The sequence below is a fragment of the Cupriavidus sp. SK-3 genome (assembly GCF_000611145.1).
In the GTDB taxonomy this organism is placed as follows: domain Bacteria; phylum Pseudomonadota; class Gammaproteobacteria; order Burkholderiales; family Burkholderiaceae; genus Cupriavidus.
The window spans coordinates 1-50,293 of sequence record NZ_JFJV02000262.1 but is presented as its reverse complement, the minus strand read 5'-3'; the positions used below and the strand labels follow the sequence as shown (position 1 = coordinate 50,293).

The window sequence follows — 50,293 nt, the reverse complement described above, 5'->3', positions numbered from 1 at the left end:
ACAAAGCCACCTAACGCGGGTGGTTATATCCCACCCCCTCTTGGCGTTACCGTAACGCCATACCAAAACCCACGGCCCGGGACCCCAAAAAAAGCAACCTGCTGACGCGCCCCACCCGCATCCAGCCCAGGAGACAGCCCCAATGAACACCCCAATGGCCACGCGCCCGCCAGCCACAACCGATCACCCCTACCGCCCGGTCTGCTTCCCCGAGCGCCGCACCCTGATCGAGCACCGCCCCGACGGCACGCTCCTGCTGCGCTGCGCGACGCCGCCGACCAAGATCCCCCAGCAAGGCATGGCCGACTTCCTGCCCTACTGGGCAGAGCGCCGCGGCACCAACGCCGCATTCCGCGAGCGCGACGCACAAGGCGCTTGGCGCACAATCACCTGGACCGAACTGTGGCACCAGGTACAGGCAGTGGGCGCCGCGCTGCTGGAACTCGGCCTCGGACAAGACCGCCCGCTGATGCTGCTTTCCGGCAACTCCATCGAGCAGGCCGTCGTGCTGCTTGCCGCCGAGTACGTGGGCGTGCCCGCCGCGGCGGTGTCGCCCGCCTACTCCACCATCAGCCGCGATTTCGCGCGTCTCAAGGGCGTTGCGGAACTGGTGCCGCCCGCGGCACTGTTCGTGCAATCGGCCGCGCCCTTCGAGCGTGCCATCGCGGCCCTGGAAGGCTACAAGGCGGCGGTTATCGCCGTGGAAGGCGCGGCCGCCGGCCAGCACGCCTGGAGCGGCCTGGCAGCCACCGAGCTGACGCCGGCGCGGCTGGCCGCGCTGGCCAGCGCGCACGCTGCCATCCGTCCCACGCACACGGTGCGCGTGCTGTTCACTTCGGGTTCCACCGGTGTCCCCAAGGGCGTGGCCACCGCCTACAGCAATCTCAACGCGGTGACGTCCTATCACGCGGAGAACCTCGCCGCCCTGATCGAGCGGCAGCCGGTGTTCCTCGACTGGCTGCCCTGGCACCATGGCCTGGGCGGCGTGACCAACTTCGCGCGCGCCATCGTGCTGGGCGCCACGCATTACATCGACGATGGCCGCCCCCTGCCCGGCCTGTTCCAGCGCACCGTGCGCAACCTGCGCGAAGTCTCGCCCACCATGTTCAACAGCGTGCCGTCCGCGTGGAGCGCGCTGGTCACTGAACTCGAACGCGACCCGGTGCTGGCACGCAGCCTGCTCGCCAATGCGGTCAGCTTCGGCTATGGCGGCGCCAGCCTGCCGGGCGATGTGTTCCAGCGCATCCAGCGTGTGGCCGAACAGACGGTGGGCGAACACATTGTCTTCTGCTCCGGCCTGGGCTCCACGGAAACCACCGCCATGGGCGTGTACTGCGGCTGGGCCACCGACGACGTCGGCAATGTCGGCGTGCCGATGCCCGGCGCCGAGATCAAGCTGGTGCCGCTGGACGGTGGCGACGGGCGCTTCGAGATCCGCATGCGCGGCCCCTTCCTTTTTTCCGGCTACGTCAAGCGCCCCGACCTCACCGCCGCTGCCTTCGACGATGAGGGCTATTTCTGCCTGGGCGACGCCGTGCGCCTGGCCGATCCCGCCGATCCGGCCCGCGGCCTGGTGTTCGCCGGGCGCGTGGTCGAGGACTTCAAGCTGGCCAACGGCACCTGGGTACGCACCGGCGCCGTGCGCCTGGCGCTGATCGATCGATGCGCGCCGCTGATTACCGATGCCGTCATCTGCGGCCACGATCACAACTACCTCGCCGCGCTGGCCTGGCCCAACCTCGCCGCCTGCCGTGCGCTGGCCCCGGAACTGGCCGAACTGGACGCCGAAGCGCTGGTGCGGCACCCGCTGGTGGTGAATGCGCTATGCGAACGCCTGCGCGCCCAGGCCAAGGACGGCGCCAGCCTGAGCGTGCAACGCGTGCTGCTGATGGCCGAGCCACCTTCGATCGACGCCAACGAGATGGCCGAAAAGGGCTACGTCAACCAGGCGACCACCCGCGCGCGCCGCGCGCACCTGGTCGATCAGCTATTCCACCCCGAACCCGCTGCACACGTCGCCTGCGTACGCTAAGAGCGGACCAAAGCCTTCACCCTTTCTATCGGAGCTTCACATGCAAGTCACCCGGACCGTCTTCCGCGACGACCACGAAATGTTCCGCACCACCGTGCGCCGCTTCCTCGAACGCGAATGCGTTCCGCGCCAGGCCGCCTGGGACAAGGCTGGCGTGGTCGACCGTGAAACCTGGCTCAAGGCCGGCCGCGAGGGCCTGCTGTGCATCACGCTGCCGACCGAGTACGGCGGCGGCGGCGGCGACTTCGGCCACTGCGCGATCTTCAACGAGGAAGTCGCGCGCGCCGGCGTCAGCGGCCCTGGCTTTGGCGTGCACTCCGACATCATTGCCCCGTATATCAACCGCATCGGCAGCGAGGAGCAGAAGCAACGCTGGCTGCCCAAGGTCTGCTCCGGCGAGGCCATCCTTGCCATCGGCATGACCGAACCGGGCACCGGCAGCGACCTCAAGGCCGTGCGTACCACCGCCGTGCGCGAGGGCGACGAATACGTGATCAACGGCAGCAAGACCTTCATCAGCAACGGCCTGAATGCCGACCTGATCATCATGGTGTGCAAGACCGATCCCGGCGCCGGCTCCAAGGGTGTCAGCCTGATCGTGGTGGAAGCCGACCGCGAAGGCTTCCGCCGCGGCCGCAAGCTCGACAAGGTGGGCCAGCACGCGCAGGACACTGCCGAACTCTTCTTCGACAACGTGCGCGTGCCGGTGGGCAACCGCCTGGGCGAGGAAGGCAAGGGCTTCGCCTACCTGATGGGCGAACTGCCGCAGGAGCGCCTGAGCATCGCCGTGAGCGCCGCCGCCAAGCTGGAAGTCTGCCTGGAACACACCATCAACTATGTGAAGGAGCGCAAGGCCTTCAACCAGACCGTGTGGGACTTCCAGAACACCAAGTTCAAGCTGGCCGACATCAAGGCGCAAGCCGTGGCCGTGCGCCTGATGGTCGATCACTACCTCGCCGAGCACGTGCGCCGCCGCCTGACGCTGGAAGAAGCCGCCATCGCCAAGCTTTATGCCACGGAAGCCCTGGGCAAGGCACTGGACGAAATGGTGCAGCTGCACGGCGGCTACGGCTACATGCTGGAGTACCCGGTGGCGCGCGCCTTTGCCGACTCCCGCGTCACACGGATCTACGGCGGCACCAGCGAGGTCATGCGCGACCTGATCTCGCGAAAGATGTAATTCGTATCGTCATCGTAAACACCACCGCAATCCGAAGGAAGAATGACATGACTCGTAAAGTATTCGTCGCCGGCGTCGGCATGATCCCGTTCAAGAAGCCGGGCACCAGCGAAACCTATGACATGATGGGCGCGCACGCGGTGCGCCAGGCGCTGGAGGATGCGGGCATCGATTACGCCGACGTGCAGCAGGCTTACGCCGGCTACGTCTACGGCGATTCCACCTGCGGCCAGAAGGCGCTTTACCATGCTGGCATGACCGGCATCCCGGTCATCAACGTCAACAACAACTGCGCCACCGGCTCGTCGGCACTGTTCCTGGCACGCCAGGCGGTGCAGAGCGGCGCGGTGGACTGCGCGCTGGCGGTGGGCTTCGAGTTCATGCAGCCGGGCGCGCTCAGCTCCAAGTGGAGCGACCGCGCACCGGCGCTGGAGCGCGCGCTGAACCTGGTCAACGAACTGGTCGACCGTACCGACCTGCCCAGCGCCATCCGCCAGTTCGCCGGCGCGGGCCGTGCGCACATGACCAGGTACGGCACCAGGCTGGAGACCTTCGCCAAGATCCGCGCCAAGGCCAGCCAGCACGCCGCGCGCAACCCGCTCGCCGTGTTCCGCAACATCGTCACGCCGGAAGACGTGCTGGCCTCGCCGATGCTATGGGATGGCGTGCTGACGCGCCTGATGGCCTGCCCCCCGACCTGCGGCGGCGCCGCCGCCATCGTGGTCTCGGAAGAATTTGCCCGCAAGCGCGGCCTGCGCACCGACGTGCTGATCGCCGGCCAGGCACTGACCACCGACACTCCCAGCACCTACGACAGCAAGGACATGATCCGCGTGGTCGGCTTCGACATGACGCGCTCGGCATCGCAAAGCGTCTATGAGCAGGCCGGCATCGGCCCCGAGGATGTCGATGTGATCGAGCTGCACGACTGCTTCGCGCAAAACGAACTGCTGACCTACGAAGGCCTGGGCCTGTGCGAAGAAGGCGGCGCGGAGAAGCTGGTCAACGACGGCGATAACACCTACGGTGGCCGCTGGGTCGTCAACCCGTCCGGCGGCCTGCTGTCCAAGGGCCACCCGCTCGGCGCCACGGGCCTGGCCCAGTGCTACGAGCTGACGCACCAGATCCGCGGCACGGCGGAGCAGCGCCAGGTCGAGGGCGCAAAGGTGGCGCTGGCGCACAACCTGGGGCTGGGCGGCGCGTGCGTTGTCACGGTCTACAAGAAGCACGCCTGATTGCGCAGATTACCGAACGCTACCCGACGGAGTCTTTCCCATGATCGACAAGAAATTCATCGGCAAGGTGATTGCGGATTTCCGCACCACCGCCGCCGCCAGCCAGTTGCGCTTCTTCGCCAAGGCCACCGGCGAGACCAGGGCGATCTATCTCGACGAAGCCGCCGCGCGCGACGCCGGCCACCCCGGCCTGCCGCTGCCGCCCACCTTCCTCTTTTCGCTGGAACTGGTGCAGCCGCCCAGCGCCTGGCGCGACGAACTCGGCATCAAGGTCGAGCGCATCCTGCACGGCGAACAGTCCTTCACCTACCACCGCATGGCCTATGCGGGCGACACGCTGCACCTGCAAACGCGTATCACCGACATCTACGAGAAGAAAGGCGGCGCGCTGGACTTCCTGGTACGCGAGACACGCGTGACCAACCAGGACGGCGAACATGTGGCCGACCTGCGCAGCGTACTCGTGCAGCGCAACGGCTGAACCGGAGAACCCCAATGAGCAATCCGAGCAATCCGAGCAATTTGAGCTTTGAGCAGATCCAGGTCGGCGACACCCTGCCCCCGCTGACGCTGGAGCCGATCAACCGCACCACGCTGGCGCTGTTTGCCGGCGCCTCGAACGATCACAACGCGATCCATATCGATACCGACTTCGCGCGCAAGGCCGGCATGCCCGACGTGTTCGCGCACGGGATGCTGTCGATGGCCTATCTGGGCCGCCTGCTCACGCTGTGGGTTGACCAGCGGCAGTTGCGCCAGTTCGGCGTGCGCTTTGTCGGCATCACGCATCTCGGCCACCGCATCACGTGCAGCGGCCGCGTGGCGGAAAAGCTGGAAGTGAACGGCGAGAAGCGCATCAAGCTGGAAATCCAGACCGCCAACCAATATGGCGAAACCAAGATCCTGGGCGACGCGGTCGTCGCCCTGTAACCCCATGCAAGTTCAGCAAATTCAGTAAATTCAGGAGATAAGACATGGGAACACTTGACGGCAAGGTGGCACTGGTCACCGGTTCCGGCCGTGGTATCGGCAACGCGATTGCCAAGCGCCTGGCCAGCGAAGGCGCGCGCCTGGTGATCAACGACCTGGATGCCGAACCGGCGCACCAGACCGTGGAAGAACTGAAGGCGATGGGCGTCGAGGCCGTGGCCTGCGTGGGCAACGTGTCCGCGCCGGACTTCGCCGATCGCTTCATCAACACGGCGATGAGCCACTTCAAGAGCATCGACATCCTCGTCAACAACGCCGGCTTCACCTGGGACGACGTGGTGCAGAAAATGAGCGACGAGCAGTGGTACGCCATCCTGGACTGCCACATGACCGCGCCCTTCCGCATCATCCGCGCCGCCTATCCGCACATCAAGGCACTGCACGCCGCCGACAAGGAAGCCGGCCGCGAGGTGTACCGCAAGATCGTCAACATCTCGTCGACCTCGGCCCTGAACGGCAATGCCGGCCAGCTGAACTACTCCGGCGCCAAGTCCGGCGTGATCGGCATGACCCGCGCGCTCGCCCGCGAATGGGGCCGCTTCAATGTCAACGTGAACGCCGTGGCATTCGGCCTGATCCACACCCGCATGACGTCGGCCGACGCCAAGGCCGGCGCGACGGTGAATATCGAGGGCCGCGACATCCGCGTCGGCCTGAATCCGGAACTGCTGAAGGCGCACGCCCAGCGCAACCCGCTCGGCCGTGGGGGCACCCCGGAGGAAGCCGCTGGCGGCGTGTACCTGTTCTGCTCGCCGGACTCGAACTACATCACCGGCCAGACCATCGCCGTGGCAGGTAACGTGCAGTAAGAGGGAAGCCGGCCGGTCATCGGGCCTGATGCGATGACCGGCCTTGCATCGCCCTCGGGCTGGCGCTGGCCACACCTATAGTCCAGGGACGCATGCCAGTCGCTGCCGCGCCCTTCCGTCCTGGCATCGACGGCGGTGAGCGTGGCGTGCAATGCTTAGTCAGGCCCGAGGCATCTGCGCCGCCTTGGACAGCACGCGGACGGGCACCGGGTCATCGCGACCTCGCAGGCGTGCGGCAAGCTGCGGCAAGCCTGCGGCCGAAACGCCGGCGTGCTGGAAGACCTGTTCCGAGATGATCGCCTCGCAAGCGATCTCTTTTGTCAACTGCTCAAGTCTCGAGGCCACGTTCAACGGGTCGCCAATCGCCGTGAACGTGACATGCTCGCGGAAACCAATCTCGCCCATGATGGCCCGGCCGCAGTGCAATCCGATGCCAAAGCGGATTGGCGCCTGCAACTCCTGCTTGAGCGCGGCGTTGAGTTCGTCAATATTGGCAGCGACCAACGGCACGGCACTGAGCGCCTGACGACAGGCCTCGGCTGGCTCGCTGTGCAAGCCAAAGATCGCGAGCACCGCGTCTCCCAGGAACTGGTTTGGCAGACCGCCCGCCTGGACCACCGCGGCGCAGACCGCACTCAGGAAGCGGCTGACCATGAAGATGCTGTCGAACGGTAGTTGTGCCGCCGCAAGCCTTGTGGAATCCCGCATATCCACGAACATGAACGCCGCGAATCGCTCTTGTGGCATGACGTCCCGCTGGCGCCGCTGCAGGAAGGCCGTGGAGGCGGCCGGAGGCACCAGTGGCCACACGCGGAGCGCATGGGTCGGCCGCAACTGGCAGGCTAGACGCACTGTCTGCGAATCCGCTCCCAGCCGCTCCAGAACGCGCCGCTCCGCCTCGGCCGGCGCGGGCAGCGGCACGGCGCTTAGCACCCGCACCCGGCACAACGTACATCGGGCGCGGCCACCGCAAGTGCTGGCATGGGGAACGCCGGCCATGCGGCTAGCCTCCAGCACCGAAAACCCGAGCGGCGCGAATACCTTGCGCCCGTCCGGATACAGGATGCAGAGCCGCCCGCCCCGGCGCTCCCGCACCGTGCGCACCAGCCGCGCCGCAAGCACCAGCAGCAGCGCACCCCCATCGAAGAGCAAAAAATCGTTGCGCAGTTCGGCGAGCCAGAGATTCTGCAAATCCGTTCCGATGATCGCCGGGCGGGTCGCCGCGGCACGCCAGACGGGATCCTGCGCCAGCGCGATCACTTCCCGTCCGCCCTGCAAGAAGCCTAGCAGCGCAAGCACCGGGAGCAGCACGGCGGCGCTCAGCAGCACACTCCGCCACGCCCCAAACCATGGTTTCAAGCGCAACCAGAACCAGATGCCGTAACACCCATGCAGCCAGGCGACCACCAGGAGCATCAACTGCACACGGCCGAAGAACGGTGAAGCGATCCAGAACGAGTACAGCAACTGCGCGTAACCCTTGTCCAGGCCAAACTCGGCAAAGGCGATCCGCGTATTCGCAATATGGTTGGCTAGCAGCGGCGGTATGCACAAGCCGAGGACGAGCTGCGCCACCTCGCCCGGCGTCCAATGCAACGCGCGCCGTTCATACAGCGCCCACAGACCCAGGAAGAAATGCGTCACCAGCGCGCTGTACAGGACAGCCGTCCCAAGCCATCCCTGCCAGATGAACTTCTGCACAAGCAGGCCACGCTCCAGCCAAGCGAGCGAGATATTCCCCAGCGAGTGATTCAGGAGATGCGTACCCACGTAGGTAAACAGCACCAGTCCGGTGGCAAGGCGGACCGATCGCACACCGGCCGGCCGCAACCTTTGAAGATAGGGAAAGTGCGACATGCTCTACCCTCCACGCATCCCGATGCGCCGGCGCTTGCCACCAAGCGCTGACACTGCCGAGCGCACGCTAGGTTAGCATCACTTCCAATGGGTAGTGCAAGCGCCTGAGGGCCTTGGCAATTTCCGGGCCCCGGCGCGATAAGGGCGGGCCGCAGCCCCGCCCTTTTTATTTTCATTTACGCCGCCTGCGGTTCTGGCAGCGTCTTAGCCGTGCGCGCCGTCGGTGAACGGATCGCGCCGATCCGTGATTCTTGCGCCGTCGGAATAGACGTCGAACCTGCCTGCTTTCGCGCCATCCGTGTAGGGATCGCGCGGCCCGGCGATATGGGTGTTGCTGTCAGAGGTTGCGGGGATGCCGGGCGGCTGGGCCAGCGCTGCGAACGAAGCCAATGCCGCGACAGCGGCCGAAATCAGGATTTTCATGACGATCTCCAAATACAGTAGGGATAGCTTCCAAAGCGCATCGCCGTGAAGGCTACGCCTGGGCACGCAACTCGCTTCCGGTTTCCGGGATGTTGATCAATCCCGAGAACTGGTTCGCCGTGCATTTGTAGAACCGCGCAGCCACCCGTTTTATTCCCGCTCCAGTTGTTGACGCGGCTGCCGGCCAAGGGAAATTCCCGTGCCCCGGTTCGTGCTCCTGTGTCCTCTTATTGCTGATGCCACGGATGCGCCACGGATGCATTTTTTCTGCGAAAGAAGTTGGGGAATAAGAAGACTGGCTCCGCGGTTAACCCATGCAGAGCGTCATGCTGCGCAGTCGAGTCGATTGCGGGCTTCTCTCGCTCGAACAATCAAGGAGTATTGACATGAAATCGAATTCGCTGAATCGGCTTTTCGTGCTGCCCATGCGCGGTTCGCTCATCGTGAGCGCTGCGTTGATGGCAACCTCGGCTTGTGTATACGCGCAAACGTCGCCCGAACCCGGCACGCATCAAATTACTCGCGCGGAAGTGCGGCATGAACTCGAGGAATTGGAGTCGGTAGGTTACACCCCTGCCCAAGGCGACAATAGTAACTACCCCGCCGACATTCAAGCGGCGGAACAAAGGCTGGAAGCCAAACATCAAGCGCAGAGGAATGCGCTGATGCATGGAAACCAGGCAACACAGACTGATGAAAACCAGACCGCACAGACGAAGCCCATGCCTTGATTGCGGGCGCAGGTCGCACACGGTTTCTCGAAAGAGGATACGGCTGGCAGGGCAATTGAACGACTTTTTGTTTCGTACCAATCCAGATCGGATGGGATCATGAATCGCGACCAGTTCAAGTTTTGGAATGCCGTTGGCATCATCACCATCGGCCTTCTCTTTTACTACCTCCTGGTTAACTAATGTCCGCTGAAGCCAGTCTTAGGGTGGACATATCGCCTGTCTTTCCGTTGCATGCACGTTATCTTTTGACACTGTGAATCAGGCATTGAGCGACGCCTTTTGCGATCTTCGACGCGCAAGCCGGTTGCGCAACTGGCCGGCCACGAACGCGCCGGTGATCAGCAGCAGGTAGAGGATGACGAGATTGTGGCGCCACGCATCGAGAGCGATCTGATGCGCGGCCAGTTTCGGATCGGGCGCCGGGAGGACAGCTCGGCTCGCCATGACGGCCCGGGTCATCCGGACAAGGCCGGCCGCCGACAGCAGTGGCAGGAGCACGAGCAGAGCGAGCAGTGCAGGCCTGGCGCGGCGCACCATCGCATGATGGCGCAGGCGGATCCACAGCCCCAGACAACCGTGTACCCAGCCCGGGGCGAGCAATGCAACCTGCAAGCCTTGCGTGCCGCTGGTGATCAGCAGGATCACGATTCGCTCATAGTTCGGTTCGAATCCATAGAGCGAGGCGGCGAGCCGGGTCGCCACCGCATGGCGGATAAGCAGCAGCGGGAGGCTGAGTCCCGCCCAAAGGCGGATCCATTCGGTGGCCGGCAGCGTCCAGTGGTGGCGCCCGTAGACTGTGCGCAGCGCCAGCGCAAAATGCAGGGAGGCCGAACCGTACAGCAGGATCGTTCCGGGCACGCTATGCCAGAGCCGCAGAGCCAGCGCGAGACCCCGCCCCGCAAGATCCAGCGACCAGATCCCGAGCGCATGATTGGCCAGGTGGAGAAAGAGGTAGATCAGCAGCACAACGCCCGATCCGAGCTGCAAGCGGCGCATGGTTGGTTGCACTTTCGATCCCCTTGATACACAACAATGAGTAGACGCCGTTCCGTCGCCGGATATTCCCGCTTCTGCACGCAGTCATCCGCTTGCGGCGCTCGCGCGGATCGTCGGTGGTGCGGAACTGGCTGCCCGGGAAGAGGACGGACACAGGAGGCGCACCGATCACACGATCGGCGCTTCCTATGCAGAATCAACACGGGATCCAGTTCAGGCGGTGGTTCCGGGAATAAAAATGGCATGCCGGCGGTCCTGTTGTTAACTCACTGCCGGTCACGGATTGCGGTTACAGCAGAAACTTCACAATGGCCGATCCAGACACCGCGCAGCGCTTCGAGACGCTTGTATTGCCTCATATGAACTCGGCTTTCAATGTCGCGCGATGGCTGACGCATAACGACCAGGATGCCCAGGACGTGGTGCAGGAGGCGTACCTGCGCGCGTTCCGGTTTTTTGGCGGATTCCGTGGCGAGGATGCCCGTGCATGGCTATTGAGCATTGTGCGCAACACCTTCTACACCTGGCATCAGCAGAACCGGGGGCATGCAGCGGAAACCATGATGTTCGAGGAAGACATGCACAGCCTTGAGACGAGTACCGCCGACCATGACGAGGGTCCCGAAGCAATGCTTATACGCAGCCAGAGCCAGAAGCGGGTGCACAAGGCGTTGCATGGCTTGCGGCTGGAATACCGGGAGGTTGTCGTGCTGCGGGAACTGGAAGACTTGTCGTACAAGGAAATCGCCACCATCGTGGGCATCCCGATAGGCACGGTGATGTCTCGCCTGGGCCGAGGCCGCCAGCAACTCGCGGCGCTGCTCGCCCCGACGGATCAGGAGGCGTGATGGATCACAAACAGGCGTTCGAATTACTGCCGGGCTATCTCGACCAGGAGTTGAGCCTGTCCGAAGCGCTCGAATTCGAGCGCCATCTTGCCGACTGCGAGCAGTGCCAACAGGTCTATGCACAACACCGCCAGGTGAGTGCGCAACTGCGGCAGGCCGATTTGCGTGTAGAGGCGCCGCAGGAACTGGTGAAACGCATCAAGGCTGCGCTGCCAGTGCGCCGCACGCTCTGGCAGCGGCTGGGTGAGCGATTCGGCCGGTGGAGCGGCGGCGGGTCGCTGGCCTGGGCGCCGGCTGGCGCGATGTTGATGAGCGTGGTCGCGCTGACCTGGAGCTTGGGGCTGTACCTCTCGGTGCCATCGAGCGAGACGCGCCTGACCCAGGAACTCGTGGATAACCATATTCGCTCGTTGCAGGTCAATCACCTCTCCGATGTGATTTCAACCGACAGGCATACGGTCAAGCCGTGGTTTGACGGCAAGCTGGACTTTGCGCCACCTGTGGTCGATCTTGTGCAGCAGGGGTATCCGCTGGTCGGCGGGCGGCTGGATTACCTGAACGGGCGGGCGGTCGCCGTGATGGTCTATCACTACAAGCTGCATCCGATCAATCTCTATGTGTGGCCGGGCAACGACGCGGGCGCCACGCCTCGCATATACGCGCAGCAGGGCTATCACCTCGCCCACTGGAGTGCCGCGGGCATGAATTACTGGGCGATCACCGATGCCGGCGAAGCAGAACTGAGCGGCTTCATCACGGACCTGCGCGCACATCCCGCTTCCTAGCCTGCGCGGCGCGGTGCTCACGGCGGAACAAAACGGCGGAACAAGACGGTGGAATAAAACGGATGGCCCGGCGGTCTTCCTCATGAACCCAATCGGGAGGCCCGTCGGATGGTCCGGCGGTCTACCTCTCGAACCTGTCTCGTGAGGGCAATATGTCGTCAGATCATCCATCCAATCCGTCGCGCCGCGGCGCGTTGAAGTGTCTCGCTTTCGGTGGCGCGGGCACCGTCTTTGTCCTGGCCGGCGGCGTTCTCACGCCGGTGGAACTGGCCCTTGCCGCCTCAGGGAAGGGTCAGCCGGCTGCCGCGGGCGTCCCTCTTTTCCTGCAGATCAGCGACACACATATCGGCTTCAACAAGGAAGCCAATCCCGACGTCGCAGGTACGCTCAGGCAGACGATTGATTTCGTCAATGCCATGCCGGTCAAGCCTGCACTGACGATTCACACGGGAGACATTACGCATCTTTCCAAGGCGGAGGAATTCGACCACGCGGCCCAATTGCTGTCGGGGCTGAATATCACCGAATTGCATACCGTGCCCGGCGAGCATGACGTCACCGATGGGCCCGGGACAGAGTACTTCAGCCGTTTCGGCCATGCCTCCGGCAATAAGGGCTACTACAGTTTCGACCACAGCGGCGTCCACTTTATCGGGCTGGTCAACGTGATGCATTTCAAGCCGAACGGTTTGGGGGGACTGGGCGACGACCAGCTTGCCTGGTTGCAGGCCGACCTGAAAGGCCGCTCGTCCAGCACGCCGATCGTCATCTTCGCGCACATGCCGATGTGGACGATCTACCAACCGTGGGGCTGGGGCACCGGCGATGCCGGCGAGGCGATGCGCTATCTGAAGCGCTTCGGTTCGGTCACTGTCCTGAACGGCCATATCCACCAGATCGTCTCAAAGGTGGAAGGCAATATCACCTTCCACACAGCGCGCTCGACCGCCTATCCGCAACCGGCCGCCGGCGATGGACCCGGACCCATGCCGCTGACGGTACCGGGCGATCAGCTTCCCAGGATGCTCGGCGTGACCAGCATCAAGATCCTGCGCCACCCGTTCCAGGCGACGCTTGCCGATACGACGCTGGCCTGACTTGCCACGCACTGCTCACCCACCAGGACCCAAATCATGCTAACGACTATGCTTCGACGCGCCCTCGTCGTCCCCCTCGGGGCCGGGATGCTCATGGCAGCATCGGTTTCCGGCTTCTCCGTCGCGCAAGCGCAGGAGACCAATGTCATCGTTGTGAAGAATTTCATGTTCTCGCCGATGTCGCTTACCATCAAAGCCGGCTCGACCGTGACCTGGAAAAACCTCGATGGCGAACCCCACACGATTGTCGACGACGCCGGCCTGTTCCGCTCCGGCGCGCTCGATCAAAACGACACCTACAAGTTCAAGTTCGACAAACCGGGGGTCTACAAGATCTTCTGCGGCATACACCCGAACATGAAGGCGACAATCACCGTCCAGTAGGTCCGGTATGCATTGAGCGACATCCTGCCCGCCGCAATGGCGCGCCGGGAGAACGGTGCAGTCGAAATCAGCTCGCGCTGAGGGGCCGGCCACGGCCCAGGCGCGATCTCAGCCCACGGCGGCGGGCGCCATCAGGTCCTCGAGGAAGTAGGCGGCAAGCTGGTGCCGGCCTTCGAGCTGCGCTTTGGCGTAGACGTTGGCGGCATGCTGCCGCACCGTCTTCGCGCGGCTCTCGCGCAAGCCCGCGATCTCCTCCAGCGATAGTCCCTTGACCAGCAGCAGCACCACGTCCTTCTCCGCCGGCGTCAGCTTCCAGGCTTCGGACTGCTCCACGAGATCCGTTAGTGCGCTTTCGCACATAGGCGAAAGGCAATGTGATGTGTTGCGCCGATGCGGCAGGTCCGGAAAGCGCCTTCAGACATACAAGCTGCGGCTCACATGTCTTTATTAAAGGGCAAAGCATGTCCTCGCGGGCCGGCACCAACCCGGACCGAAAATGCAGCACACGCCACCCCCAATTTCGCATCCTTTCGAATGAAAATAAAAACAATAATCAATTACAATCCAAATCGGAATACGGAAAGGATACATAATTGCCACCTTGCCTTTTCAACCAATGAAATTATTATTTTTCATTCAATGACTGGTTTTATAAATATGTAATTGGGAATCAATACCATGAAAACCGACAAGAAGGTTCTTCAGCTTCTCAATGGCCAGCTCAAGCATGAATTGACAGCGATCAACCAGTATTTCCTGCACGCCCGCATGTACCGGCACTGGGGCTTGAGTGCGCTGGGCAAGCACGAGTACGCCGAGTCGATCGAAGAGATGAAGCATGCCGACAAGCTCATCGAACGCATCCTGATGCTCGACGGGCTGCCGAACCTGCAGGATCTCGACAAACTGCTGCTGGGAGAGAACACCGAGGAAATGCTGGGTTGCGACCTGAAACTGGAACTTGTTTCCCAAGCCAGTTGCAAGGAAGCCATCAAGTACTTCGAATCCGTGGGCGATTACGTGTCGCGCGAGATAGTCGTCGGGATTCTCGATGACACCGAAGAGCACATTGACTGGCTCCAGACGCAAATCGAGCTGGTGGCAAAGGTCGGCCTGCAAAACTATCTGCAATCCGCGATGGGGTCCCCCGCCTGATTCCGGGAGCCGGCGGCGCCGCGCCTCAGAAACGCATCGTCGCCGACAACAGCAGCGTTCGCGGCTCGCCAATCGCCACGCCGCCGAATGCATCGACCGCGGCCCAGTAGCGCTGGTCGAAGACGTTGCGGACATTAAGCCGCAAGGTGGTCTGCCGGCGAGCCAGCGTGGTCTGGTAGCGCGCGCCGAGATCCACGCGGGTCCACTGCGGAATGCGCTGCGTATTGGCCTGGTCCACATACTGGGGCCCGGTGTAGACCAGGCTGCCGCTCAGCGTCAGGCCCGGCGCGAACGCGGCATCCCATTCGGCGCCAAGATTGGCTTGCAGCCGGGGCGCGCCAGTGGCGGTCTTGCCCTCCGTATCGGCGCTGCCGGTCCGGGTGAGCCTGGCGTCGAGCACGGTGGCGCTGGCGAGCAGTCGCACCCCTGCCGCCGCCTCGCCGTACAGGCCGAACTCCAGCCCGCGGTTGCGCTGCTCGCCGCTGGCGGTGAACAGCGTGCCGGACATCTGGCCACCCGGTTTGGTGATCTGGAACGCGCTGACAGTCGCGATCATGCCTCCCCGCTCCACCTTGACGCCGGCTTCATACTGGGTCGACTTGTAGGGCGCGAATACCTCGCCCGCATTGCTGGCGCTGGAGGGCGCGGTGTCGCCCTTGCTCAGTCCTTCGATGCGGTTGGCGTACAGGGAGACGTGCTGCCAGGGCTTCACCACCAGGCCGAGCATCGGTGTCACTGCCTCCTCGTCATAGCGCGACGTGACGGCGCCGGCCGTGCCGAAGTTCTCCGACCTGACCTGCTGGTAACGCACGCCCAGCGTCGCCTGCAACCGCTTGTCCAGCAGCGACAGCGTATCGGCCACGGCCACGCCGTTCAGCCGGGTCTCGGATACCTTCGGTACGCTGGCGGGCTCCAGGATGTACTGCGCGGGTAGGGATAGCGGATGGTAAAGGTTGGTCAGCGCGCTCGTGGACGCATGATTGAAGCCTCGCTCGAGCTGGTCCCGGTAGCCGCTGGCGACCAGGCTCAGGCGATGGCTGAGCGGCCCGGTATCGAAGCGGGCCCGCAGGCCGGTATCCGCCGTGGCCCGGGCAACGTTGAACTTGTAGTTCGTGTCCGACACGGCAACATCGCCGGCCTCGTTGACGATGGTGGGCGTGATGGCAAAGAGCCTGGCAACCCGGGTACGGCCACCGCCACCGTCCACGAACCAGGCCAGCTTGTCGCTGATGTCGTACTCCGCCCGCAACAGCAGCGACTGGTCGCCGATGCTGGAGTGTTCCCAGGGCTGCGTGATATTGCGCCGGCCATCCGGTGCGCCGGGTACGGCGATGCCGGGGACAATGTGCAGAAGCCGCGACGGCGCGTTGATCCTCTCCCGCTGGCCGATGAAGTCCAGTGTCGCGCGCAGGCGCTCGCCCTGGTAATCCAGCGCCAGCGCGCCGGCCCCGGCATTGCGCGACTGGTTGTCCAGGCTGGTATCCCCTGCCCGATAGCTCCCGTTAAGGCGGATGCCGAACTGGCGCCCGGCGCCAAGCCGCCGGCTCAGGTCAACGTTGCCGCCAAGCTGCGACGCCGCGGCATAGTCGGCCGTGACCTGCGTCAGGTCCTCCGCGGCGGCCCGCTTGGGGACGATGTTGATGCCGCCGCCGACGCTCCCGCTCGGCGCCATGCCGATCAGCATGGCGGTCGGGCCCTTGATCAGCTCGACGCGCTCGACATAGCCGGTCAACACCCGGTAGTTGGAGGCCACGCCATACAGGCCATCCAGGGCAATCTCCCCGAAATTGCCGTTGCCAACGGGAAAGCCCCGGATCGTAAAGGCATCCAGGATGCCGCCGGGCTGGCTGACAAAGCGCACCGACGCATCGTTGGCCAGCACATCGCCTACCGTGCGCGCCTGCTGGTCCTCGATCGCCCTGGCGGTGTAGCTGGTGACGCTGAACGGCGCGTCCATGATGTCCGTGTTGCCGAGCATCCCCAGCCGGACGCCGCGCGCGAGCTGGCCGTCCGCGAAGGGCTGCGGCAATTCGCCCGCGGCCGGGGGCGTACCGGTGATGGTCACGGCGGGCAGCACTGGCACGGCCTCGGTGCGAGCGCCCTCCCGCGCCTTGCGCACGGCGAAGCCGCCGCCCGGCAGCGCCACCGCATCCAGCCCGGTGCCCGCCAGCAGCGTTTTCAGCCCCTCGGGCACCGTATGGCTGCCTTGCAATCCCGGGCTTTGGGCTGCGCCGAGCAGCGCGGCATCGTAGGAAAGATCGATGCCGGCGGCGCTGGCGAAGCGGTTGAGCACCGCATGGAGCGGGCCGGGCGCGATGGCGAAGGACCGCGCCTGGCCAACGCCCGGCGCCTGCGCGCGCGCGGTGGGCGACGGCATGGCCACCCACAGTGCAATACAGGCGAGAGCGCCGGCAAGCGCGCGGTATCGGACGCGCAACGGCTTAGAAGTCCACACTCATGGACGCCATGAAGGTACGCGGCGCGCCCAGCGAAATCGTGCCGTACGATGCCACCCCCGACCAGTACTTGCGGTTGAAGGCATTGAACAAGCCCGCGCGGAAGGTGGTGGATTTGCCGTACAGCGATGTCTTGTAGCGCGCGCCCAGGTCGACCGTGGTCCACGACGGCACCTGCTGCGTGTTCGCCTGGTTGACGTATTCGCTGCCGGTGTAGTTGACCGCCCCCGTCAGGGTCAGGCCGGGCACCCACGGCAGGTCCCATTCCGTGCCCAGGTTAGCCATCACGGTGGGCACGCCCACCGGGCGGTTGCCGCGTGTGGCCGCGCTGTTGGTCCTGGTCAGTTCCCCGTCGAGCAGGGTCACGCCGCCGAGCAGGCGCACGCCCTTGTAGGCCTGGCCCGACAGCGTCAGCTCCAGGCCCTGGTTGCGCTGCTCGCTGTCGATGGCGTAGACCGTGCCGAACAGCTGGCCGCTCGGCTTGGTCATGCGGAAGGCCGCCAGCGTCGCCATCACCTTGCCCGAGTCATACTTGACGCCTACCTCCTGTTGCTTGGTCTTGTACGGCGCGAAGACCTGCCCCGCGTTCGACGCCGTGGCCGGTGCGATGTCGCCCTTGCTCAGCCCCTCGACGTAGTTCGCATACAGGGACACGTTTTGCCAGGGCTTGAAGACGATGCCGGCCAGCGGCGTAACGGCGCTCTCGTCGTATGCGGATGTCTTTGCGCCGGTGGCGGCGTAGTTGCTCGACTTGACCTGCTGGTAGCGCAAGCCAAGGGTCAACTGCACGCGGTCGTCGAGCACGCTCAAGGTGTCGGCCAGCGACAGGCCCGACAGCGTGGAGTCGGAGACCTTGGGCACCCGTTGCGGCGGGGCGATGTCCTGCGCCGGCCGGTCGACGGGGGCGTAGATGTTCGACGTGACGGGCGTGCCGGAGACATTGGCATTGGCGATACGGTCCATATACAGGTTCGCCTGCAACGCCAGTGCGTGCCTGACGGGGCCGGTCTCGAACTTGCTCCTGACGCCGGTATCGAAGCTCGACCGGTTGACCTGGAACTTCCAGTTCTGCACGGCCGACGAGGTGGCGCCAGCCGCATTCAGGATGGTCGGCGTCTGGTCCGACAGGCGCGCCACATCGGAACGGGTGCCGCCGGCATCGGCAAATACGGTCACGTTGTCGGTGACATCGTATTCCGCGTGCAGCAGCGTCGAGACATCATTGGACTTCCACCAGCCCCAGGGCTGGCTGACATTGCGCCGGCCGTCCGGCGCGGATGGTACCTGCAAGCCGGCCGCGACCAGGAAGGGACGCGTCGGCGCATCGACCCACTGGTATTGCTCGATCACGTCGAGCGACGCACGCAGGCGATCGCCGTGATAGTCCAGGGACAACGCCGCCACTTCGGCGCGCGACTTCTGGTTGTCGAGCGCGGTCGGTCCCTGGCGGTGCAGGCCGTTGAATCGGATGCCCCACTCCCGCTCGCTGCCGAAGCGGCGGCTCAGGTCGACCGCGCCGCCCACCTGCGCATCGGAGGCATAGTCGAGGGTAAAGCGCGTCAGGTCCTGCGCCAGCGCCCGCTTGGGCACGACGTTGACCACGCCGCCCACGCCGCTGTTGGGCGACATGCCGTACAGCAAGGCGGCCGGCCCCTTCAGCACCTCGACCCGCTCCAGGTACTCGGTGAACAGGTGGTAGTTCGGTGAAACGCCATAGACGCCGTCGAACGCGATCTCGGACAGGTTGCCCTCGTTGATCGGGAAGCCGCGGATAAAGAAGGAGTCGGTCACGCCGCCGACCTGGCCGGTAAAGCGGACGGAAGGATCGCTGTTCAGTACCTCGGCCAGCGTGACGGCCTGCTGGTCCTCGATCCGCTGGGCGGTGTAGTTGGTGACGGCAAACGGCGTATCCATCACGCCCTTGTTGCCCAGCAGCCCGAGGCGGCCGCCGCGCGCCACCTGGCCGCCCGCATAAGCCTGCGGCAGATCGCCCGGCGCTTCGGTGGCGGCGGTGACGGTCACCGCCGGCAGCGTGGCCGTGGTGTCCTGGGCCGCTGGCTGCGATTGCGCCCTCACTGCGAGCGGCGCCATGCTCGCGCCCAAGGCAAGGCAGACGAAGGCGTGGTGCAGCGCGACCGCGAACGGCTTGAGCCGGGGTGGGCGCGCTGTGGCAATGACGGTGGCAGTGGCTGTGGCATGGCGTGTTGCAGACATCAGATTCTCTTCTCCGGCAGCGTGGTGTTTGAAGTTCCTACGCAGTAGGCCGGTCGAGAATCGAAATCCCCTCAAATTTTCCTGAATTTTTTTGTGCTTCGGACTTTCGTGTGTGTACTGCATGCGAGTGCGAGTCGCCGGCAGAAAATCACTGGTTTGCTCCCCTCTCCCATCAAATGGGAGAGGGGAGCTACGGCGGTGCTGGATCTAGCCCGGCGATGAATCGACCCACAGGAAAAACGGATGAACCCTTTTCTTCTGGCATGGCTGGCATGGCGCCTAGCTGCCTCCGGCAGGCTCCACCGTGACCCAGAAGCGCGTGCGGTAGACGACGGCAACCGGCTGCGACTGCGCCAGGAAACGCAGCGTCTGATCGGTGTCGCGCAGGTGATAGGCCCCGGAGATGCGCAGGTCCGCCACGCGCGGATCGCAGACGATGCGGCCCGTGCGATAACGCGCAAGCTCGGCCAGCACGTCGGCCAGGCGCATGTCCTTGCCGGCGATGACGCCGCTGGCCCAGCCATCCGCATCGAAGGTCTGCGCCGGTGCCGGCGCGCTGCCGCCATTAGCCAGCCACCAGCTCGTACCCGCCTGGGCCACGTCGCCGGTTCCCCCCGTCGACGGATACAAGGCAACGGCGCCCTCCTGCACGCTGACCCGGGCGCGCCCGTCCCCGATGCGGACCACGAAGCGCGTGCCCAGCGCGCGCAGGCTGCCGAACGGCGTTTGCACCCAGAACGGCCGCGCCGCCCCGCTGGCGGCGGCAAAGCGATCGTCATATCCCGTGGTGACCAGGATCTCGCCGCGCCGCAGCGTGACCAGGCGGCGCTCGCCGCCCAGTCCGGTGCTGATGGCGGTATCCGTGTTGAGCACGATGGTGCTGCCATCGTCCAGCCGCACAGTGCGCTGTTCGCCGGTAGCGGTGCTGGTATCGGCAAGCAGGCGCTGCCATGGCGCCAGCTCGCGCACGCCCTGCACGGCCACCACCGAGATACCGGCCAGCGCCAGCACCTTCAGCGCCTGCCGGCGCCTCAGCCCGCTGGCGCCGCGCCGCGCGCCGGCGGTTTGCAGCGTATCCAGGGCAAGTGCCGGCGGCATGCCGGAGAAATCGTCCCGCAACGCCTGCATCCGCTGCCAGGCAAGCTCGTGCAGCGGGTCCGCGGCGAGCCACTGCGCAAACGCCTCGCGCGTGCTGGCGGTGGGCTCGCCGAAGTCGAGCTGGATCGTCCAGGTGATGGCCTGGTCGACGATGCGGGCGGGAATCGGGGATTCGGGCGCGGGCGATTTCCCCGCCGGGCCGGCGGGATCAGTCACCGAAGCGTAAAGCGTAGCAATGCCGCAGCGCCGCCGCGACATGGCGTTCGGCGGTCGCCAGCGACACCCCGAGGCGCTCCGCGATCTGCCGGCAGGTCAACCCTTCCAGCTGGGCCCACAGGAATGCCGTGCGCACCTGCGGCTTGAGCGCATCGAGGACGCGGTCGATGGCGATCAGGGTTTCCAGGAAGAGCATCCGGCTCTCGGGCGACGGCGCGTGGGCCGGCGGCAACTGCGCCAGCGTCTCCAGCCAGGCCAGCTCCAGCTCCCGGCGCCGCCAGTGCTCGATGACCAGCCCGCGCGCGATCGTGCTCAGGTAGGTGCGCGGCTCCCGGATATCGGCGGGCTGCCGGTGGAGCAGGCGGAGAAATACATCCTGCGCCAGGTCGGCCGCATCGCAGGCGTTGCCCAGCTTGCGGCGCAGCCATCCCTGGAGCCAGCGGTTGTGCTCGCTATAGAGGGTATGGACGTGCTGCTGGAGAGCGGATTCGGCGGCAGCCATGCTGCATTCCTGATGATGACGGGTCTGGCGCGGCCAAACTTCGATGAACTTAAATGAGAATTGTTCGCATTATAGTACAAGCGATTCCACTGGTACAACTTTCCGGGGAGGAGAAATTGCCGAGGCGTTTGGTTCGATCCGACCCCCGCCTGGAATTCCGGGTCAGGAAAATCAGACGATCCGCCGTGGATCAATCCAGACGTCTCCTGCTGGATACCACTCCTGCCCTCGGGACCAGCCCCGCCAACTGCCTGATGCCGCCCACTCCGGCGGCTTACGGCACCCCCCCTCCCCCCGCATAAGACCTCCTTGCACCCCCGCCATCTGCCTGCTAGAGTCCCGAACTGATCACTGCATAGTTTGAGCAAGGTGGCAAAGTGATTCAGGCAAATCCAATCGCGCCGCATGGCTAGCGCGAACACCAAGGACAGGAGACGCAATGGTTCCGACACTATGGTTTGACGGGCGGCAGTATTCGGCCGGGTGGATGCAGGCGGAGATCCGGCGAGTTCTCGCCGGCCTGCACGCGCTGGATTGCAAGGAAGGCGACACCGTCGCCGCCATGCTCCGCAACAGCCCGGAGTACGTTGCGCTGCTGCTGGCTTGCCGCCAGGCTGGCCTCTATCTCGCCTCCATCAACTGGCACTTCAAGGCGCTCGAAGCCAACCATATCCTCGCGGACAGCGGGGCCCGCGCGCTGATCGTCGACGCGGACCTGCTCGATCAGATCCGGGAAGGCATACCCGAAGGCGTCGATGTCATCGCGGTCTCGCGCGGCGCCGCGCGGTCCACCGGCCCGCGCACGCACAATTGGGCCGATTTCGGGTCCGGCCTGCCGGCCATGCCGGCGAGGACCAGCACGGCGCACAGCGCGATCACCTACACCTCCGGCACCACCGGCAAACCCAAAGGCGTGCGCCGCATCCCGGGGCCGCCCGGGGACCGCGCCGCCATGGAGCAACGGCTGCAGCGGATCACCAGCATCGTCTATGGCACCGGCAAGGATGTCACCGCCTACCTGTGCGCGCCGATCTATCACAGCGCGGCGATGGCCTACGTCTCGCACTTCTGCAATCTCGGCGCCACGGTGGTGCTGGAGCCCAGCTTCGACGCATTGCGCACGCTCGCACTGCTGCAACAGCACAAGGTCACCCATGCCTACCTGGTGCCGACCATGTACCAGCGCCTGCTGGCGCTGGAGCCGGAGGTCCGCGCGCGGCATGACCTGTCCGCGCTGCGGCAGGTGGCATCGACCGGTTCGCCCTGTCCCGTTCCGCTCAAGCAGGCGATGATCGGCTGGCTGGGCCCGGTCATCACCGAGGCCTACGGATCGAGCGAGGCGGGCTACACCACGTTTGCCGATTCCGCCAGCTGGCTCCGGCACCCGGGCTCGGCGGGCAGTCCGCTGCCGGACGCCGAGGTCCGGATCCTGGACGAGCAAGGCAACGCACTGCCGCCACGGGAGATCGGCCTGATCTACGTGCGCCAGCACGCCCTGCCCGATTTCACCTATATCAACCGGCCTGAAGCGCGCCAGGCGGTGGAGCGCGACGGGCTGATCACGCTGGGCGACATGGGCTACCTGGACGACGACGGTTTTCTCCATATCTGCGACCGCAAGGCCGACATGGTCATCTCGGGCGGCGTGAACATCTATCCGGCGGAGATCGAGTCGGTGCTGCAGACCATGCCGGGCATCGCCGACTGCGCGGTCTTCGGCATTCCCGACGCGGAGTTCGGCGAAGGCCTCGCAGCCGCGATCCAGCTCCGCCCCGGCCATCAGGTCGAGGGCGCCGACGTGCAGGCGTTCCTGCGCGAGCGGATCGCCAACTACAAGGTGCCGCGCATTGTCGAGATCCACGAATCCCTGCCGCGCGAAGACACCGGCAAGATCTTCAAGCGGCGGCTGCGCGAGCCGCACTGGCAGGACCAGGCGCGCGCCATCTGAGCGGCTCGCGCATTTCCCGCCCGGACACCACCACGATCGCCACCATCACCACCATCACCACACAACAACAAGCAAAACGGAGACACCCCACATGGCCAAGGCTTTCCCCACGGACGAACCCTACCTCTCCGGCTACTTCGCACCGCTGCACGCCGAGTGCGATGCGCCCAACCTCCCGGTCACTGGAGAGGTACCGGCCACGCTGCGCGGCACTTACTATCGCAACGGGCCCAACCCGCAGTTCGCGCCGCGCGGCCGGTATCACTGGTTTTCCGGCGACGGCATGCTGCACGCCTTCCAGTTCGACAGCGGACGGGTGTCCTACCGCAACCGCTGGGTGCGCACGCCGAAATGGGAAATGGAGCACGCCAACGGCGAGGGCATGTCGGGATCGCTGTCGAGCCGCCACCTGACGGAGCCCAGGCTGCTGGAGCTGAACTCCACGGTCGCCAATACCAATGTGGTCTGGCATGGCGGGCGCTTGCTGGCGCTCGAAGAAGTGCATGCGCCATTCGAAGTCGATCCCGTGTCGCTGGCGCCGCGCGGCTACCAGACTTTCGGCGACAAGCTCTCCGGCCCCATGACGGCCCACCCCAAGATCGACCCCGTCAATGGCGAAATGGTCTTCTTCGGCTATGCCGCCCGCGGTCCCTTCACGCCGGACCTCATGCTGCATGTCGTGGACAAGGCCGGCCAGTTGCAGCGCTCCGTGCATATCGTCGCGCCGTTCCCGAGCATGGTGCATGACTTCGTGGTGACGCAGACGCATGTCATTTTCCCGATCTTCCCGCTGACCGGCTCGATGGAGCGCGCAAGCAGCGGGCGGCCGCCGTATGCCTGGGAACCCGGCAAGGGCACGCACATCGGCATCCTCCCGCGCAACGGCACGGCGGCGGATGTGCGCTGGTTCACCGGCGATCCGTGCTATGTGTTCCATCCGATGAACGCCTACGACGCACCGGATGGCGGCATCGTCTGCGACATGATGAAGTACGACGTGCCGCCGCTGTTCCCTGGCCCGGACGGGCAGAAGATCTCCAGCGGCGCCCCCGCCGCGCGCCTGGTCCGCTGGACATTCGATGTGGCCGGCAAATCCGGCTCCTACAGGGAGCAACCGCTCGGCGATACGCCGGGCGAGTTTCCCCGGCTCGACGAGCGCTTTGCCACGCTGCCCTACCGGCATGGCTACTACTGCGGCGGCGACATCTCCGCGAGCGGCAAGGGCGACGCCCTGCGCAGCGGGCTGGTGCATATCGACGTGGCCAGCGGGCAGGAGGCGCAATACCAGCCGCCAGCCGGCGACAAGTGCGGCGAGCCGATCTTCGTCCCGCGCCATGCCGATGCCGGCGAGGGCGATGGCTGGCTGCTTGCCACGATCTGGCGCGCCGCGGAGAACCGCAGCGACCTGGCGGTCTTCAATGCGAAGGCGTTGTCGGCCGGGCCCGTCGCGCTGATCCACCTGTCGCACCGGGTGCCTGCCGGCTTCCACGGCAACTGGCGTCCCGCCGGCTGAGGCCGGAGCGCCGCCACCGCCCTTCCTTGCCCGACACCTTCAGGACGCACGAACGCATCATGGATCTCTCCCTGCTTATCGATGGCCGGCTCGTGGCCGGCGACCTCGCGCTGGACGTCATCAATCCCGCAACCGAGCAAGTCATCGCCACCGCCCCCGCCGCATCGCGCGCGCAACTCGACCAGGCCGTCGCGGCCGCCGGGCGGGCGTTTCCGGCCTGGCGCGCCATGCCGCTGGCACAACGCCAGGCGGCGCTCGCCAAAGCGGCCGAACTGACCCGCGCCAACGCGCAGGAACTCGCCCACCTGCTGTCGCGGGAGCAGGGCAAGCCGCTGGCTGACGCGCAGGGTGAACTCGCGCTATGCGCGGGTCTCTTCGACTACCATGCGGCGCTGGCGCCCGCGGTACTCACCCCCAGCGCGCCAGCGTCAGGCCGGGCGCAGCTCCGGCGCGAGCCGCTTGGCGTGGTCGGGGCCATCGTGCCCTGGAACTATCCCATCGTCCTGATGGGATTCAAGCTGCCCGCCGCGCTGCTGACCGGCAATACGGTGGTACTCAAGCCGGCCCCCACCACGCCGCTGACAACGCTGCGTTGGGCCGCGCTGGTGAAAGACGCCTTCCCGCCCGGCGTGATCAACGTGCTGGGCGACGCCGGCGAGCTTGGCCCCATGCTCACCAGCCATCCCGGCGTGCGCAAGATCTCCTTCACCGGCTCCACCGCCACGGGCCGCGCGGTCATGCGCAACGCCGCCGACACGCTGAAGCGGCTGACACTGGAGCTGGGCGGCAACGATCCCGCCATCGTGCTGGCGGACGCCAATATCGGCCAGATCGCACCGCAACTGTTCCGCAGCGCCTTCATGAACAACGGGCAGACCTGCGCCGCGATCAAGCGCGTGTACGTGCACGAGAGCCTGCACGACCGCCTTGTCGGCGCGCTCGCCGCCCTGGCGCAGGACACGCAGGTTGGCGAGGGGCTGCAACCTGGCGTGAAGCTGGGCCCGCTGCAGAACCGGCGCCAGTTCGACCATATCAATGCCCTGCTGGCCGACACCCGCGCCCGTGGCCGTATCGTCACGGGCGGGGATGGCCTGGACCGCCCGGGGTATTTCATCCGCCCGGCCATTGTCTGCGACGTGAAGGATGGCGACCGTATCGTCGATGAAGAGCAGTTCGGCCCGGTACTGCCCGTCATCCGCTACGCCGATGTGGAGGCCGTGATCGAACAGGTCAACCAGTCGCCCTATGGACTCGGTGCCTCGGTCTGGTCCAGCGACCGGGAGGCGGCGCTGGGCATCGCGCATCGCATCGACGCCGGCAGCGTCTGGGTGAACACGCATTTCGTGGTGTCGCCTGACATTCCTTTTGGCGGCGCGCGCCAGTCAGGCATCGGCGCCGAACTGGGCGAGCAAGGCCTGGCGGAATTCACGCAACTCAAGGTGCTGGTGGGCTGAGCGGGAACGCCGCCGCCGGCCCGCGGCGGCGTGGCAACCGGCTAGCGCGATTGCGTCGAGCCGCGCAATGCCGCAAGGCAGAACTGCACAACGATGTCGGCCAGCTGTTCGGCGGTGGGCTGCTGCGTGGAGGCAACCGGCACCTTGCGGCGGTCGATGGTCAGCGTGGCCAGGCCGTGGGTGGCGGCCCAGACCGAGAAGGCCAGTTGCTCCTCGGTCAGCGCACCGAGGCTGGCGCCCTGGATGCAGGGCCCGATGGCGTTCCTGAGCACCTGGAACGAAGCCGCGCCCGCCTCCACCAGTTCCGGATACTGCTCCCGCTGCTCGATCTCCGGCCCGAACATCAAATGGAACCGCGCCGGATGCGCCTGCGCGAATTCCACATAGCCAAGCATGACCGCGCGCAAGCGGNCCGCGCGCAGGCGGCCCGCCGCATCGGCCGGGTCGACCGTCTCCACGCGGCTGCGGCGGAACGACACCAGGTCGCGAAACGCCTGGGCCGCAATGGCGGCCAGCAGCCCGTTCCTGTCCTTGAAATGATACGCCGGCGCCCCCGGCGAAACCCCGGCGAGCCTGGCGGCCGTGCGCATGCTCATGCCCGCGATCCCCTCGGTATCGAGCAGGTGCGTGCCCCATGCGATCAGCGAAGCACGCAGGTCGCCGTGGTGCCATTGCCCCTCGGGCTTGGTCGTGCCGCCTTTGGACATGCCACGCTTTGCCGGTGCGTCGCTGCGTTCTGTTGCTGGCTTTTTCATGGGAGCGCAGTGTATATCAAATGCCATGCCGGGCACGGGGAGCCCGGCGGGGGGCGAAGACAACAAGCAGATCACCAGCCGATGACCGCTTGTGGCAATATCCATGCGGCAATTTTTTACCCATGCAGTCTACAAAATGAGACGGGGCGCCGGCTTCGATGCCGCACCACCGGACAGGCTCAACAAAGGCATAGAGGAACGCCCAATGGAAGTCAACGCAAATGCATCGGTCTCCCCTTCCGGTGCCCTGCCCTCGCAGCCCGCGCGCACCTCGCCCTATGCCTGGAAGGCGCTGGCGGGTTCCGCGCTCGGCTACGCCATGGACGGGTTCGATTTGCTGATCCTCGGTTTCATGCTGCCGGCCATCAGCCTGAGCCTGGGCCTCTCCACCGGGCAATCGGGCGCGTTGGTGACGTGGACGCTGATCGGCGCCGTCGGCGGCGGCATCCTCTTCGGCGCGCTGAGCGACCGCTATGGCCGGGTGCGCGTGCTGACCTGGACCATCGTCCTCTTCGCGGTCTTCACCGGCCTGTGCGCTTTCGCCCAGGGCTTCTGGGACCTGCTGGCCTACCGCACCATCGCCGGCATCGGCCTGGGCGGCGAGTTCGGCATCGGCATGGCGCTGGCCGCCGAAGCCTGGCCCGCCAGCAAGCGTGCGCGCGTCTCGTCGTATGTGGCGCTGGGCTGGCAGAGCGGCGTGCTGCTGGCGTCCTTGCTGACGCCGCTGCTGCTGCCCCATATCGGCTGGCGCGGCATGTTCCTGCTCGGCGTGGTGCCGGCGCTGGTGGCCTGGTTCGTGCGCAACAAGCTGCATGAGCCGGAATTGTTCGTGCGCCATGCGGATACGCACAAGAGGAGCAACAAGAGGAACAACAAGGGGAGCAACAAGGCAAACGCATTCAGGCTGCTGGTCGCCGATGGCCGTGCCACGCGGACCAGCATCGGCATCGTGATCCTGTGCTCGGTCCAGAATTTCGGCTACTACGGGATCATGATCTGGCTGCCGACCTATCTGTCCAGGACCCTGGGCTTCTCGCTGACCAAATCGGCCTTGTGGACCTCGGTCACCATCGTCGGGATGATGATCGGTGTCTACCTCTTCGGCCAGCTGGCCGACCGCATCGGCCGCAAGCCCAGCTTCCTGATCTTCCAGGCGGGCGCGGTGGCGATGGTGATCGCCTATTCCAGGATGTCCGACCCCGTCACCCTGCTCTGGGCCGGCGCGGTCATGGGCCTGTTCGTCAACGGCATGATCGGCGGCTACGGCGCGCTGATCTCGGAAGCCTATCCCACGGCGGCGCGCGCCACCGCGCAGAACGTGCTGTTCAACATCGGGCGGGGCATCGGCGGCTTCGGGCCCATCGTGGTCGGCACCCTGGCGGCTACCTATTCCTTCCAGGTGGCCATCGCCCTGCTGGCCAGCCTCTACGTGCTGGACATGATCACCACGCTCTTTCTCATCCCCGAACTCAAGGGCGTCGAGCTGGAATAGCCCCGCACCGTGCCAGACACCGACAGCCCCCCTTCCCGCACCGCCAGCAGCCCGCCAGGCGTGGCCGCGCCCCTCCCGGTTTCCGGCTGGCACCGCCGCGTCCTGTCGCTGGCGTTCCCCATCATCCTGGCCAACCTGACGCAGCCCATCCTCGGCGCGGTCGACACCGCCGTTGCCGGCCACCTGCCGGACCCGGCCTACCTGGGCGGGGTCGCCGCGGGCGGGTTGTTCTTCAGCTTTGTGTTCTGGGGTTTTGGTTTCCTGCGCATGGGCACCACGGGCCTCGTCGCGCAGGCGTTCGGCGCCCGGGACGGGGCGGCGCTGCGCGCGACGGTGGTACGCGCGCTGCTGCTGGCGGCTGTCATCGGCGCCGGCGTGCTGGCGGTGCGGATGCCGCTGATCACGACCGCGCTGGGGCTGATCGGCGGCAGCGATACGCTTCAGCACCACGCGCGCGCCTACAGCCACGCGCGGATCTGGGCTGCGCCTTTCGCCTTGTGCAACTATGTCGTGCTCGGCTACCTGCTTGGCTGCCAGCACGTGCGGCTCGCCTTGCTGACCCAGCTGTTCATCAATGCGGTGAACATCGCCGCGGTGCTGCTCTTCGTCTATGTGTTCGACTGGGGCATCGCGGGCATTGGCGCGGCCACCGCAACCGCCGACGCGTGCGGCTTCGTGCTGGGCGCCGCGTTGCTGTGGCGGCTGCGTCCCCGCGGCCTGCCGGCGCTGCGCTGGGCGGCGATTGCCGACGCGCACGAACTGCGGCAACTGGTCTGCCTCAATCGCGACATCTTTGTCCGGACCCTTTGCCTGATCGCCAGCTTTGGCTGGTTCGCGCATGCCGGCGCCAGGCAGGGCGACGTCATCCTCGCGGCCAATGCGCTGCTGCTCAACTTCCAGACCTTCATGGCGTACGCGCTGGATGGTTTCGCGCATGCGGCAGAGGCGCTGGTCGGGGCGGCCATCGGCACGCGGGACCGCCACGCATTCCGGCGCGCGGTCCGGGTCACGATGATCTGGGCGGTGGTCGGCGCGATGGGTTTTTCGCTCGTTTATGCCTGCGCCGGCGAATGGATCGTCGCGTGCCTGACCGACCAGCCGGCGGTGCGCGACGCCGCTGTGCGCTTCCTGCCGTGGGCGGTCGCGTTGCCGCTGGTTTCGGTCTGGGGGTTCCTGCTGGATGGCGTTTTCATTGGCGCGACCTGCACCCGCGACCTGATGCATTCGATGGCGCTCTCGTTCGGGGCGTTCATGCTGGCCGCGGTTACGCTGGCGGGGCCGTTCGGGAATGACGGATTGTGGGCGGCGCTGTTGCTGTTCATGGCAGTGCGCGGCATCACCCTGGCGCGGGTGCTGCCGCGCATCGAGGCCAGCCGTCTGGGCAGTTGCTGAGCGTCAGAACAACGCCCTTTGCCGCGTCACCAGGGTCTCGAACGCATCGCCCATGAAAGGCAATATGGCATCGGCCACCGGCTGCAGCTGCCGGCTCAGGTAATGCTCATAATCAATCGCGGAGCGCCGCGTCTCAAGCGGCTCCGGGCCCGCGACGGTCATCACATAGCTGATCCAGCCGCCGTTCTGGTACTGCAATGGCCGCCCTTCCTTGCGATTGAACGCATCGGCGACGCGCGCCGCGCGGACGTGCGGCGGCACGTTGCGCTGGTAGTCTTCCAGGGTTCGGCGCAGCCGCTTGCGGTACACCAGCAACGCTTCGAACTCGCCGTTCAAGGTGCGGGCAACGTAGTCCTGCACGTACTCCCGGTACGGCTGTTTCTTGAAAATGCGCTGATACAGCTCTTGCTGGAATTGTTGCGCCAGCGGCGTCCAGTCGGTGCGTACCGTTTCCAGCCCCTTGTAGACCATCTCCTCGCTACCGTCCGCCTTGGCGACCAGCCCCGCGTAGCGCTTCTTGCTGCCCTGCTCGGCACCGCGCACGGTCGGCATCAGGAAGCGGCGGTAATGGGTCTCGAACTCCAGTTCCAGCGCGCTTTCCAGGCCGAACTGCTGTTGCAGATGCTGCTGCCACCACTGGTTCACATGCTGGACGAGCATGCGGCCGATCTTTGCAGCCTGCTCCTCCGAATGCGGCTGTTTCAGCCAGACAAAGGTGGAATCGGTGTCGCCGTAGATGACCTGGTAGCCCTGGGCCTCGATCAGTTCGCGCGTCCGGTGCATGATCTCGTGCCCGCGCATTGTGATGGAGGACGCCAGGCGGGGATCGAAAAAGCGGCAGACGCTCGATCCCAGCACGCCGTAGAACGCATTCATGATGATCTTCAGCGCCTGCGACAGCGGCTTGTTCTGCTCGCGTTTCGCGGCCTCCCGGCCTTGCCAGATCTGGCTGACGATGGCGGGCAGGCAGTGCTTTGTGCGCGAGAAGCGCGCGCCGCGGAAGCCCGGCACCGAATTCGCGTCCGATGGGTCGTCCAGCCCTTCCACCAGTCCGAGCGGATCGATCAGGAAGGTGCGGATGATCGAGGGGTACAGGCTCTTGTAGTCCAGCACCAGCACCGAGTCGTACAGGCCAGGTTGCGAATCCATGACGAAGCCGCCGGGGCTCCCTCCCTCCGGCACCTCGCCCAGGTTCGGCGCCACATAGCCCTGGCGGTGCATCAGCGGCATGTACAGGTGCGTAAAGGCCGCGACGGAGCCGCCGCTGCGGTCCGCGGGCAGCCCGGTGACCGCGGCGCGTTCCAGCAGGAAGGTCAGCAACTCGGTCTTGGCGAAGATCCGCGTCACCAGCTCGCAGTCCTTCAGGTTGTAGCGTGCCAGTGCCGGCTTGTCCTCGGCGAAGCGGCGGTCGATTTCCGCCATCCGCTGATACGGGTTGTCGATGGATTTCCCCTCGCCCAGCAAGGTCTGGGCGACGTTCTCCAGGCTGAAGGACGGGAAATTCCAGGTGGCGGACCGCAGTGCCTCGATGCCGTCGATAATCAGGCGGCCGGCGGCGGAGGCAAAGAAATGGTTCTCCTTGAACCCGTGCTCGCGCCATTCGAGCAGGCTGCCGCCGCGGCCGAACGCCAGCGGAACCTGATAGCGGTCCGCGTGCTTTTGCAGGACGCGCAAATCGAACTGCACCACGTTCCAGCCGATGATGGCATCGGGGTCATGCACCGCCAGCCATTGGTTCAGCTTTTCCAGCATCAGCGCGTGGGTGGCGCAGTACTCCAGGCTGAAGTCGAGCCCGCTGTCGTCGCCGTTCGGCGGGCCAAGCATATACACCTGGCGCTGGCCGCAGCCTTCGAGCGCGATGGAATACAGATCGCCGTGGGCGGTGGTTTCGATATCCAGCGACACCAGCTTCAGCCGTGGCCGATATGCCGGCGCCGGCTTCATCTGGCTGTTGAGCAAGGGAGCATGCCCTGCGGATTCGCCGGGTTCGCCGGCAAACCAGACCGGTGCGGTGATGAACCGCTCCATCAGGTAGCGTTCCGGGGGACGGATATCGGCCTCGTAGACGCTGACGCCGGCCTCCTTCAGCTGCCTTTCCAGCTTGATCAGCTGGCGATGCTGCTGGCAATACAGCCCCAGTACCGGGCGGCGGTGGAAATCGCGCAGCGGCAGTTCGCGCAGTTCGGCCTGGCGCTCGCCATGCAGGACGATTTCGGCCCTCTGGCGGTGTTCGGCGGGGATGAACGCCACCGAGGGCTGTGGGGCCAGGCGGATATGCCGCGGGCCGCTATCGGTTGCCAGCCAGAACTCGACCTCCGTGCCGGCGGGCGTATCGCGCCAGTGTCGTGTCAGAAGAAAACCCTGTTGTCGTTGCGCCACCTGCTGCCTTTGAGAACCTGCCCAACCTGGGGCGGCTATTTTACTGGTCGTTGGCGGGCGGGCCGCCATGTCAGGATAAGTCAGCTGACAGTCGCGGATTCCGGATTCAGGACGATTTCGTGCGGCGCACTTGCGTGCGGCTTCCGCGCGCGCCCGCGCCGACACCGTATCATGTGCGTGATTTTGCCATTCCCGACTTCATCGTTACCCGTACCGCACATGCAACTCGTACTGTTTGACCTTGACCACACCCTGATTCCCTTCGACAGCGGCTCCACCTGGCTGCGTTACCTGATGCAGCGCGGCGTGCTGGACGAAGCCGAATTCGCCCCGCAGAACCAGCGCTTCGCCCAGGACTACCTTGACGGCAAGCTGGATATCCACGCCTTCCAGCGCTTTTGCATGTCCTTCCTGGCCCGCTACGACCGCGGCGACCTCGAAGCGTGGCGCAGCGCCTTTATCGCCAGCATTGCCGACCGCATCCCGGCGCCGGCACGCGAACTGGTGGACCAGCATCGCGCCGCGGGCGACCTGTGCTGCATCGTGACCGCCACCAACGACTTCGTCGCGCGCGGCTTTGCCGACAGCTTCGGCGTGGAGCACCTGGTGGCCTCGCAGGCTGCCACCGTCGGCGACGGCCCGCTGGCCCGCTTCAGCGGCGAGATGATCGGCGTGCCGAGCTTCGGCGCCGGCAAGGTGGGCCGGGTGGCCGACTGGCTGGCCGCGATCGAGCGGCGCTGGGAGGAATTCGAGCGCACCCTGTTCTATTCGGATTCGCTCAATGACCTGCCGCTGCTGGAACATGTCAGCCATCCGGTCGTGGTAGCGCCGGACCCGCGCCTGCGCGCCATCGCGGAGGAACGGGGCTGGCCCGTTGCCGAGCAGGCCGGGCCGCTGGTCATTGCCTGACTGTGGCGCGTGTAGCGTCCGCGCCAGTGCGGCAATGAGCCAACCGGTCGCGACGCCCACCACCGCCTGGTGATCCGGGCGCTTCAGCAAATGGGCATTTTTTTGCGCATTGCGCGCAGGTCTGCCGCCGCCTATAAATAAGTGCCGGGTGTTGCCCTTCCATGCTGCCCGCATCGCGGCCGATCACGGCCGGCGTGTCGCAAGGAGCCCGTCATGCACCCGTCACGTCTCAACGCCTGTCGCCTCGTGACCATCGTCTGGCTGTGCCTTGCGATATGCCAGCCGGTCTGGGGCTACGGCTGGACAGGGCACTGGCGAGTCATGGAAGCGGCATGGCCGTCGCTCGGCGCCGGCCTGTGCGACGGCCAATCCGGTCAGCACACCTTCAAGCCTGGCGCGCTGGACCTGACCCGGCAGGAAATCGCGCTCGCCGCGGGCCTGGGCGCTGTCATCAGCGATATCGGCTACATCACCCAGGGCACCGAACAGTTCAGCGACCTGATGCACTACGTCGGCACCGGCAACTACATCGGCAACCTCGTCAAGACGACTTGTGCAAAGTACGGTGACGATCCGGCGATGATCGCCTTCCTCGCGGGGGTGCGATCCCACTACTGGGCGGATCGTGTGGGACATCACGAGGGCACCAACGTCGCCGTGGCTACGCTGTCGGCCAGGAACCACGACAAGGCATTGACGCGCGTCGCCTACGAAATGGACATTCCCATGCACAAGCGGCTCGAACTCGGGGCTTTCTCCGTTTACGACCTTCGCTACGGCACCGTCCGCGTGGCCACCAGCTTGATTGTGGGCGGCGGCGAGAGCCGCCTCGTCGAGCGAGCGGCGTACGTGCTGGCCATGGCCGCGGAGATGACCTACGGCAAGGCGGGCGCGATACTGGTGCCGGACTACGCTACCATCCTCACCTTCCTCTACCACGTCAGTGACAGCGTCTGCCAGCCTGCCCAGGCGACGTACGGCGAAGGTCCCGCGCGGACCGCCGACCTGCGCACGATGCTCGACGCGTGCAAGAGGATGGTGCAGACCGTCAAGGTCACGAGCGCGCAGAAAGACCCCGCCTCCTACCAACTGGCCGCCGAGGGCATCCAGCTGGCCAACCACGCCGGCCTGGCAACGATCTACCAGGCCTCGATCGACAAGGTCACGGCCGCCTTGCGCTACGCGGGCAAGGGACCGCTCGCCAACTACAACCTCGATACCAACCTGCCCTCGGTCGGGGGCCAGTACGCGCATGCGGACGTCGCCTATCGCCGCCTCGGTGCTGCGCCCGCTGACCGCTGCGATCCGGCGCATCCTGAGGCCATCGTGACCAGCGCGTTCCGTGACTGGCATGGTTACCAGCCCGCCGGGGTCTGCGTGCGCCATGCCGCCAGCGAGCCGATGCGGACCCTTTCGTGCGCCGCGCGCCCGCCGTCGGCCGCGCAGGCGTTGATCGAACGGTACTGGCTGTGGGATCTCGCGCCGCCGCCGCGGGCGGATGGCGCGGCAACGCCGGCACAGACGACACCGGCCTCCGCCGCCCAGGCCGATTCCTGCCGCCCAGTGAACTTCCGATGGCAGCAGACCGCTTTTCGCATGGACGCGCAATGTGTGCTCAGCGCGGCGCCGTCGGCCCGCGCCATTGATCTTATGCTGGCCTGCCCGGCGGCGCGCAACGGCAGCACCAGGTTTCAGCCGGACGAGGCGCTCGACCGCTTGCGCCTTGCCCCGCGGGAGTACTCGCCGCTGGACCCCGCCACGGGCCTGTACCGCTGATGGCGATCAGCGCCTGCCGCCGAGGCTGCCCGAGTGAAGTCGTTCGATGAATTTCAAGTTTCTTCCTCCGTCGATATCCGAGAATCATCATGGCCACGTCCACAATTTCCCTCACGCCCACGACCGTTTCGCGACTGTACGCTGTCGGCCGCGCCCTGCTTGGCTCTCTCTTTCTGATTTCGGGGTTATTGAAGATCGGCAGCTTCGCGGGCTACTCCGCGTGGATTGCCAGCGCCGAACTGCCGCTGCCGGGCCTGCTGCTGATACTAACCATCGCGATCGAAGTTGGCGCCGGCCTTACCCTTGCCACGGGCTGGAACGCGCGATGGGGCGCACTGGTTCTTGCGCTGTTCCTGGTCCCCACGACCCTGATCTTCCATTGGTTCTGGCGCGCCGATCCCTCAGACGTTGCAAACCAGCTCAACCACATCCTGAAGAACGTCTCAATCCTGGGTGGCATGCTGGTTGTATTCGCGATCGAATCATCACGCAGGCAGAGATGAACCGTTGACCGAGCGTTAGCTGAGCCATGCAGAGCGGCCTGATCGCCAGCGTCACTCGCGCCTGAATGCTTGCGACCACGAAACACCTTGAGTAGCGCCGGCAGCAATTTGTGCAGTGCCTCCGCCATGGCGGCTTCGTCGATCATCCGCCCCGGCTGAACGCGGGGGGCAAAGCCGTTGCCGAGCGACAGCTGGCGGCGCCGGCTGCGAACTTCGCGACGCAGGCATCATGGACGTCCTCGTGCGCGTAAGCGGCTGGTGCAAGGCCGGGCTTCTGCGAATCAGGCGCCGCCTCCCCCTCGCGGCGGCTCAGTTTTGCCTGACCAGCGGGGCTGGGAACCACTCGCCGGACAGGATAGCCTGGTCCGGCCCGTAAAGGCGGAACGTCAGGTTGTAACCCTGTCCCCTGGGGGTCGGCAGCCAGTTGCCGTCCGGTGCGCCGTCCGGCCTGGACGGCGCGAAGTACAGCGTCAGCGAACCGTCCTTCCCGTAGCTCAGCCTGGACTGCTTGTTGATCAGGAACCGGTTCCTGGGATTCGGGATCACGCGAAAGTCACTGGAATCCACCGCGATCACCGACCAGAAGTACTTCACGTGGCCAGCCGGCAGGTCGGCCTTGGCGAAGGTGATGGTGTACGCGTTGCCGCCGTCCAGCCGCTCGCCTGTCCCGTCGGTATCTGTCTTGAAGTACACCACCTCATCGGTGCTGTTGGCCCAGATGCCAGCCATGTCGATACGGGTGCGGGTCCGGTAATCGTCTCCGTACTTGCCAATCGTGCCGGGCCGGTTCCAGCCATTCCTGATGGTGCCCGCAGTGGAAAACGACTTGAGGAACTCCGGCAGCGTTTTCTCGCGGATGACCTTGTCCACCCGCGCGCGTTCGGCGGGGTTGCCGGCCACCGCACCGCTCACTGCGCGTACCTTGGCCCGGACGTCGCCCATGCCCGGATTGATGTCCGGCTCGCTGTCCAGCGCGATGGCGGCCGAGTCGAAGGCTTCCACGCCGGGCAGCGTGTCGTTGCTGAAAGCCGGGGTGGCGGGAATCGGGGCGATCTGCGGCGTGCCGGTCATCCGGATCGTGATCCGTCGCTGCAGGGCGATGGCTTGCTTCTTGTCCGCGCCCAACTCCACCCGCGCCAGCATGCGCGTCGCCTTGCCCGGCAGGTCGATGCGCTTCGCATCCGGTGGCAGGGGCGCGGTGGCGCCTTTCAGGCACATCGCAAAATTGCCGCCGGGATGGCCGGGATAGTTGCGTTCGTTGATGTTGGCGACTGTCTCCCCCCACCCGTTCAGGAACTGGACCGTGTAGTAGCGCCCCTTGATGCGCGGCACGTTAACGACCGCGCAAGTCTTCTCGTCCACCGCGATCCAGGCCTCGCTGTAGGCAACATCCAGGTTCGGATTGGCCCAGGAAGCGCCGCCCACATCGCGGTGCAGGATCTGGTTCCACTGGAAACCGTCTTGCTGGAAGTCAAGTTGCTCCTGGCGCAGGACAAGCAGGCGGCCCAGCAGGTAGACGTAGGCATCGTTGACGTCCTGGTCCGGCACCATGCCCGCGGCTGGCTCACTCTTCGGCGCACTGCCGCACCCAGACAGGCCGGCCAGCATGGCGGCGGCCAGCACGACCGCGCCGACGGGACGAGATGAGTGATTCATGCCTTACTCCGTTCCAGAAAAACGACTGATGAATTGCCCGAAGTGTCTGAAGTGTCTGAAGTGTCCTGAGGGGTGCCATTTGCACACCGTACACTTTCGCTGGCTGGTGGGAAAAGTGAATTAAGAACATTGCGCGAGCGATCCAAGTAACCTGGATGCCGAGGCCGTCTGTCCCGCCCGACCGGCGGGGCAAGCGATGAAGCCACTGGTGTCCCGGGCATGAAGAACCCATGATGGTGCATGGCACGAAGGCGTCCTCTGACGCAGGTGGAGCCTGTTGCAGGCCGGGATTGTCGGTGCGAAGGGTACGCCTGTGCCCCGAGATGCGGAGGCAAGCCATGGTTGCATGATGCTGCAGGCGCAAAAGTGCGATGCCGCACTTAACCGAAATCCGGCCCGATGTCCCGCCGTTACCTCTGCATGAACTATGCTGTACTTGCCTACCCCCGATCTGAAAGGAGCCGCCAATGACCTGGACCACTCCCGCATACATCGATATGCGGTACGGATTCGAAATCACCATGTACATCGCCAACCGCTGACCGGCGGAAGGCGGAATCCGCGAAAGCCCGCTGTCCAGCGGGCTTTTTCCTTGGCTCCGGCTGGACAGGCACCAGGCCATGACGACACTTCGGGTACTAGGTTCCGCCGCCGGCGGCGGCTTTCCACAATGGAACTGCAACTGTTGCAACTGCGACGGCCTGCGCCGCGGCACCATCGCCGCCACGGCCCGCACGCAATCCTCCATCGCGCTGACCGAAGATGGCATCCACTGGCTCCTCGTCAACGCCTCGCCGGACGTCCTGGCCCAGATCCGCGCCACCCCGGCCCTGCAGCCAGCCCGCGCGGCGCGCGACACCGGCATCGCCGCCGTATTGCTGATGGACGCGCAGATCGACCACGTCACCGGCCTGCTGATGCTGCGCGAGCACCGCAGCGCCCTGCCCGTCTACGCCACGCCCCCGGTGCTGCGGGACCTGTCCGAAGGTTTCCCGCTGTCCCGCATCCTGTCCCACTACTGCACCCTGGAGACGCATCCGCTGCCGCTGGACGCGAGTGCTTTCACCGTGCCGCCGCTGGCAGGGCTGACCTTGCATGCGATCCCGCTGGACAGCAAGCCACCGCCCTACTCCCCCAACCGCGCCGCGCCGCAGCGTGGAGACAATATCGGCCTGCGCATCGTCAGCGCCGGTGGCAAGCGCGTGTTCTACGCCCCCGGGCTGGGCAGCATCGAACCGCATGTGCGCGCGGAACTGGCCCAGGCCGACGTGATCCTGGTCGACGGCACCTTCTGGACCGACGATGAAATGCGCCGGCTCGGCCTGTCGTCCAGGCTCGCCGGCGACATGGGCCACCTGGCACAGTCCGGCCCGCACGGCATGATCGCGGCACTGGACGAAGCGCCGGCGGCGCGCAAGATCCTGATTCATATCAACAACACCAACCCGATCCTGGTGGACGACTCCCCGGAGCGCCGCGAACTGGCGGCGCACGGGATCGAGGTGGCCTACGACGGCATGGAGATCGCCCTGTGACGCCCGCAACACTCCCCCAACCGGTTTCCCCCGAGGAACGTGCGGCCTTCGAAGGGCGGCTGCGCGGACTCGAATCGCGCTACCACATCCATCACCCCTTCAACCGGCGCATGGCCAGCGGGCAATGCTCGCGCGAGCAGATCCAGGGCTGGGTGGCCAACCGCTTCTACTACCAGGTCAATATCCCGCTCAAGGATGCCGCCATCCTCTCCAACTGCCCCGACCGCGAAACGCGGCGAGAGTGGGTGATACGCATCCTCGACCACGACGGCACCGCCACCGAGCCCGGCGGCATCGAAGCCTGGAGCCGGCTCGGCGAGGCTGTGGGGCTGACGCGCGAGGCACTCTGGTCTCAACGGCTGGTGCTGCCCGGCGTGCGCTTCGCGGTGGATGCCTACGTCAACTTCGCCCGGCGCGCTCCCTGGCAGGAGGCCGTGTGCTCCTCGCTCACCGAGATGTTCGCGCCCGCCATCCACAAGGAACGGCTGGCCGGCTGGCCCCAGCATTACCCCTGGATCGAGGCCGAGGGGCTAAGCTATTTCCGTTCGCGCATTCCGCTGGCGCAGCGCGATGTCGATCACGGCCTGCGCGTCACTCTGGACTATTTCCGCACGCCGGCCGAACAGCAGCGCGCCACGGAAATCCTGCAGTTCAAGCTCGACATCCTGTGGTCGATGCTGGATGCCATCGAAAAGGCCTATCCCATATGAACGCCCCCGCCACGCCCGTCACCCCCGAGACCGCTCCCGCCATGCCACGGCTCGACACGCTCTACCGCCTGCAATGGGAAGAGGCCCAGAAGGCATGGGTGCTGCTCTATCCTGAAGGCATGGTCAAGCTGAATGACAGCGCCGCCGCCATCCTGCAGCGCTGCGACGGCGCCCATACGCTCGACATGCTGATCGACGAACTGCAGACGTCCTTCGGCGTGCAGGGCATTGCCCCCGAGGTGCGCACCTTTGTCGAACATGCCTGCGAACGCGGCTGGCTCGTCTGAACCGGGTCCGCCGCTGTGGCTGCTGGCGGAGCTGACCTACCGCTGTCCGCTGCACTGCGCCTACTGCTCCAACCCGGTCGACTACGTACGCTACGGCCCGGAACTCGACACCGCGCAATGGCGGCGGGTCCTGGAGGAAGCACGCGCGCTCGGCGCCGCCCAGCTTGGCTTCTCGGGCGGCGAGCCGCTGGTGCGCGACGACCTGGAAGCGCTGGTCGGCCATGCCCGGCAACTGGGCTTCTACACCAACCTGATCACCTCCGGCGTGGGCCTGACCGACGCACGACTGGGCGCGCTGCGCGCGGCCGGGCTCGATCATGTCCAGCTTTCGTTCCAGGACGCCACCCGCGAGATGAACGACTTCCTGTCGGGCACCCGCACCTTCGACCTGAAACAGCGGGTGGCAAAACGGATCAAGGCGCATGGCTACCCGATGGTGCTCAACTGCGTACTGCACCGGCATAACCTGGCCCACGTCGGCACCATCATCGACATGGCGCTGGATATGGGCGCCGAATACCTGGAACTGGCCAATACCCAGTACTACGGCTGGGCCTGGGAGAACCGGCTGGCACTGATGCCGACCGAAGCGCAATTGCGCGAGGCCGAAGCGGTCGTGGCGGCCTACCGCGCCAGGATCGGCAAGCGCTGCCGCATCCTGTTCGTGGTGCCGGATTATTTCGAGACGCGGCCCAAGAAATGCATGAACGGCTGGGGCTCTGTGTTTCTCGGGATATCGCCTGACGGCGCCGCGCTGCCCTGCCATGCCGCGCGCATGCTGCCCGGCCTCATCCTGCCGAACGTGAGCACGCAATCGCTGCACGACATCTGGTACCACAGCGATGCGTTCCAACGCTATCGCGGCACCGCGTGGATGCCGGAGCCGTGCCGGTCCTGCGACGAGAAGGAGAACGACCTCGGCGGCTGCCGCTGCCAGGCCTACCTGCTGACGGGCGATGCCAACCGCACCGATCCCGTTTGCGACAAATCGCCGGATCACGCCACCGTGCGCGAAGTCGTCCTGCATGGACGCCTTGCCGCCCACGGCCAGTTGCAGGCCACGGCGCACGAGGCGCCGCTGGTGTTTCGCGCGGACGCGGCGTCCCGCCGTTTCAGCGAATCGGGCCGCTAGCGCGGCGTGCGGCAGCCTGTTCGAAGCGCGGAACAGCGGGCGCGGAATAGCGGGCGAGCGGAAAGGACTGTGCAAGGGCCATCCGCTTGCGACAGGCCGGATTCCTGCACAAGCCAGGCCGCCTCGCCCTACCCCCCCTCTCCCCACGACACATCCCGAAACGCCTCCACCAGGTAATCCACCAGCCGGCGCACCTTGAGCGGGAGCTGTTTGCGCGTCGGGTAGACCGCGTACACGCCGAGTTCGCTCGCCCGGTATTCGGGCATCAGTTCGACCAGTGCCCCGCTGCGCAGGTCTTCCTGCAGCATGAAGCTCGGTTGCAGCATGATGCCGCCATGGGCCAGCGCAATGGCGCGGCAGGTGTCGCCGTTGTTGGTGTACACACGGGCGCGCGTGCCCACGCTTGCCTTGCCGTCCGGGCCATCGAAATGCCATTCGTCGCGGCCGGACCAGTTGGTGTAGGCGAGCACGCGATGCTTCGCCAGTTCCTGCGGATGCGCTGGCGCGCCGTGCCGCGCCAGGTAGGCGGGCGATGCGCACAGCATCATGCGCGTGCTGGCCAGCTTGCGGCTGATCAGCGCGGAGCTTGGCATGTCGCCGATCCGCACCGCGAGGTCGTAGCCTTCATCGACGAGATCCACCACGCGGTCGTTGAGGGTGATGTCCAGGTCGACCTGGGGATACACCTGCATGAATGCGCTCCAGAGCGGCGCGAGATGCATGATGCCGAACGTCAGCGGCACATTGATGCGGATCAGGCCGCTGGGCTCCTGCGTGCGCGAGGTGATCTCGGACTCGGCATCGTCAAGTGCGGCCAGCACCTCCTTGGCGCGCTGATAGAAGATCCGCCCCTCCTCGGTCAGGGACAGCCGGCGGGTGGTGCGCTGCAGCAGGCGCACGCCCAGGCGCTGCTCCAGCGCGTCCACATGGCGCGAGACCGCCGCCTTGGACATGCGCAGGCCTTCCACCGCGCCGATAAAGCTGCCGGCCTCGACGACGGCGGCAAACACACTCATTTCCAGGGCCCGGTCCATGCGCTACGTGTCGGCTTGTGCCTGATTGTCTCGATTATCGGGACTATATATCACGATAAAGGCTATTTATCATCACCATTCGAATCAATAGACTGGCAGTTTTCGAGATGGGACTTCCGCCATGTCAGCCGCTACTCCTCTTCCCGTACTGTTCGTCTCCCACGGCGCGCCCACCTTCGCCATCGAGCCGAGCCTTGCCGGCCCGCAACTTGCCGCGCTGGGCCGCGCGCTGCCGGCCGCCGAGGCGGTGCTGGTGGTCTCGCCGCACTGGATGACCCAGGGCGGCGTACGCGTGACCGCAAGCCCGCTGCCCGAGACCATTCACGATTTCGGCGGCTTTCCGCGCGATCTGTACGCGTTGCGCTATCCCGCAGCCGGACACCCCGCGCTGGCCGCGTGCACGGCGGAACTGCTTGCACAGGCCGGCTACCAGGCGGGGACGGACCCGCGGCGCGGGCTGGATCACGGCGCGTGGGTGCCGCTGCGGCACCTGTATCCCGAGGCGCAGGTGCCGGTGTTCCAGGTATCGCTGCCGCAGCCGCTGGACCCGGCGGGCGCGCTGGCCTTTGGCCGCGCCCTGGCGCCGCTGCGCGGCCAGGGCGTGCTGATCGTCGGCTCCGGCAGCATGACCCACAACCTCTATGAGTTCCGCGGCCACGGCGGCGGCGATGCGCCCTATGTGGCGCAATTCACGCAATGGGTGCGCGAGGCCACGCGCAATGCCATGCGCGATGGCGATGTCCAGCCGCTGATCGACTACCGGCGGCTGGCGCCGCACGCCGAGCGCGCCCATCCGACCGACGAGCATTTCCTGCCGCTGCTGGTGGCCATCGGCGCGGCCGCGGCGGGCGAACCGCTGCAGGTGATCGACGGCGGCATTACGTACGGCATCCTGTCGATGGAGTCTTATGTGATCGGCCAATACCGGCACGACCAACCCGTGGCGGCCTGACCGGTGCCACGCGCCTTCAAGGCAAGCGTTACCAGACCCGAGATGATATGAACACCACCAGCAACGACATCAGCCCACTGACCCAGGACGCCGCAACGGGCTTGCGCTATCGCCTGCGCAACGCGCTGCCGGACACGACGCCGGCAGCGCGGCTGCTCCTTCTGCATGGCGTGGGCAGCAACGAGACCAGCCTCGCGGCGGTGGCCACGCGTATCGATCCGCGTGTCCAGGTGGTACTGGTGCAAGGCCCGCTGACCTTTGCGCCGGGCCAGTACGGTTTCTTCGAGGTCAGCTTCCAGGGCGGCGCGCCCGCCATCAACGCCGCCCAGGCGGAGCGCAGCCGCCAGCAACTGATTGCGCTGGTGCGCGCGCTGCGTGCGCAGGATGGCGCCATGCCCGCGCGCACAGTGATCGCCGGCTTCAGCCAGGGCGGCATCCTCAGCGCCAGTGTCGGCCTGAGCGCGCCGGCCGACGTCGCCGGCTTTGCCGTGCTCAGCGGCCGCATCCTGCCGGAAATCGAGCCGCATCTCGCACCGCGCGAGGCGCTTGCCGGGCTCTCGGCCTTCATCGCCCACGGCGAGTTCGACAACAAGCTGCCGGTTGGCTGGGCGGAACGCGCTGACCAGTGGCTGGATGCGCTGGGCGTTGCACACCAGACCCGGCGCTACCCGATCGGCCACGAACTGAATGCGGATGTCGTTGCCGATTTCCGGCAATGGCTCGCCGGCGTGCTGTTTCCCGGCTGACCAGCATCCTGAGCGACACTACGCCCCCCGGCGCAACCCCGATTTCATTGGCATGTACAAAAAAGGCACCGCAGTAGAGATCCAGTTTTCCCCTGACCGCCTGAATGACGGCGCGGGCGATCCGTATTGGATCGACCTGACGGCGGAAGAGGCGCAACAGCTCCTTGCGCTGCTGCAGGCCCGCGTGGCCGCTGGCGGGCAAGGCACGTCGGCGCCGCTTGTCTTCAGCCTGGATGAGCCGGCGCAGGCGGATAAAACCGGGCCAGATGACACAGCAAGGCCGATTGAGGCTGCCTCGGCCACGGCCGTCGCCGGCGAATTCAGGCAATGGGTATGCATCATTTGCGGCTGGGTCTACGACGAGGCCGCCGGCCTGCCTGAAGAGGGCATCGCGCCCGGCACCCGCTGGGAGGACATCCCTGCCGGCTGGCGCTGCCCGCTGTGCGACGTGGGCAAGGAGGACTTTGCGATGGTCGAATTCTAAGGGGCGCCTTCCACGCAGCCTTTAGCAATCTGGTTGTGCCCGCAACCATTTTGGTATATCTTGAACTGGTTGCGCACACAACCAGGAGACAAGACATGTACCAGCGCGAAGTCCACGCCGCATCCATGCCGGTGCTGAACCCCGACGGCACGGATGCGCCGCGGCAGGTCGTCATTGCCGGCGGCGGCCCGGTCGGGCTGGCGGTTGCGCTGGCCCTGGCCCGCCACGGCATCCCCAGCGTGGTGCTGGAGGCCGACGACGGCACCTGCGAAGGCAGCCGGGCCATCTGCATTTCCCGGCGCTCGCTCGAAATCCTCGATGCGCTCGGCGTCGCCGCGCCGGTCCTCGGCAAAGGGCTCGCGTGGACCGGCGGCCGCAGCTACTACCGCAACGAGGAAGTGCTGCATTTCACCATGCCGCACGAGGCCGGGCAGGCTTTCCCGCCGATGGTGAATATCCAGCAGTACTACATCGAGCAATACCTGCTGGACGCCATCGCGCGCTACCCCGGACTGATCGAAGTGCGCTGGCAGAACCGCGTCACCGGCGTCGCGCAGGACGCCGGCGGCGCGACGCTGGCGGTGGCAGCGGGCGACGCCACCTACACCGTGCGCGCGGACTGGCTGGTGGCCGCCGATGGTGGCCGCAGCGCCGTGCGCGATGCGCTGGGGCTGTCGCTGCGCGGCATGCAGTACGAGGGGCGCTACGTGATCGTGGATATCGCCATCGACGCGCCGCGCGAGGTCGAGCGGCTGGCGTGGTTCGATCCGCCGTCCAACCCTGGCTCCACCATCCTGCTGCACCAGCAACCGGACAAGGTCTGGCGCATCGATTACCAGGTCGGCGAACACGAGGATGCGGAGCAGGCGGTCAAGCCGGAAAACGTGCTGCCGCGCGTGGCCAGCCACCTGGCGATGATGGGCGTCACCGCGCCGTGGGAGCCGCTGTGGATTTCGATCTACAACGCGAAGTGCCTGACGCTGGACGACTACGTGCACGGCCGCACGCTCTTTGCCGGCGATGCCGCGCACCTGGTGCCCATCTTCGGCGTGCGCGGCCTGAACAGCGGCTTCGACGACGCCTTCAACCTGGCCTGGAAGCTTGCGCTAGCCGTGCGCGGCAAGGCCTCGCCCGGGCTGCTGCCGTCCTATTCCAGCGAGCGCGTGGCCGCCGCGCGCGAGAACATGCGTTTTGGCGCCAAGAGCACGGAGTTCATGGCCCCGCCCTCGCCCGCTTTCACCCTGATGCGCGAAGCGGTGCTGGGGCTGTCCGCCAGGCATGCGGAGCTGCGCTCGCTGATCAACCCGCGCCAGACGAGCCCTGCCACCTTTGCCGACTCGCCCATCGCCGCGGCGGACGACCCGGCCTTCGCCACCGGGCCCGCGCCGGGCGCCGCGCTGCCGGACATGCCGGTGCTCGACGCGCAGGGCAAGCCGGCTTCGCTGCTCCGCTGCCTCGGCACGGGCTTCACCGCCTTCTGCTTTGCCGGCGCCGGCCAGGATCCGGACGCCGTCGTGCCAGGATTGCGCGAGCTATGCGCGGATGGCCTGGAACTGGACTGCCGCCTGATTGCCGGCGCGGCACCGGCGGCCGGCAGGCTGGCCGATCCGGACGATGCCGTGCGGCGCGCGCTGGACGCCACCGACGGCACGCTGTACCTGATCCGCCCCGATGGCTATGTGAGTGGACGCTGGAAGCATGCCCGCGCCAGCGATGTGCGGGATGCCATCGCCCTGGCCATGCGAATCGACTGAAGAATATTGAAGACGACTCAAGACGACTCAAGACGACTCAAGACGATTGAAGCGGAAAGACGGAGGACAGTATGCAAACCACCATGACCCCGACCGAACTCGATGAAATCTACACGGCGATGTGCTACCGCATGACAGCACTCGGCGAGCGCGATGCTTCCCTCTACCTGGCCCGGGTCGCACTGCTGGCACTCGGCCGCCATGCCGGCTTCGCGGATGCCACGCGGCTGCTGCAGGAGGTCTCGGATAGCTTCGGCGGGCACAGCGGCACCCTCCCCGAATGACGACGATGCAGGCATACTGCCCGCCTTGCCCTACCCGGCCCTGCTAACCATGACCAGCCCCAAGCCGTCGCTTTCCGACTTCGCCACCTATCGGCTGCACCGCATCGTCAAGCAGTTCGACCGCGGTATCGCGCGCGCATACACAGACGAACTCGGCCTGTCGCTGAGCGAGGCGCGGACGCTCGCCGCCATTGGCGAATTCGGCCCCTTCCTGGTGATCGATCTCGCGCGCTTCGCCAACCTGGACAAGAGCCAGGCCAGCCGCGCGGCCGATCACCTTATCAAACAGGGACTGGTAAAGCGCGAACCGTCTCCGACCGACGGCCGCGCGGTGCTGATCTCCTTGTCCGCCACCGGCAAGCCGCTGTACGAGAAGATCATGCGGGTGGCTTCCGGCCGGCACGAAACGCTGATGTCCGCCCTCACCACCCAGGAACGCGCCGTGATGGAGCGCGCCCTGGGCAAGCTGCTCGCGCAGGTCGAGACGATGTTGTAAGGACGGGGCGTCCCTTCTTCCACGGGACGCACTTCCGCCGCATGTGGGCTAGCGCACAGGCCCGCGCAAGGCGCCGGCATAAGCTCGTCGCGCGGCCCGTTCGAGGCGATTCCGCCCCCCCCGGTCCTTGTGCATGCGTCGCGGGTCGGGTGACGAATGATGGCAGTCCGGATTTGCGTTGTCCCCGGTTCGCGCCAGCGCACCGGGCGTGGCTTGCGCCATTCGTCAACCTTGATCGAGGACAGACTCCATGACGCTCTACCTGCTCTCGCTGTTCATCGGCATCGTGGCCGGCCTGCGCGCCATGACGGCGCCCGCTGCCGTCAGTTGGGCGGCCAGCCTTGGCTTGCTGGATCTGTCAGGCAACTGGCTGGCCTTCATGGGTTACCGGTTCACGCCCTGGATCCTCAGCGTGCTGGCGCTGGCCGAGCTTGTCACCGACAAGCTGCCCGCCACGCCGAGCCGCAAGGTGCCGCAGCAGTTCGGCGCGCGCATTGTCACGGGCGCCCTCGCCGGCGCCGCGATCGGGGCGGGCAGCGGCATGCTGGCGGGCGGTGCCATCCTTGGCGCCATTGGCGCCGTGATCGGCACGCTCGGCGGCGCGGCCATTCGCGCGCGCCTTGCGGCGGCGTTTGGCAGGGACCGGCCGGCAGCGTTGATCGAGGACCTGGTTGCCATGACCGGCGCCGTGCTGGTGGTTCTTTCGCTGGCCTAGCCGGCAGTGGCGCCGCCGCCCGCCCTAGCAGCGGCGGGCCGGCGGACTACAAGGAATCAACCAGGCTTCTGATGACTTCCGCCAGCCGCGCGGCACGCGCGCGCCCCTTCTGGTCCAGGTCCAGCGCGCCGCCCGCGGCCAGCGCCTGCAGCCCGAACGAAGCGTCGGTCATATCGCGCCACGACGGGTGATCGGCGTGCATGGTCTCGAGCGCCTGCGCGCCCGCCACCAGGCGGTTCCGGTCCGGCTGCAGGCCGGCGGCCAGGTCTTCCAGTACCGCGGCTGCATCAAGCAGACCCTTTCGGTTCATATCGGCGTCTCCCCCAGTATTTGTCTGGTTTCGCCCCACCCGGCGCATTCGCACGTCGGGCATGTCTTGCATCTCAGGCGGGCCGAAACGGCTTGCAGCGCCGCAAACAGTGCGCGCTGCTTCTCACCCCCCCGGCGAACACAGCGGCAGGTCGGCGGGTGGGGTGATGCCAGCATCTTAATGGCCGGCGCCCTTCCAAGGCTGCCGCGGCACCTCCGTATCTACCCGCGTATCGGCAGCGCCCTTTTCCTGTCTCGCTTTCCCTCGGTGGCATAGCCGGGCGATGCCGCTACACTATCGCCTGAACCCAGCCAGTCAATCAGGAACCCGCCCCACATGAGCGAACAAGAACAGAGCGGAAGCACCCCCCCTTTGCGATCCCGATCCACCTCCCTGCGCCACGCGGCAAGCATCCTGGTCGTGCGCGATGGCGCGGCCGGCATGGAAGTGCTGCTGGTGCGGCGCCCCGAGCGCAACGACGACCGCAGCAGCGGCGCTTTTGTCTTTCCCGGCGGCACGCTCGACCCCCAGGACAGGGCCTTGCATGATGTCTGCGCCGGCCTGGACGACGCCGCGGCAAGCCAGCGCCTCAAGCTGCCGGACGGCGGCCTGGATTTCTACCTGGCGGCCGTGCGCGAGTGCTTCGAGGAAGCCGGCCTGCTATTTGCCAGCGATGCCGGTGGCGAGCTGATCGCGCTGGATACCCTCGACGCGGCGCGGCATGACTGGCTGCGGCAGTCCGCCCGGCGTGGCGGCCCGGGCATGGCGCAACTGTGCGAGCGCCTGAATGTGCGCCTGGCGGTGGACCGCCTGGCCTACCACAGCCATTGGCTGACGCCGCCCGGCCTGCCCAAGCGCTTCGACACGCGCTTCTTCGTCGCCGTGGCGCCCCCCGGGCAGACCGCAGCGCACGATGGCGACGAGGCCATGGAGCATATCTGGGTGCGCCCCGGCGATGCCATCGACCCGGCAAGCGGTATCAAGACCGTGCCCGTCACGCGGCGCACGCTCGCGTCCATTGCCCGTTTCGACACCGCGCAGGCCTGCTTTGACCATGCCGCGCAGTTGCGCGACATCGCGCGCATCATGCCTCGCCTGGCCCAAGGCAGCGGTGGCCCGCGCCCCGTCTTGCCGAGCGAGGCGGCCTATGCGGAGATCGAGCGCATCGACCCGCACGGCGAAGGACATGCACGCTACGAACTGGCGCCAGGTGTCGCGGTGCGCCTGTCCGAGCGCGTCTGGCGCGTCACCGCCAACAATGGCAGCGTCATGACCGGGCCCGGCACCAACACCTACTTTGTGGGCGATCCCGCGCGCAACGAGTGGGCGGTGATCGATCCGGGCCCCGACGATGAAGCCCATGTAGCCGCCGTGCTGGCAGCCGCGCCCGGGCCAATCCGCTGGATCCTCGCCACCCACACGCACATCGACCACTCGCCGGCGACGCCCCGGCTGAAGGCCGCCACCGGCGCCCCGGTGCTGGGCCGGCCCGCCCCGCCGACATCGCGGCAGGACCAGACGTTCCAGCCCGGGCGCATCCTGGAGCATGGCGAGCGCCTGTCGCTGGGCAATGGCTGCACGCTGCGGGTGATCCACACGCCGGGGCACGCGTCCAACCACCTGTGCTTCCTGCTCGAAGAAGAAAAGACCTTGTTCACCGGCGATCACGTGATGCAGGGCTCCACCGTTGTGATCAATCCGCCCGACGGCGATATGCAGGCTTACCTGGCCTCGCTGGCCGCTTTGCAGAATGAAGACCTGGCATGGCTCGCGCCTGGCCACGGCTTCCTGATGCCCAGGCCCGCCGATGCCATCCGCACCCTGATCCGTCACCGCATGCAGCGCGAAGCCAAAGTGCTCAACGCGCTGCGCGACCTGGGGGAAACCGACATCGACACCCTGCTCCTGCGGGTCTACGACGACGTGCCCGAACGCATGCTGCCAGTGGCAAAGCACTCGCTGCTGGCGCACCTGCTCAAGCTGGCGCGGGACGGCCGCGCGCAGGAGTCAGGCGAGCATTGGAAGGTAGTGGCGGACACGCCGGGCTGATGCGGCGGCGGATCTCCGGGCGGATCTCCGGTTGCATCGCCCAAACAAAAAGCCGACCTCGAAGGGTCGGCTTTTTCATGTGCCGGCGTGCTTACTCGGACACCGAGGCCATCAACAGATCCGCCGCCGACTCCAGCCGTTCGGGCGCCCCGAACAAGCGGGCAACGATCAAGCCGTTTTGCAGCGCACCGTAGATCACCTGCGCCAGTGCGCGGGGCGTCACCGGGTAGACTTTGCCATACTCACTCTGGGCGCGTTCGATCAGGCCCATCAGCCAGTTTTCGTTCATGCGGTAGAACTGCTTGAGTTCGGTATGGACCGACTCCGGCAGGCATAGCGTCTCGGTGGACAACATGCCTGCCAGGCAGATCTGGTCGCCGCAGGCCGCGGTACGCAGGAAATTGAGATAACCCTCCGCCTGTTCGCGCGGTGAAAGCGACGAATCCACGCTACGCAGCCGCTCCGAGATGCGGGCGCTGTATTCCTTCACCGCCTCCAGCACCAGGTCGTCCTTGGCGGGAAAGTAATAGTGGATGCTCGAAGTCTTGACCCCGACCAGATCGGCCAGATCGCGGTAACTGAAACCATTGAAACCGCGCCGGCGGATCAGCACCAGCGTGTGTTCGAGCAGTTGTTCGCGTACGGATTGCGTTTTCATAGCGAGATCTTATCTATCTATTGATAGATCCTCAAGCCAATTTCGTGTGCATTCGCACAAGTCGTTCCATGCTCACTCAAGCCGGCAGCACTTGCGCCACCACCGTGATCAGAGAGCCACTGGCCACGCAGAGGACCACCCAGCCAGCCAGGATCAGGAAGCTGTCCCGCAGGTTCATGATGCACTCCCATTCAAATGTCTAACCTTGTTTCATTCCCTGCCCGGGTCGCCGTTCAGGCGGTGGAACCGGTGCGAACCGGCTCCGCGCCCTGGCGATCCCGTTCCCGCGCTTGCCTGCGCTCAGACATTGGCGCCATCGGTGAATACGTCGAACTTGCCGGTACGGGCGCCATCCGTGT

47 protein-coding genes are annotated in these 50,293 nt (G+C 66.0%); 33 read left to right on the top strand and 14 right to left on the bottom strand.

Going from position 1 to position 50,293, the window contains the following annotated elements; genetic code table 11:
- The first annotated feature begins 142 nt into the window (after positions 1–142).
- The 6 genes from CF70_RS27895 to CF70_RS27870 are packed head-to-tail and all read left to right on the top strand — an operon-like array spanning position 143 to position 6,246.
- Entirely contained in the window at positions 143–2,032 is a 1,890-nt protein-coding gene (locus CF70_RS27895; protein WP_035872835.1) for a feruloyl-CoA synthase, read from the top strand.
- A gap of 40 nt (positions 2,033–2,072) precedes the next feature.
- Positions 2,073–3,212, top strand: coding sequence for an acyl-CoA dehydrogenase family protein (locus CF70_RS27890; RefSeq protein WP_035872826.1), 1,140 nt, complete (start codon positions 2,073–2,075; stop codon positions 3,210–3,212).
- Between the two features lie 47 nt (positions 3,213–3,259).
- Positions 3,260–4,447: a lipid-transfer protein gene (locus CF70_RS27885; RefSeq protein ID WP_035872820.1), complete on the top strand. Its 1,188-nt coding sequence runs from the start codon at positions 3,260–3,262 to the stop codon at positions 4,445–4,447.
- Between the two features lie 40 nt (positions 4,448–4,487).
- Positions 4,488–4,928, top strand: coding sequence for a MaoC family dehydratase N-terminal domain-containing protein (locus CF70_RS27880; RefSeq protein WP_035872811.1), 441 nt, complete (start codon positions 4,488–4,490; stop codon positions 4,926–4,928).
- A gap of 14 nt (positions 4,929–4,942) precedes the next feature.
- Positions 4,943–5,377 (top strand): MaoC family dehydratase, encoded by a 435-nt coding sequence (locus tag CF70_RS27875; protein WP_035872806.1) that lies wholly within the window; start codon positions 4,943–4,945, stop codon positions 5,375–5,377.
- Between the two features lie 44 nt (positions 5,378–5,421).
- The gene (locus tag CF70_RS27870; RefSeq protein ID WP_035872803.1) at positions 5,422–6,246 is read left to right on the top strand and encodes an SDR family NAD(P)-dependent oxidoreductase; all 825 of its coding nucleotides are present in this window, start codon (positions 5,422–5,424) and stop codon (positions 6,244–6,246) included.
- 159 nt (positions 6,247–6,405) lie between these two features.
- On the opposite strand, the gene CF70_RS27865 is transcribed toward CF70_RS27870, so the two are convergent.
- Together CF70_RS27865 and CF70_RS27860 are read right to left on the bottom strand one after the other, a co-directional pair.
- Positions 6,406–7,890, bottom strand: coding sequence for an adenylate/guanylate cyclase domain-containing protein (locus tag CF70_RS27865; protein ID WP_235185235.1), 1,485 nt, complete (start codon positions 7,888–7,890; stop codon positions 6,406–6,408).
- A gap of 417 nt (positions 7,891–8,307) precedes the next feature.
- Positions 8,308–8,526, bottom strand: coding sequence for a hypothetical protein (locus CF70_RS27860; protein WP_035872797.1), 219 nt, complete (start codon positions 8,524–8,526; stop codon positions 8,308–8,310).
- Between the two features lie 386 nt (positions 8,527–8,912).
- On the opposite strand from CF70_RS27860, the gene CF70_RS27855 reads away from it, so the two are divergent.
- Entirely contained in the window at positions 8,913–9,257 is a 345-nt protein-coding gene (locus tag CF70_RS27855; RefSeq protein WP_051649122.1) for a DUF4148 domain-containing protein, read from the top strand.
- Between the two features lie 261 nt (positions 9,258–9,518).
- On the opposite strand, the gene CF70_RS27845 is transcribed toward CF70_RS27855, so the two are convergent.
- A complete protein-coding gene (locus tag CF70_RS27845) occupies positions 9,519–10,256 on the bottom strand; it encodes a hypothetical protein (protein WP_035872793.1) in 738 nt (245 codons plus the stop codon).
- A gap of 308 nt (positions 10,257–10,564) precedes the next feature.
- Between CF70_RS27845 and CF70_RS27840 the strand changes: the two genes are divergently transcribed.
- From CF70_RS27840 to CF70_RS27825, 4 genes are all read left to right on the top strand, one after another.
- Positions 10,565–11,104, top strand: coding sequence for a sigma-70 family RNA polymerase sigma factor (locus tag CF70_RS27840; protein ID WP_035872787.1), 540 nt, complete (start codon positions 10,565–10,567; stop codon positions 11,102–11,104).
- Positions 11,104–11,889: an anti-sigma factor family protein gene (locus tag CF70_RS27835; protein WP_035872785.1), complete on the top strand. Its 786-nt coding sequence runs from the start codon at positions 11,104–11,106 to the stop codon at positions 11,887–11,889. The genes CF70_RS27840 and CF70_RS27835 overlap by 1 nt, the downstream gene beginning before the upstream one ends.
- 152 nt (positions 11,890–12,041) lie before the next feature.
- Positions 12,042–12,986, top strand: a complete 945-nt coding sequence (locus CF70_RS27830) for a metallophosphoesterase family protein (protein ID WP_035872783.1) — start codon at positions 12,042–12,044, stop codon at positions 12,984–12,986.
- Positions 12,987–13,022: 36 nt separating this feature from the next.
- The gene (locus CF70_RS27825; RefSeq protein WP_035872781.1) at positions 13,023–13,370 is read left to right on the top strand and encodes a cupredoxin domain-containing protein; all 348 of its coding nucleotides are present in this window, start codon (positions 13,023–13,025) and stop codon (positions 13,368–13,370) included.
- A gap of 108 nt (positions 13,371–13,478) precedes the next feature.
- Here the strand turns inward: CF70_RS27825 and CF70_RS27820 are convergent, their stop codons facing one another.
- On the bottom strand, positions 13,479–13,703 hold the full coding sequence (locus CF70_RS27820) for a LuxR C-terminal-related transcriptional regulator (protein ID WP_235185234.1): 225 nt from the start codon (positions 13,701–13,703) through the stop codon (positions 13,479–13,481).
- Between the two features lie 345 nt (positions 13,704–14,048).
- Here CF70_RS27820 and bfr point away from each other — a divergent pair, with 345 nt between their 5' ends.
- Entirely contained in the window at positions 14,049–14,525 is a 477-nt protein-coding gene (gene bfr, locus CF70_RS27815) for a bacterioferritin (RefSeq protein WP_035872779.1), read from the top strand.
- 25 nt (positions 14,526–14,550) lie between these two features.
- Here the strand turns inward: bfr and CF70_RS27810 are convergent, their stop codons facing one another.
- From CF70_RS27810 to CF70_RS27795, 4 genes are all read right to left on the bottom strand, one after another.
- Positions 14,551–16,482, bottom strand: coding sequence for a TonB-dependent receptor (locus CF70_RS27810; RefSeq protein ID WP_081862394.1), 1,932 nt, complete (start codon positions 16,480–16,482; stop codon positions 14,551–14,553).
- Positions 16,483–16,966: 484 nt separating this feature from the next.
- Entirely contained in the window at positions 16,967–19,195 is a 2,229-nt protein-coding gene (locus CF70_RS27805; protein ID WP_081862391.1) for a TonB-dependent receptor, read from the bottom strand.
- Positions 19,196–19,474: 279 nt separating this feature from the next.
- The gene (locus tag CF70_RS27800; RefSeq protein WP_235185233.1) at positions 19,475–20,509 is read right to left on the bottom strand and encodes a FecR domain-containing protein; all 1,035 of its coding nucleotides are present in this window, start codon (positions 20,507–20,509) and stop codon (positions 19,475–19,477) included.
- Entirely contained in the window at positions 20,502–21,011 is a 510-nt protein-coding gene (locus tag CF70_RS27795) for a sigma-70 family RNA polymerase sigma factor (RefSeq protein ID WP_035872775.1), read from the bottom strand. Before CF70_RS27795 ends, CF70_RS27800 begins: the two co-directional genes overlap by 8 nt.
- A 439-nt stretch (positions 21,012–21,450) precedes the next feature.
- Here CF70_RS27795 and CF70_RS27790 point away from each other — a divergent pair, with 439 nt between their 5' ends.
- The 3 genes from CF70_RS27790 (at position 21,451) to CF70_RS27780 (ending at position 25,926) form a co-directional block, all read left to right on the top strand.
- Positions 21,451–22,959, top strand: a complete 1,509-nt coding sequence (locus CF70_RS27790; protein WP_035872773.1) for an AMP-binding protein — start codon at positions 21,451–21,453, stop codon at positions 22,957–22,959.
- Between the two features lie 91 nt (positions 22,960–23,050).
- On the top strand, positions 23,051–24,472 hold the full coding sequence (locus CF70_RS27785) for a carotenoid oxygenase family protein (RefSeq protein WP_051649121.1): 1,422 nt from the start codon (positions 23,051–23,053) through the stop codon (positions 24,470–24,472).
- A 59-nt stretch (positions 24,473–24,531) separates the two neighbouring features.
- Positions 24,532–25,926 (top strand): aldehyde dehydrogenase family protein, encoded by a 1,395-nt coding sequence (locus CF70_RS27780; RefSeq protein ID WP_200876822.1) that lies wholly within the window; start codon positions 24,532–24,534, stop codon positions 25,924–25,926.
- Positions 25,927–25,967: 41 nt separating this feature from the next.
- Here CF70_RS27780 and CF70_RS38350 read toward each other — a convergent pair whose 3' ends face one another.
- Positions 25,968–26,321 carry a TetR-like C-terminal domain-containing protein gene (locus CF70_RS38350; RefSeq protein ID WP_235185237.1) on the bottom strand — a complete coding sequence of 118 codons (354 nt, stop codon included), beginning with the start codon at positions 26,319–26,321 and terminating at the stop codon, positions 25,968–25,970.
- A 565-nt stretch (positions 26,322–26,886) separates the two neighbouring features.
- Between CF70_RS38350 and CF70_RS27770 the strand changes: the two genes are divergently transcribed.
- Both CF70_RS27770 and CF70_RS27765 read left to right on the top strand, forming a co-directional pair.
- Positions 26,887–28,173 carry an MFS transporter gene (locus tag CF70_RS27770; RefSeq protein ID WP_035872769.1) on the top strand — a complete coding sequence of 429 codons (1,287 nt, stop codon included), beginning with the start codon at positions 26,887–26,889 and terminating at the stop codon, positions 28,171–28,173.
- Positions 28,174–28,233: 60 nt separating this feature from the next.
- Positions 28,234–29,565 (top strand): MATE family efflux transporter, encoded by a 1,332-nt coding sequence (locus tag CF70_RS27765; RefSeq protein WP_035872767.1) that lies wholly within the window; start codon positions 28,234–28,236, stop codon positions 29,563–29,565.
- A gap of 3 nt (positions 29,566–29,568) precedes the next feature.
- On the opposite strand, the gene CF70_RS27760 is transcribed toward CF70_RS27765, so the two are convergent.
- On the bottom strand, positions 29,569–31,944 hold the full coding sequence (locus CF70_RS27760) for a DNA polymerase II (protein WP_035872765.1): 2,376 nt from the start codon (positions 31,942–31,944) through the stop codon (positions 29,569–29,571).
- A gap of 219 nt (positions 31,945–32,163) precedes the next feature.
- Here CF70_RS27760 and CF70_RS27755 point away from each other — a divergent pair, with 219 nt between their 5' ends.
- The 3 genes from CF70_RS27755 (at position 32,164) to CF70_RS27745 (ending at position 35,132) form a co-directional block, all read left to right on the top strand.
- Positions 32,164–32,853, top strand: a complete 690-nt coding sequence (locus CF70_RS27755) for an HAD family hydrolase (protein ID WP_035872764.1) — start codon at positions 32,164–32,166, stop codon at positions 32,851–32,853.
- A 213-nt stretch (positions 32,854–33,066) separates the two neighbouring features.
- Positions 33,067–34,629, top strand: coding sequence for a zinc dependent phospholipase C family protein (locus tag CF70_RS27750; protein ID WP_081862388.1), 1,563 nt, complete (start codon positions 33,067–33,069; stop codon positions 34,627–34,629).
- Between the two features lie 89 nt (positions 34,630–34,718).
- Positions 34,719–35,132: a DoxX family protein gene (locus tag CF70_RS27745; protein WP_051649119.1), complete on the top strand. Its 414-nt coding sequence runs from the start codon at positions 34,719–34,721 to the stop codon at positions 35,130–35,132.
- A 309-nt stretch (positions 35,133–35,441) separates the two neighbouring features.
- Here CF70_RS27745 and CF70_RS27740 read toward each other — a convergent pair whose 3' ends face one another.
- The gene (locus tag CF70_RS27740; protein ID WP_035872754.1) at positions 35,442–36,788 is read right to left on the bottom strand and encodes a DUF1214 domain-containing protein; all 1,347 of its coding nucleotides are present in this window, start codon (positions 36,786–36,788) and stop codon (positions 35,442–35,444) included.
- 467 nt (positions 36,789–37,255) lie between these two features.
- On the opposite strand from CF70_RS27740, the gene pqqA reads away from it, so the two are divergent.
- The 5 genes from pqqA to pqqE all read left to right on the top strand — a co-directional run bounded on the left by pqqA (position 37,256) and on the right by pqqE (position 40,452).
- Positions 37,256–37,330 (top strand): pyrroloquinoline quinone precursor peptide PqqA, encoded by a 75-nt coding sequence (gene pqqA / locus CF70_RS38640; protein ID WP_081862393.1) that lies wholly within the window; start codon positions 37,256–37,258, stop codon positions 37,328–37,330.
- Positions 37,331–37,408: 78 nt separating this feature from the next.
- Complete coding sequence (gene pqqB / locus CF70_RS27735; RefSeq protein WP_035872751.1) at positions 37,409–38,323, top strand: pyrroloquinoline quinone biosynthesis protein PqqB; 915 nt, start codon at positions 37,409–37,411, stop codon at positions 38,321–38,323.
- The gene (gene pqqC, locus CF70_RS27730) at positions 38,320–39,033 is read left to right on the top strand and encodes a pyrroloquinoline-quinone synthase PqqC (protein WP_035872748.1); all 714 of its coding nucleotides are present in this window, start codon (positions 38,320–38,322) and stop codon (positions 39,031–39,033) included. The genes pqqB and pqqC overlap by 4 nt, the downstream gene beginning before the upstream one ends.
- A 41-nt stretch (positions 39,034–39,074) precedes the next feature.
- Positions 39,075–39,320: a pyrroloquinoline quinone biosynthesis peptide chaperone PqqD gene (pqqD, locus tag CF70_RS27725; protein ID WP_035872850.1), complete on the top strand. Its 246-nt coding sequence runs from the start codon at positions 39,075–39,077 to the stop codon at positions 39,318–39,320.
- Positions 39,292–40,452 carry a pyrroloquinoline quinone biosynthesis protein PqqE gene (pqqE, locus tag CF70_RS27720; RefSeq protein WP_035872745.1) on the top strand — a complete coding sequence of 387 codons (1,161 nt, stop codon included), beginning with the start codon at positions 39,292–39,294 and terminating at the stop codon, positions 40,450–40,452. Before pqqD ends, pqqE begins: the two co-directional genes overlap by 29 nt.
- Positions 40,453–40,580: 128 nt before the next feature.
- Here pqqE and CF70_RS27715 read toward each other — a convergent pair whose 3' ends face one another.
- Positions 40,581–41,486 (bottom strand): LysR family transcriptional regulator, encoded by a 906-nt coding sequence (locus CF70_RS27715; RefSeq protein ID WP_035872742.1) that lies wholly within the window; start codon positions 41,484–41,486, stop codon positions 40,581–40,583.
- A 121-nt stretch (positions 41,487–41,607) separates the two neighbouring features.
- On the opposite strand from CF70_RS27715, the gene CF70_RS27710 reads away from it, so the two are divergent.
- The 7 genes from CF70_RS27710 (at position 41,608) to CF70_RS27680 (ending at position 46,917) form a co-directional block, all read left to right on the top strand.
- Positions 41,608–42,438, top strand: a complete 831-nt coding sequence (locus tag CF70_RS27710; RefSeq protein WP_035872740.1) for a dioxygenase — start codon at positions 41,608–41,610, stop codon at positions 42,436–42,438.
- Positions 42,439–42,485: 47 nt separating this feature from the next.
- Positions 42,486–43,184 carry an alpha/beta hydrolase gene (locus CF70_RS27705; protein ID WP_035872736.1) on the top strand — a complete coding sequence of 233 codons (699 nt, stop codon included), beginning with the start codon at positions 42,486–42,488 and terminating at the stop codon, positions 43,182–43,184.
- Positions 43,185–43,236: 52 nt separating this feature from the next.
- Positions 43,237–43,668 carry a rubredoxin gene (locus tag CF70_RS38695; RefSeq protein ID WP_081862386.1) on the top strand — a complete coding sequence of 144 codons (432 nt, stop codon included), beginning with the start codon at positions 43,237–43,239 and terminating at the stop codon, positions 43,666–43,668.
- A 95-nt stretch (positions 43,669–43,763) separates the two neighbouring features.
- On the top strand, positions 43,764–45,422 hold the full coding sequence (locus CF70_RS27695; RefSeq protein ID WP_035872731.1) for an FAD-dependent oxidoreductase: 1,659 nt from the start codon (positions 43,764–43,766) through the stop codon (positions 45,420–45,422).
- Positions 45,423–45,493: 71 nt separating this feature from the next.
- Positions 45,494–45,706 carry a hypothetical protein gene (locus tag CF70_RS27690; RefSeq protein WP_051649115.1) on the top strand — a complete coding sequence of 71 codons (213 nt, stop codon included), beginning with the start codon at positions 45,494–45,496 and terminating at the stop codon, positions 45,704–45,706.
- A gap of 49 nt (positions 45,707–45,755) precedes the next feature.
- Positions 45,756–46,202, top strand: a complete 447-nt coding sequence (locus CF70_RS27685) for a MarR family winged helix-turn-helix transcriptional regulator (RefSeq protein ID WP_035872722.1) — start codon at positions 45,756–45,758, stop codon at positions 46,200–46,202.
- Between the two features lie 250 nt (positions 46,203–46,452).
- Positions 46,453–46,917 (top strand): membrane protein, encoded by a 465-nt coding sequence (locus tag CF70_RS27680; protein ID WP_035872715.1) that lies wholly within the window; start codon positions 46,453–46,455, stop codon positions 46,915–46,917.
- A gap of 46 nt (positions 46,918–46,963) precedes the next feature.
- On the opposite strand, the gene CF70_RS27675 is transcribed toward CF70_RS27680, so the two are convergent.
- Positions 46,964–47,227: a hypothetical protein gene (locus CF70_RS27675; protein ID WP_035872706.1), complete on the bottom strand. Its 264-nt coding sequence runs from the start codon at positions 47,225–47,227 to the stop codon at positions 46,964–46,966.
- 336 nt (positions 47,228–47,563) lie between these two features.
- Between CF70_RS27675 and CF70_RS27670 the strand changes: the two genes are divergently transcribed.
- The gene (locus CF70_RS27670; RefSeq protein ID WP_035872700.1) at positions 47,564–49,276 is read left to right on the top strand and encodes an MBL fold metallo-hydrolase; all 1,713 of its coding nucleotides are present in this window, start codon (positions 47,564–47,566) and stop codon (positions 49,274–49,276) included.
- A 91-nt stretch (positions 49,277–49,367) separates the two neighbouring features.
- Here CF70_RS27670 and CF70_RS27665 read toward each other — a convergent pair whose 3' ends face one another.
- Positions 49,368–49,934 carry a TetR/AcrR family transcriptional regulator gene (locus CF70_RS27665; protein WP_035872693.1) on the bottom strand — a complete coding sequence of 189 codons (567 nt, stop codon included), beginning with the start codon at positions 49,932–49,934 and terminating at the stop codon, positions 49,368–49,370.
- Positions 49,935–50,293: the final 359 nt, after the last annotated feature.

What these genes read in the sequence shown, in the direction of transcription:
- CF70_RS27895 (WP_035872835.1), top strand. Translation starts at nt 143, where the DNA reads ATGAACACCCCAATGGCCACGCGCCCGCCAGCCACAACCGATCACCCC.
- CF70_RS27890 (WP_035872826.1), top strand. Translation starts at nt 2,073, where the DNA reads ATGCAAGTCACCCGGACCGTCTTCCGCGACGACCACGAAATGTTCCGC.
- CF70_RS27885 (WP_035872820.1), top strand. Translation starts at nt 3,260, where the DNA reads ATGACTCGTAAAGTATTCGTCGCCGGCGTCGGCATGATCCCGTTCAAG.
- CF70_RS27880 (WP_035872811.1), top strand. Translation starts at nt 4,488, where the DNA reads ATGATCGACAAGAAATTCATCGGCAAGGTGATTGCGGATTTCCGCACC.
- CF70_RS27875 (WP_035872806.1), top strand. Translation starts at nt 4,943, where the DNA reads ATGAGCAATCCGAGCAATCCGAGCAATTTGAGCTTTGAGCAGATCCAG.
- CF70_RS27870 (WP_035872803.1), top strand. Translation starts at nt 5,422, where the DNA reads ATGGGAACACTTGACGGCAAGGTGGCACTGGTCACCGGTTCCGGCCGT.
- CF70_RS27860 (WP_035872797.1), bottom strand. Translation starts at nt 8,526, where the DNA reads ATGAAAATCCTGATTTCGGCCGCTGTCGCGGCATTGGCTTCGTTCGCA.
- CF70_RS27855 (WP_051649122.1), top strand. Translation starts at nt 8,913, where the DNA reads ATGAAATCGAATTCGCTGAATCGGCTTTTCGTGCTGCCCATGCGCGGT.
- CF70_RS27845 (WP_035872793.1), bottom strand. Translation starts at nt 10,256, where the DNA reads ATGCGCCGCTTGCAGCTCGGATCGGGCGTTGTGCTGCTGATCTACCTC.
- CF70_RS27840 (WP_035872787.1), top strand. Translation starts at nt 10,565, where the DNA reads ATGGCCGATCCAGACACCGCGCAGCGCTTCGAGACGCTTGTATTGCCT.
- CF70_RS27835 (WP_035872785.1), top strand. Translation starts at nt 11,104, where the DNA reads ATGGATCACAAACAGGCGTTCGAATTACTGCCGGGCTATCTCGACCAG.
- CF70_RS27830 (WP_035872783.1), top strand. Translation starts at nt 12,042, where the DNA reads ATGTCGTCAGATCATCCATCCAATCCGTCGCGCCGCGGCGCGTTGAAG.
- CF70_RS27825 (WP_035872781.1), top strand. Translation starts at nt 13,023, where the DNA reads ATGCTAACGACTATGCTTCGACGCGCCCTCGTCGTCCCCCTCGGGGCC.
- bfr (WP_035872779.1), top strand. Translation starts at nt 14,049, where the DNA reads ATGAAAACCGACAAGAAGGTTCTTCAGCTTCTCAATGGCCAGCTCAAG.
- CF70_RS27810 (WP_081862394.1), bottom strand. Translation starts at nt 16,482, where the DNA reads ATGGACGCGCCGTTCAGCGTCACCAGCTACACCGCCAGGGCGATCGAG.
- CF70_RS27805 (WP_081862391.1), bottom strand. Translation starts at nt 19,195, where the DNA reads ATGTCTGCAACACGCCATGCCACAGCCACTGCCACCGTCATTGCCACA.
- CF70_RS27795 (WP_035872775.1), bottom strand. Translation starts at nt 21,011, where the DNA reads ATGGCTGCCGCCGAATCCGCTCTCCAGCAGCACGTCCATACCCTCTAT.
- CF70_RS27790 (WP_035872773.1), top strand. Translation starts at nt 21,451, where the DNA reads ATGGTTCCGACACTATGGTTTGACGGGCGGCAGTATTCGGCCGGGTGG.
- CF70_RS27785 (WP_051649121.1), top strand. Translation starts at nt 23,051, where the DNA reads ATGGCCAAGGCTTTCCCCACGGACGAACCCTACCTCTCCGGCTACTTC.
- CF70_RS27780 (WP_200876822.1), top strand. Translation starts at nt 24,532, where the DNA reads ATGGATCTCTCCCTGCTTATCGATGGCCGGCTCGTGGCCGGCGACCTC.
- CF70_RS38350 (WP_235185237.1), bottom strand. Translation starts at nt 26,321, where the DNA reads ATGCTTGGCTATGTGGAATTCGCGCAGGCGCATCCGGCGCGGTTCCAT.
- CF70_RS27770 (WP_035872769.1), top strand. Translation starts at nt 26,887, where the DNA reads ATGGAAGTCAACGCAAATGCATCGGTCTCCCCTTCCGGTGCCCTGCCC.
- CF70_RS27755 (WP_035872764.1), top strand. Translation starts at nt 32,164, where the DNA reads ATGCAACTCGTACTGTTTGACCTTGACCACACCCTGATTCCCTTCGAC.
- CF70_RS27750 (WP_081862388.1), top strand. Translation starts at nt 33,067, where the DNA reads ATGCACCCGTCACGTCTCAACGCCTGTCGCCTCGTGACCATCGTCTGG.
- CF70_RS27745 (WP_051649119.1), top strand. Translation starts at nt 34,719, where the DNA reads ATGGCCACGTCCACAATTTCCCTCACGCCCACGACCGTTTCGCGACTG.
- CF70_RS27740 (WP_035872754.1), bottom strand. Translation starts at nt 36,788, where the DNA reads ATGAATCACTCATCTCGTCCCGTCGGCGCGGTCGTGCTGGCCGCCGCC.
- pqqB (WP_035872751.1), top strand. Translation starts at nt 37,409, where the DNA reads ATGACGACACTTCGGGTACTAGGTTCCGCCGCCGGCGGCGGCTTTCCA.
- pqqD (WP_035872850.1), top strand. Translation starts at nt 39,075, where the DNA reads ATGCCACGGCTCGACACGCTCTACCGCCTGCAATGGGAAGAGGCCCAG.
- pqqE (WP_035872745.1), top strand. Translation starts at nt 39,292, where the DNA reads ATGCCTGCGAACGCGGCTGGCTCGTCTGAACCGGGTCCGCCGCTGTGG.
- CF70_RS27715 (WP_035872742.1), bottom strand. Translation starts at nt 41,486, where the DNA reads ATGGACCGGGCCCTGGAAATGAGTGTGTTTGCCGCCGTCGTCGAGGCC.
- CF70_RS27710 (WP_035872740.1), top strand. Translation starts at nt 41,608, where the DNA reads ATGTCAGCCGCTACTCCTCTTCCCGTACTGTTCGTCTCCCACGGCGCG.
- CF70_RS27705 (WP_035872736.1), top strand. Translation starts at nt 42,486, where the DNA reads ATGAACACCACCAGCAACGACATCAGCCCACTGACCCAGGACGCCGCA.
- CF70_RS38695 (WP_081862386.1), top strand. Translation starts at nt 43,237, where the DNA reads ATGTACAAAAAAGGCACCGCAGTAGAGATCCAGTTTTCCCCTGACCGC.
- CF70_RS27695 (WP_035872731.1), top strand. Translation starts at nt 43,764, where the DNA reads ATGTACCAGCGCGAAGTCCACGCCGCATCCATGCCGGTGCTGAACCCC.
- CF70_RS27690 (WP_051649115.1), top strand. Translation starts at nt 45,494, where the DNA reads ATGCAAACCACCATGACCCCGACCGAACTCGATGAAATCTACACGGCG.
- CF70_RS27685 (WP_035872722.1), top strand. Translation starts at nt 45,756, where the DNA reads ATGACCAGCCCCAAGCCGTCGCTTTCCGACTTCGCCACCTATCGGCTG.
- CF70_RS27680 (WP_035872715.1), top strand. Translation starts at nt 46,453, where the DNA reads ATGACGCTCTACCTGCTCTCGCTGTTCATCGGCATCGTGGCCGGCCTG.
- CF70_RS27675 (WP_035872706.1), bottom strand. Translation starts at nt 47,227, where the DNA reads ATGAACCGAAAGGGTCTGCTTGATGCAGCCGCGGTACTGGAAGACCTG.
- CF70_RS27670 (WP_035872700.1), top strand. Translation starts at nt 47,564, where the DNA reads ATGAGCGAACAAGAACAGAGCGGAAGCACCCCCCCTTTGCGATCCCGA.
- CF70_RS27665 (WP_035872693.1), bottom strand. Translation starts at nt 49,934, where the DNA reads ATGAAAACGCAATCCGTACGCGAACAACTGCTCGAACACACGCTGGTG.